This window comes from Ruminococcus sporogenes, from assembly GCF_054655175.1.
The window spans coordinates 173,015-230,685 of record NZ_BAAHOA010000003.1; the positions used below are offsets into that span (position 1 = coordinate 173,015).

The 57,671-nt window shown below is 41.1% G+C and carries 55 protein-coding genes and 1 other annotated feature (2 of these 56 running past the window's edge); of the genes, 22 read left to right on the top strand and 33 right to left on the bottom strand.

Annotated elements, in window-relative coordinates; genetic code table 11:
- From ACYQ0N_RS11040 to tagD, 28 genes are all read right to left on the bottom strand, one after another.
- Positions 1-662: the 5' portion of a YlmH family RNA-binding protein gene (locus ACYQ0N_RS11040; RefSeq protein ID WP_177533542.1), read on the bottom strand. 88 nt of this gene lie to the left of the window's left edge; the window shows 662 of its 750 coding nt (coding positions 1-662); it begins with the start codon at positions 660-662; the stop codon falls past the left edge of the window.
- An 8-nt stretch (positions 663-670) separates the two neighbouring features.
- Positions 671-1,159, bottom strand: coding sequence for a cell division protein SepF (locus ACYQ0N_RS11045; protein WP_177533541.1), 489 nt, complete (start codon positions 1,157-1,159; stop codon positions 671-673).
- A gap of 82 nt (positions 1,160-1,241) precedes the next feature.
- Positions 1,242-1,931, bottom strand: a complete 690-nt coding sequence (locus ACYQ0N_RS11050) for a YggS family pyridoxal phosphate-dependent enzyme (RefSeq protein ID WP_177533540.1) — start codon at positions 1,929-1,931, stop codon at positions 1,242-1,244.
- Positions 1,921-3,114 carry a biotin/lipoyl attachment domain-containing protein gene (locus tag ACYQ0N_RS11055; protein WP_460162703.1) on the bottom strand — a complete coding sequence of 398 codons (1,194 nt, stop codon included), beginning with the start codon at positions 3,112-3,114 and terminating at the stop codon, positions 1,921-1,923. The genes ACYQ0N_RS11050 and ACYQ0N_RS11055 overlap by 11 nt, the downstream gene beginning before the upstream one ends.
- 4 nt (positions 3,115-3,118) lie before the next feature.
- The gene (gene hfq / locus ACYQ0N_RS11060; RefSeq protein WP_177533538.1) at positions 3,119-3,364 is read right to left on the bottom strand and encodes an RNA chaperone Hfq; all 246 of its coding nucleotides are present in this window, start codon (positions 3,362-3,364) and stop codon (positions 3,119-3,121) included.
- Positions 3,365-3,514: 150 nt separating this feature from the next.
- Positions 3,515-4,450 (bottom strand): tRNA (adenosine(37)-N6)-dimethylallyltransferase MiaA, encoded by a 936-nt coding sequence (gene miaA / locus ACYQ0N_RS11065; protein WP_177533537.1) that lies wholly within the window; start codon positions 4,448-4,450, stop codon positions 3,515-3,517.
- A 1-nt stretch (position 4,451) separates the two neighbouring features.
- Positions 4,452-6,440 (bottom strand): DNA mismatch repair endonuclease MutL, encoded by a 1,989-nt coding sequence (mutL, locus tag ACYQ0N_RS11070; protein ID WP_460162704.1) that lies wholly within the window; start codon positions 6,438-6,440, stop codon positions 4,452-4,454.
- Positions 6,441-6,455: 15 nt separating this feature from the next.
- Complete coding sequence (mutS, locus tag ACYQ0N_RS11075) at positions 6,456-9,062, bottom strand: DNA mismatch repair protein MutS (RefSeq protein ID WP_460162705.1); 2,607 nt, start codon at positions 9,060-9,062, stop codon at positions 6,456-6,458.
- 106 nt (positions 9,063-9,168) lie between these two features.
- Positions 9,169-9,576: a YlbF/YmcA family competence regulator gene (locus ACYQ0N_RS11080; protein WP_177533534.1), complete on the bottom strand. Its 408-nt coding sequence runs from the start codon at positions 9,574-9,576 to the stop codon at positions 9,169-9,171.
- Positions 9,577-9,595: 19 nt separating this feature from the next.
- Positions 9,596-10,975 (bottom strand): tRNA (N6-isopentenyl adenosine(37)-C2)-methylthiotransferase MiaB, encoded by a 1,380-nt coding sequence (gene miaB / locus ACYQ0N_RS11085; protein ID WP_460162706.1) that lies wholly within the window; start codon positions 10,973-10,975, stop codon positions 9,596-9,598.
- Between the two features lie 30 nt (positions 10,976-11,005).
- Entirely contained in the window at positions 11,006-11,683 is a 678-nt protein-coding gene (locus ACYQ0N_RS11090; protein ID WP_460162707.1) for a 5'-methylthioadenosine/adenosylhomocysteine nucleosidase, read from the bottom strand.
- Between the two features lie 77 nt (positions 11,684-11,760).
- The gene (locus ACYQ0N_RS11095) at positions 11,761-11,907 is read right to left on the bottom strand and encodes a hypothetical protein (protein ID WP_460162708.1); all 147 of its coding nucleotides are present in this window, start codon (positions 11,905-11,907) and stop codon (positions 11,761-11,763) included.
- A 259-nt stretch (positions 11,908-12,166) separates the two neighbouring features.
- On the bottom strand, positions 12,167-13,615 hold the full coding sequence (locus ACYQ0N_RS11100; RefSeq protein WP_460162709.1) for a nicotinate phosphoribosyltransferase: 1,449 nt from the start codon (positions 13,613-13,615) through the stop codon (positions 12,167-12,169).
- Positions 13,608-14,273, bottom strand: a complete 666-nt coding sequence (locus ACYQ0N_RS11105; RefSeq protein ID WP_177533532.1) for a cysteine hydrolase family protein — start codon at positions 14,271-14,273, stop codon at positions 13,608-13,610. Before ACYQ0N_RS11105 ends, ACYQ0N_RS11100 begins: the two co-directional genes overlap by 8 nt.
- 45 nt (positions 14,274-14,318) lie before the next feature.
- A complete protein-coding gene (locus ACYQ0N_RS11110) occupies positions 14,319-15,116 on the bottom strand; it encodes an SGNH/GDSL hydrolase family protein (protein WP_460162710.1) in 798 nt (265 codons plus the stop codon).
- 63 nt (positions 15,117-15,179) lie between these two features.
- Positions 15,180-17,120 (bottom strand): bifunctional 4-hydroxy-3-methylbut-2-enyl diphosphate reductase/30S ribosomal protein S1, encoded by a 1,941-nt coding sequence (locus ACYQ0N_RS11115; protein WP_177533530.1) that lies wholly within the window; start codon positions 17,118-17,120, stop codon positions 15,180-15,182.
- Between the two features lies 1 nt (position 17,121).
- A complete protein-coding gene (locus ACYQ0N_RS11120; RefSeq protein WP_460162711.1) occupies positions 17,122-17,721 on the bottom strand; it encodes a lysophospholipid acyltransferase family protein in 600 nt (199 codons plus the stop codon).
- Positions 17,722-17,740: 19 nt separating this feature from the next.
- Entirely contained in the window at positions 17,741-18,391 is a 651-nt protein-coding gene (cmk, locus tag ACYQ0N_RS11125) for a (d)CMP kinase (RefSeq protein WP_177533528.1), read from the bottom strand.
- Positions 18,392-18,413: 22 nt separating this feature from the next.
- Positions 18,414-19,634 carry a BaiN/RdsA family NAD(P)/FAD-dependent oxidoreductase gene (locus tag ACYQ0N_RS11130; protein ID WP_177533527.1) on the bottom strand — a complete coding sequence of 407 codons (1,221 nt, stop codon included), beginning with the start codon at positions 19,632-19,634 and terminating at the stop codon, positions 18,414-18,416.
- 2 nt (positions 19,635-19,636) lie between these two features.
- The gene (locus ACYQ0N_RS11135; protein ID WP_460162712.1) at positions 19,637-19,843 is read right to left on the bottom strand and encodes a DUF3006 domain-containing protein; all 207 of its coding nucleotides are present in this window, start codon (positions 19,841-19,843) and stop codon (positions 19,637-19,639) included.
- 3 nt (positions 19,844-19,846) lie between these two features.
- The gene (locus tag ACYQ0N_RS11140) at positions 19,847-20,785 is read right to left on the bottom strand and encodes a ComEC/Rec2 family competence protein (protein WP_460162713.1); all 939 of its coding nucleotides are present in this window, start codon (positions 20,783-20,785) and stop codon (positions 19,847-19,849) included.
- On the bottom strand, positions 20,755-22,632 hold the full coding sequence (locus ACYQ0N_RS11145; protein WP_460162714.1) for a YgiQ family radical SAM protein: 1,878 nt from the start codon (positions 22,630-22,632) through the stop codon (positions 20,755-20,757). The genes ACYQ0N_RS11140 and ACYQ0N_RS11145 overlap by 31 nt, the downstream gene beginning before the upstream one ends.
- 13 nt (positions 22,633-22,645) lie before the next feature.
- A complete protein-coding gene (locus ACYQ0N_RS11150) occupies positions 22,646-25,231 on the bottom strand; it encodes a DNA translocase FtsK (protein WP_460162715.1) in 2,586 nt (861 codons plus the stop codon).
- A 22-nt stretch (positions 25,232-25,253) separates the two neighbouring features.
- The gene (locus ACYQ0N_RS11155) at positions 25,254-26,126 is read right to left on the bottom strand and encodes an undecaprenyl-diphosphate phosphatase (protein ID WP_177533523.1); all 873 of its coding nucleotides are present in this window, start codon (positions 26,124-26,126) and stop codon (positions 25,254-25,256) included.
- A gap of 149 nt (positions 26,127-26,275) precedes the next feature.
- On the bottom strand, positions 26,276-26,428 hold the full coding sequence (locus ACYQ0N_RS11160; RefSeq protein ID WP_177533522.1) for a hypothetical protein: 153 nt from the start codon (positions 26,426-26,428) through the stop codon (positions 26,276-26,278).
- Positions 26,425-27,201 (bottom strand): ClpP family protease, encoded by a 777-nt coding sequence (locus ACYQ0N_RS11165; protein WP_177533521.1) that lies wholly within the window; start codon positions 27,199-27,201, stop codon positions 26,425-26,427. Before ACYQ0N_RS11165 ends, ACYQ0N_RS11160 begins: the two co-directional genes overlap by 4 nt.
- A gap of 294 nt (positions 27,202-27,495) precedes the next feature.
- Positions 27,496-29,898, bottom strand: a complete 2,403-nt coding sequence (locus ACYQ0N_RS11170; RefSeq protein WP_460162716.1) for a CDP-glycerol glycerophosphotransferase family protein — start codon at positions 29,896-29,898, stop codon at positions 27,496-27,498.
- 65 nt (positions 29,899-29,963) lie between these two features.
- Positions 29,964-30,350, bottom strand: coding sequence for a glycerol-3-phosphate cytidylyltransferase (tagD, locus tag ACYQ0N_RS11175; protein ID WP_177533519.1), 387 nt, complete (start codon positions 30,348-30,350; stop codon positions 29,964-29,966).
- Between the two features lie 314 nt (positions 30,351-30,664).
- On the opposite strand from tagD, the gene dapF reads away from it, so the two are divergent.
- The 9 genes from dapF to rplL all read left to right on the top strand — a co-directional run bounded on the left by dapF (position 30,665) and on the right by rplL (position 42,579).
- Positions 30,665-31,513, top strand: coding sequence for a diaminopimelate epimerase (gene dapF, locus ACYQ0N_RS11180; RefSeq protein WP_177533518.1), 849 nt, complete (start codon positions 30,665-30,667; stop codon positions 31,511-31,513).
- Positions 31,514-31,525: 12 nt separating this feature from the next.
- Positions 31,526-32,713: an LL-diaminopimelate aminotransferase gene (locus ACYQ0N_RS11185; RefSeq protein WP_460162717.1), complete on the top strand. Its 1,188-nt coding sequence runs from the start codon at positions 31,526-31,528 to the stop codon at positions 32,711-32,713.
- A gap of 95 nt (positions 32,714-32,808) precedes the next feature.
- Entirely contained in the window at positions 32,809-32,997 is a 189-nt protein-coding gene (locus tag ACYQ0N_RS11190) for a hypothetical protein (protein WP_177533516.1), read from the top strand.
- A 100-nt stretch (positions 32,998-33,097) separates the two neighbouring features.
- Positions 33,098-36,628: a S8 family serine peptidase gene (locus ACYQ0N_RS11195; RefSeq protein ID WP_460162718.1), complete on the top strand. Its 3,531-nt coding sequence runs from the start codon at positions 33,098-33,100 to the stop codon at positions 36,626-36,628.
- Positions 36,629-36,789: 161 nt separating this feature from the next.
- The gene (gatC, locus tag ACYQ0N_RS11200) at positions 36,790-37,068 is read left to right on the top strand and encodes an Asp-tRNA(Asn)/Glu-tRNA(Gln) amidotransferase subunit GatC (protein WP_460162719.1); all 279 of its coding nucleotides are present in this window, start codon (positions 36,790-36,792) and stop codon (positions 37,066-37,068) included.
- A 19-nt stretch (positions 37,069-37,087) separates the two neighbouring features.
- Positions 37,088-38,542, top strand: a complete 1,455-nt coding sequence (gatA, locus tag ACYQ0N_RS11205; protein ID WP_460162720.1) for an Asp-tRNA(Asn)/Glu-tRNA(Gln) amidotransferase subunit GatA — start codon at positions 37,088-37,090, stop codon at positions 38,540-38,542.
- A gap of 17 nt (positions 38,543-38,559) precedes the next feature.
- Positions 38,560-41,430, top strand: a complete 2,871-nt coding sequence (gene gatB, locus ACYQ0N_RS11210; RefSeq protein WP_460162721.1) for an Asp-tRNA(Asn)/Glu-tRNA(Gln) amidotransferase subunit GatB — start codon at positions 38,560-38,562, stop codon at positions 41,428-41,430.
- A gap of 52 nt (positions 41,431-41,482) precedes the next feature.
- Positions 41,483-41,605 (top strand) — a sequence feature (ribosomal protein L10 leader region).
- A gap of 37 nt (positions 41,606-41,642) precedes the next feature.
- Positions 41,643-42,152: a 50S ribosomal protein L10 gene (gene rplJ / locus ACYQ0N_RS11215; protein ID WP_177533512.1), complete on the top strand. Its 510-nt coding sequence runs from the start codon at positions 41,643-41,645 to the stop codon at positions 42,150-42,152.
- Positions 42,153-42,210: 58 nt separating this feature from the next.
- Complete coding sequence (rplL, locus tag ACYQ0N_RS11220) at positions 42,211-42,579, top strand: 50S ribosomal protein L7/L12 (RefSeq protein ID WP_177533511.1); 369 nt, start codon at positions 42,211-42,213, stop codon at positions 42,577-42,579.
- A gap of 74 nt (positions 42,580-42,653) precedes the next feature.
- Here rplL and ACYQ0N_RS11225 read toward each other — a convergent pair whose 3' ends face one another.
- From ACYQ0N_RS11225 to ACYQ0N_RS11240, 4 genes are read right to left on the bottom strand one after another with little or no spacing between them, the layout of a single operon-like run.
- Complete coding sequence (locus ACYQ0N_RS11225) at positions 42,654-42,908, bottom strand: pro-sigmaK processing inhibitor BofA family protein (protein WP_177533510.1); 255 nt, start codon at positions 42,906-42,908, stop codon at positions 42,654-42,656.
- A gap of 14 nt (positions 42,909-42,922) precedes the next feature.
- Positions 42,923-43,294, bottom strand: a complete 372-nt coding sequence (locus ACYQ0N_RS11230) for a hypothetical protein (protein WP_460162722.1) — start codon at positions 43,292-43,294, stop codon at positions 42,923-42,925.
- Complete coding sequence (locus ACYQ0N_RS11235) at positions 43,291-43,683, bottom strand: hypothetical protein (RefSeq protein WP_460162723.1); 393 nt, start codon at positions 43,681-43,683, stop codon at positions 43,291-43,293. The genes ACYQ0N_RS11230 and ACYQ0N_RS11235 overlap by 4 nt, the downstream gene beginning before the upstream one ends.
- Positions 43,684-43,730: 47 nt before the next feature.
- Positions 43,731-43,976 (bottom strand): hypothetical protein, encoded by a 246-nt coding sequence (locus tag ACYQ0N_RS11240; RefSeq protein WP_177533507.1) that lies wholly within the window; start codon positions 43,974-43,976, stop codon positions 43,731-43,733.
- 130 nt (positions 43,977-44,106) lie between these two features.
- Here ACYQ0N_RS11240 and ACYQ0N_RS11245 point away from each other — a divergent pair, with 130 nt between their 5' ends.
- Genes ACYQ0N_RS11245 through ACYQ0N_RS11255 form a run of 3 tightly spaced genes read left to right on the top strand, consistent with a single transcriptional unit; the run spans position 44,107 to position 47,624 of the window.
- Positions 44,107-44,583, top strand: coding sequence for a metallophosphoesterase family protein (locus tag ACYQ0N_RS11245; protein WP_460162724.1), 477 nt, complete (start codon positions 44,107-44,109; stop codon positions 44,581-44,583).
- A 51-nt stretch (positions 44,584-44,634) separates the two neighbouring features.
- Positions 44,635-47,082, top strand: coding sequence for a YfhO family protein (locus ACYQ0N_RS11250; protein WP_460162725.1), 2,448 nt, complete (start codon positions 44,635-44,637; stop codon positions 47,080-47,082).
- Between the two features lie 2 nt (positions 47,083-47,084).
- Positions 47,085-47,624 (top strand): NUDIX domain-containing protein, encoded by a 540-nt coding sequence (locus ACYQ0N_RS11255; RefSeq protein WP_460162726.1) that lies wholly within the window; start codon positions 47,085-47,087, stop codon positions 47,622-47,624.
- Between the two features lie 52 nt (positions 47,625-47,676).
- Here ACYQ0N_RS11255 and spoVG read toward each other — a convergent pair whose 3' ends face one another.
- Positions 47,677-47,961, bottom strand: a complete 285-nt coding sequence (gene spoVG, locus ACYQ0N_RS11260) for a septation regulator SpoVG (protein WP_177533503.1) — start codon at positions 47,959-47,961, stop codon at positions 47,677-47,679.
- Positions 47,962-48,117: 156 nt separating this feature from the next.
- Between spoVG and murC the strand changes: the two genes are divergently transcribed.
- The 10 genes from murC to ACYQ0N_RS11310 form a co-directional block, all read left to right on the top strand.
- A complete protein-coding gene (murC, locus tag ACYQ0N_RS11265; protein WP_460162727.1) occupies positions 48,118-49,530 on the top strand; it encodes a UDP-N-acetylmuramate--L-alanine ligase in 1,413 nt (470 codons plus the stop codon).
- Positions 49,531-49,584: 54 nt separating this feature from the next.
- Positions 49,585-50,169, top strand: coding sequence for a transcriptional repressor LexA (lexA, locus tag ACYQ0N_RS11270; protein ID WP_460162728.1), 585 nt, complete (start codon positions 49,585-49,587; stop codon positions 50,167-50,169).
- Positions 50,170-50,307: 138 nt separating this feature from the next.
- On the top strand, positions 50,308-50,652 hold the full coding sequence (locus ACYQ0N_RS11275; protein WP_177533500.1) for a cell division protein ZapA: 345 nt from the start codon (positions 50,308-50,310) through the stop codon (positions 50,650-50,652).
- Entirely contained in the window at positions 50,652-52,676 is a 2,025-nt protein-coding gene (locus ACYQ0N_RS11280; RefSeq protein ID WP_460162729.1) for a U32 family peptidase, read from the top strand. The genes ACYQ0N_RS11275 and ACYQ0N_RS11280 overlap by 1 nt, the downstream gene beginning before the upstream one ends.
- Entirely contained in the window at positions 52,673-53,134 is a 462-nt protein-coding gene (gene dut / locus ACYQ0N_RS11285; RefSeq protein ID WP_460162933.1) for a dUTP diphosphatase, read from the top strand. The genes ACYQ0N_RS11280 and dut overlap by 4 nt, the downstream gene beginning before the upstream one ends.
- 27 nt (positions 53,135-53,161) lie before the next feature.
- Complete coding sequence (locus ACYQ0N_RS11290; RefSeq protein WP_177531639.1) at positions 53,162-53,419, top strand: DUF4321 domain-containing protein; 258 nt, start codon at positions 53,162-53,164, stop codon at positions 53,417-53,419.
- A 131-nt stretch (positions 53,420-53,550) separates the two neighbouring features.
- On the top strand, positions 53,551-54,567 hold the full coding sequence (locus ACYQ0N_RS11295; RefSeq protein WP_177531640.1) for a rod shape-determining protein: 1,017 nt from the start codon (positions 53,551-53,553) through the stop codon (positions 54,565-54,567).
- 66 nt (positions 54,568-54,633) lie between these two features.
- Positions 54,634-55,602: a rod shape-determining protein MreC gene (gene mreC / locus ACYQ0N_RS11300; RefSeq protein ID WP_177531641.1), complete on the top strand. Its 969-nt coding sequence runs from the start codon at positions 54,634-54,636 to the stop codon at positions 55,600-55,602.
- The gene (locus ACYQ0N_RS11305) at positions 55,592-56,146 is read left to right on the top strand and encodes a hypothetical protein (RefSeq protein WP_177531642.1); all 555 of its coding nucleotides are present in this window, start codon (positions 55,592-55,594) and stop codon (positions 56,144-56,146) included. The genes mreC and ACYQ0N_RS11305 overlap by 11 nt, the downstream gene beginning before the upstream one ends.
- A gap of 73 nt (positions 56,147-56,219) precedes the next feature.
- Positions 56,220-57,671: the 5' portion of a peptidoglycan D,D-transpeptidase FtsI family protein gene (locus ACYQ0N_RS11310; protein WP_177531643.1), read on the top strand. 639 nt of this gene lie beyond the right edge of the window; the window shows 1,452 of its 2,091 coding nt (coding positions 1-1,452); it begins with the start codon at positions 56,220-56,222; its stop codon lies off the right edge, out of view.

Sequence of the window (57,671 nt, forward strand, 5' to 3'; positions counted from 1 at the left end):
GCCGAAAAAATGTCTCCCTGTTTCATATTGAAAGCGGGGCTATTTACTGCTTTATAATTAACTTCAACCGTACCCGACGATATAACGGCAGCCGCCTTGCCGCGGCTAATGCCCAGCGAAAGGCTCAGTATACAATCAAGGCGCATCGAAGCCGACGTACCTTTGATTTCATGATATGAACGCTCTTTTATCAGAAACGGATCAGTGTCTACCGTTATCTCAACTCCAACAGAACCTATTTTTCTCAAATCATTCTCAATAGCTTTTTTAACAGAATCAATAACAAAGACCTGCGCTATCCCTTCTCCAATCAAAATATCTCCCACCGCCTCACGCTTTAAATTCAAAGCTGTAAGCGATCCGAGAAAATCCCTGTGCGAAAGCGCCGAAGCCTTACGGTATTTGAATGTTACGCAGGTAAACGGAAAATCACTTCTTTCTGGACGATTATATTCATTGAAAACGCATAGCATAACGCGATCCGCATTGTCAGTTCCGCCGTAAAAGCAATAATTTTCAATTCCAAGCTTTTTTAATTCTGATTCTGCTAAAAACGCCTGTCTTTCATTAAGAAAATGCGTAAAGACCATACCTCTGCGGTCGCAAAGCTCAGCCATATCCGCAATTCTGGCGATAAAGACCTTTTCCTCAAAATCCTCCATATAAAATATCAGATTATAACGCCGTTGCTTTCCAGCTCGCCAACAAGATCTTCACCAATAAAACCAACGTTATAAGGCGTAATAATATAAGTCATATTTGCCACAGGCTTCAGACTTCCGCCGTTTGCATATGCAACTCCCACAAGAAAATCTATTATTCTTCGTTTATTTTCCGCCGACGCGGTTTCAAGATTCAAGACTACGGTTTTTTTGGCAATAAGGTGATCCGCAATCTGTTTGGCGTCGGTGAATACCTCCGGCTTTACCAAAACTACCTGAAGCTGTGCGGTTGCCTGAATATTTACAACCTTATTTCTTTTTTCCTCAATATCGTCAAAGCGTTCTGCACGGTAGCTTCTGCTGTTTTCATAATCTCTGCCGTCCCTGCTCTCTCTTTCAGAGGAAGAGCTTCTTCTCTGGTAGCTATCTTCATACTGATCGTCGTCCCCGTCCTCCTGTGGCACAAAAAAATCTTTAAGGTTTTTCAATATTTCCATTTCTTCGTTCTCCTATCTCCATTACTGCTTAACAGTATTATTATTGTTTGGCTTTAATCCCGTTAATCTCTATAAAAAATAATCAGTAATTCCTCGGACCGAAAAGTCCTCTTCCGATTCTTACCATATTTGCGCCGTATTTTATAGCGGCTTCATAATCTCCGGACATTCCCATAGATAAATAATCCATACTTATATTATGTATTTTTTTCTGAGAAATGTCAATATATAATTTTTGCATATCAAACAAAAATCTTTCCGAAGAACCTGCCGGCGGTATTGCCATAAGCCCTCTTACCCTTATATTTTCAAGCTCCGACACCTGATAAACAAGCTCTTCAAGACCGCTTGCGGCTATGCCGCTTTTAGATTTCTCGCCGCCGATATTGACCTCTATAAGAATATCCTGACATCTGCCTATTCTTCCGGCATGCCTGTCGATTTCCTCAGCCAGCTTAATACTATCTACTGACTGTATCATAGAAACGCTGTCGATAATATACTTTACTTTATTTGTCTGCAAATGTCCGATAAAATGTACCTCTGCATTTTTATCATAAAAATCTTTTTTTGAAATATATTCCTGAACACGATTTTCACCTAAAAGCCTTATTCCTAAGCTAACCGCATGATTTACTGCCGCAGGATCAACAGTTTTTGTAACTGCTATAAGCGACACGCCGCCGGACTTTCTGTATTTTTCCTCCGCTTCTCTGATATTGAAAAGAATTCTTTTATAATTATCGTCTATACGGCTGAAATCAGTTTCCATTTGCGTCCACACCCTCTACTACAATATCGTCATACAATGAAAGATATCCGTCGCCGGCATTCAGCGAAGACAAAACGTAATCGCCGCCCTCGTAAATAACGTCGATCTTCTTAAAAGAAATACGCTCTCCGAGCTTTACATAAACTCCCTTGCCGTCCTGAAATCTAATCGCCTTACGCGGAACCTTTATACCCTCGTACTCGCCGGAAATCATATCGACGCGCTCTGTTCTGTGCTGAACAAGATCATAGGTAAGCTCGTCGCACCTGATTATAATAATGCTCTCAGAAGAATTCTTTGTTTCGCGTATGTCATAAATGATACCGTCGGCAGTATCGGAAGTCGACTGAAATTTAAGCTTTACCATATCGTCAATAGAAAAGTTCTTTTTTCGGTTATCTATTACTCCTGCAACATACCACTCATAGCCGTTTATCAGCTTTCCTATTACCTTTTTATCGTCAATAGGACCGCTGTCCTTAACCTCGTTAATAAGTTCAGGCGTTAAACGGCTCAGATTATCTTTTGTCAGCTCGTCTTCATAGCCGTCAGCATAGCTTACAAAATATGAAGAATGATCTGCTATAATCGTATCAAGCGGAACAGCCTCGGAGGATTTCAGCTCTGAAATTTCGGAATTGATAGCGTTTATTCGTTCCGAAAAATCAACGTTGGAATCGGTTATAAGCTGATAGGTACTCATTAAAATTAAAAATTCATTTTTTTGAGAAGCCAGTTCATCAAGATTTCTGCTTTCACGGCTGTTTATTATATTCTTATACTGTTCGTCGATAAGTCCCGCTATATTTGCTGGCTGTGCAGACTCCAAAGTTCCCGGATTCTGAATTTTTTCCAGTATAGAAAGCTCCGCATTCAAATCGCTTATCTGCTGCTTTATGTCTATCTGACGCTCGTCCGCATAAATTTCAGCTATAGCCGAGCCCTTTCCAAGCTTTCCGCCGTCAGAAACACAGTAGCTTACCGTACCAGTTCCGCCGTATTCCACTATTTCTTCGTTTCTGATATATACCCCCTTAAAAGAGGCCGATTCATCAGCGGAAGATATAATAGCGGTTTCAGTTTCATATTTCTGATTAAACATATGATAGCATATGGTAAACAGGCATGTGCCGATACAGAAAATCAAAAGAACGCTTAGTATTCTCGAAGTTAAGGAATTCATTTATTTATTGCTGCTCCGTTTTTTCAGCCGCGTCCAATATAGGTATAGGCTTAACAGGAATAATTGTTGAAATCGCATGCTTATAAACAAGATTTTGTTTACCGTCGCAATCCAAAATAACTATATAATTATCAAAGCCCCTCACCATTCCCTTGAACTGAAAACCGTTTGTTAAGTAGATTGTGACCGGGATTCTGTCTTTTCTGGCCTGATTAAGAAATACGTCCTGAAGATTAATCGCTTTGTTCATATTGTTCCACTCCTTGTTTTGGAAAACACTTTTATTTTTATTCACTTTTCCACGTCCCACAATCAATAATGATTGTAGTTTACAGAAACTCGGATATAAATCAGCACAATTTCCTCATGCTAATACTTAATTTATATTATACCATAAACTTTACTGCTTGGCTATAAGTTTTTTACAAAAAAGAAAAATTTTCTCCTTATTGTCAAATTCGTCTAACTTTAACCAGTTAATTTTTGCATTTTTCCTAAACCATGTCAACTGACGCTTGGCATACCGCCTGGTTTCCTGCTTAATTTTGGATATACATTCTTCCAAGGACTTTTCTTTCTTGAAATAAGGTATCAGCTCCTTATAGCCTATGGCGTTGCCGGCAGTTTTCATATTGCATGAATCAAAAATCGACTGCGCCTCCTCAACAAGACCGTTTTTAACCATAATATCAACCCGTTTATTTATTCTGTCATAAAGAATCTGCCGGTCGTTATAATCAAGCCCTATCATGACCGGATCATAAGGGCTTTCTTCAAGGCGGCTTTCAGCTTTAAATAAGCTCAGCTTTTTTCCGGTAAGCTCATAAACCTCAAGCGCCCTTATAACGCGCACAAGATTATTCGGATGCAGCTCCGCCGCTGATTCGGGATCGACCTTTTCGAGTTTTTCAAAAAGATATGAATTTCCCAATCTCTCCGCTTCGTCCTCAAGCTTTTTCCGCAGTCCGGCGTCGCTTTTTATATCTGCAAATTTAATATTATCTAACAGCGAGGAAACATATAGCCCGGTGCCGCCAACTATAACAGGCAGCTTTTTCCTTTCAGAAATATCTCCTATAACAGATCCTGCAAGCTCAACGTAATCCGCAACGCTGAAAGAGACGTTCCTATCAAGAAATCCTATCAGATGATGAGGAATTCCCCGCATTTCCTCCTTAGTCGGTTTGGCGGTCGCAATATCCATTCCTTTATATATCTGCATAGAGTCCGCGGATACAACCTCTCCACTGAACTCTTCGGCGATTTCTGCGCCAAGAGCCGTTTTACCGGACGCCGTCGGACCTACTATTGCAATAACTCTGATTTTATCGGTCATATCAGACAATCCTTTTAAACTGTTTTTCAAGCTCACGCTTTGTAAGCGTAAACATTACAGGTCTTCCATGAGGACAATGACGAATATTTTCATTATAATATACCATTTCCGCAAGTCTCTGAAGCTCTCTTATATCATTTTTGTCATTAGCCTTAATTGCAGCCTTGCAGGCAAGCTCATGCAGCATATCGTCAAGTCTGTGTGTCTGAGGATTCCTTTTATTCAGCAGAAAATTCTCCGCTATTTCAGGTATAACCTCGTCCATATTCAGGTTTTGAAGGATTATCGGAATCGCCGTCGCCCTGACAAACGGTTCATGAGAGAAATCTATGTCAAAGCCCATTCCCATAAGAATATCAGAATTTTCATTCATTGCATTATACTCAGCCTCGGACAGCAGTATTTCTGCGCCGCTTATCATAAGCTGACTGTGTCCTTCGTTATTCTGCGATCTAAGCTTTTCAAAAATAATACGCTCATGTGCGGCATGCTTATCTATAAGTATTATATTATCTCCAGCTTCAGCGGCTATATAATTTTTGAAAAACTCTCCTATTACCTTTATACCGTCAATTACAGGCTTATCTGTCTTATGCTCGTCTTCAGACTGATTGAACTGATTTTTTTTCAAAGCTCCGCTATTTATATAGCTAAAGCCTTCCAGATCCTTTTCAGAAGTATTATTTACGCCGCCGTCGTCATCACATTCCGCAACTACTGAAGGATCGGTAAAAACTTTTCTGCCTCCGTTTCCATACTGTGCTTTTGACGATGAAAGCCTTAAGGTTTTCTCCGGTTTATTTTCATTAACCTTATACACGGAGCTTTTTTCTTCATTAACAGCGGCGTAGTCCGATCCTGAAACAGGCGCGAATGGACTGTTCTTTTTTTCTTCCGCCGGTCCGATCTTATGCTGTTCAAATTTTTCAGGTACAAACGGCTTGGCTTTATAATCGGTATGCCGACTTATATCATTCTTAAACTGAAACTCATAAATCAAACCGGATTCCATAAGCGCATTTTTTACTGCAAAATAAACTGCTCCGAATACGACCTTTTCATCAGAAAATCTTACCTCGGCTTTAGCCGGATGAACATTTACATCAACTGTTACGGGAGGCAAATCTATCATAAGAACGCAAGCCGGATATTTACCTGTCATTACAAGATTCTGATAAGCTTCCTCCAGAGAAGCGCTGCATGTTACCGATTTAACGTATCTTCCGTTTATAAAAAAATTCTGGAAGGAGCGGTTCGACTTTGAATAAAGAGGCTTAACAACATATCCCTTAACAGATATACCGTTTTCACTGTAGTTCACCGGAATCATATCATGAGAAAAATCTCTTCCGTAAACCGCGTAAACAGCCGAATAAAGCTCGCCGTCTCCTGCGGAGGAAAGCTCGGTTTTATTATCTCTGATAAGCTTAAACGCTATCTCCGGATGCGAGAGAATAATTTTCTGCATAATTGAATTTACAGCGTTTGATTCCGCCGAGTCCCTTTTCATAAACTTTCTTCTTGCCGGAACGTTAAAAAAAATATCTCTTATGATAATAGTCGTACCGTCGGGGCATCCGGATTGTTCGTATGAAACTTCGGCTCCTCCCTCGATAATATAGCTTGTACCGTATTCGTCCGCTTTTTGCTTTGTAAGAAGCTCCACTCTTGAAACGGCTGAAATCGACGCAAGAGCTTCTCCCCTAAAACCGAGAGTTAGAATATTGTCAAGATCTTCCTTTGAATTTATCTTGCTTGTCGCATGCCTCAAAAATGCTGTCGGCACCTGATCAGGCGCTATTCCGCAGCCATCGTCAGTTATGCGTATATAGGTTGTGCCGCCGTTTTTTATTTCAACCGTTATATGACTCGCGCCTGCGTCTATTGAATTTTCCAGCAGCTCCTTTACAACGGAAGCGGGACGCTCTATTACCTCGCCAGCGGCAATAAGCTCTGAAATATCCTTGCTGAGTACAGTGATTTCAGCCATTTAAACCTCCCTTTATTAATCAGCCAGCCCTGAAAGCTCCTTTAAAAACTCCCGGCATTCTTCATCGCTTAATTCGTCTACATTAGTTTTTCTTATTCTGTCTGCCAGAATATCACGATTTAAGATTTCAAAGCTTATCTGACCGTCGTCATTCCTGTCGGCTGATTTCAAAGAATTCTCATTCTCCATTTCTTTTAAAAGCTCTTTTGCGCGTTTTATAACCTTTTCAGGCAGACCGGCAAGCTTGGCGACTTCAATTCCGTAGCTTTCGTCCACTCCGCCCCTGACAATTTTACGCAGAAAACGTATTCCTCCGCCGCTTTTCTTTACAGCTATGCTGTAATTCTTAACGCCTTCCATTATATTTTCAAGCTCGATAAGCTCGTGATAATGCGTTGCGAAAAGAGTTTTGCAGCCAAGCTTTTTTGAACCGCATATATGCTCCGCAACCGACCGCGCAATACTTATTCCGTCAAAGGTTGAAGTGCCTCTGCCCACCTCGTCGAGAATAACAAGACTATTTTTAGTCGCGTATTTCAGAATATCTGCCACCTCGCTCATTTCAACCATAAACGTGCTTTGTCCTGCCGTAAGGTCGTCCGAAGCGCCGACTCTTGTGAAAATTCTGTCAACTACCGATATCTTAGCGTATGAGGCGGGCACAAAGCTTCCAATCTGCGCCATAAGCGTTATAAGGGCGGCCTGACGCATATAGGTTGATTTACCAGACATATTCGGTCCTGTAATTATAGACATTCTATTGGATTTAGTATCAAGGTAAACGTCATTCGGTACGAATACCTCGTCTGAAAGCATAAGCTCAACTACAGGATGACGGCCTCCCCTGATATCTATAGCTCCGTCAATAGCTATCTCCGGTCTTACATAATTATTGTTCATAGCCGCATATGCAAAGGAAGTAAGCACATCGACAGCCGCTACCGCAGACGCCGTTCTCTGAACTCCTTTAAGCTGCGTGGACAGAAAATCCCTTACCTCGCTGAAAATATCCGATTCCAGACGTATAGATTTATCCTTCGCTCCAAGTATACTGTTTTCAGTATTTTTAAGCTCCTCTGTAATAAATCTCTCCGCGTTGGCAAGAGTCTGCTTTCTTATGTAATGCTGAGGTACCATATCATAATATGAGCGAGTAACCTCAAGATAATATCCGAATATGCGGTTAAATCCGATTTTTAGTCCCTTGATACCGGTTGCTTCACGCTCTCTCGTCTCGATATCAGCAATAATGCTCTTTCCGTTTTTCATTATATTACGAAGGCTGTCAAGCTCTTCGTTAAAGCCGTCCTTAATAACTCCGCCGTCCTTTAATGTAACCGGCGGCTCGTCTATTATAGCGTTCTCAACAAGATTGGATATATCCTCAAGTGTCGAAATGCTGTTTTCAAGACTGTTAAGCAGTCTCGAACCGGTCAGCTTGCTAAGCTGCTCCTTAAGCGCCGGAAGCTGAGCGGAGGTCATAGAAAGCGATTTAAGATCTCTGGGCGTGGCCGTCTTGTACATAACTCTTGTCATAAGACGTTCTATATCGTAAACGCTCTGAAGAATATCCCTTACCTCCATCAGAACTACCGGATTTTTTATAAATTGCTCCACGGCTTCATGACGGTCTATGATTCTTGCAGGACTTGTCAGAGGCTGCTCGATATAGCTTTTGAGAAGCCTTTTTCCCATTGAGGTCTGAGTAGAATTCAGTACCCATAGCAACGATCCCTTCTTCTCCTTTCCCCTCATCGTTTCCGTAAGCTCGAGATTTCTTCTGGCGTTCATATCCAGTATCATAGAAGATGACGAATCCTGCTTTATTATTTCAGTAAATCTTCCGGTAAGAGTTTTCTGCGTATCGCCGATATAGTCGAAAAGTCCGCAGACAGCTCCGGTTTCAGGTCCGTCCTCGGCGAGTCCGAGCATATCCAGCGAAGCGGCTGAAAACTGCTTTAAAACAATTTCCTTTTTTAAACGAGGATTAAAGCAGTCGGAATCCCGCAGAGTAACTGTACAGCCGAGACGCAGTTTAATAAAATTAAGCACGCCCTTTAAGGAGAGAAATTCGGCGTTGAATACTATTTCCGAAGGAGCATACCGGGAAAGCAGATCCATAATATCGGCTTCTACTTCCTTTTCGCCTGCGCAGAAAAGCTTTACATCTCCTGTTGAAATATCGGCAAAGCAAATACCGCACTGCTCGTTATCATAAAAAGCGCAGCATATATAATTGTTATCGTCATCCTCGAGCATACTGCTTTCAATAAGAGTTCCCGGAGTCACAACCCTTACAACGTCCCGTTCAACCAGTCCCTTGCTTTCCGAAGGATCGGTAAGCTGCTCACAGATAGCTACCTTATATCCTGCGTCTATAAGCCTCTTTATGTAAATATCGCAGCTATGATGCGGAACGCCGCACATAGGCGCCCTTTCCTCCAGACCGCAGTCCTTTCCCGTCAGAGTAAGCTCAAGAGCTTTTGAAGCGATAAGAGCGTCGTCAAAAAACATCTCATAGAAGTCCCCGACGCGAAAAAACAGCAGAGTGTCCGGATAAACGTCTTTGGTTTCAAGATACTGACGCATCATCGGCGAAATTTTCGATCTGTCGATTTCCATTAAGTCCCTCCGATTATGCAATTTGACCTTTCCAGAAAATGAAAAAGTCAAATTGCCAGTTCATATACATTACGTTACAAGAATTTACGCGCGTCACTTTAATATCTTAATGACAGCCTCCGCATGACGAACAACTGCCCGAACAGCCGCTCGGCTGAGACGGACAGGTTTCAGGATCTTCTCCGTTAGCGCAAGCAGTAATAACATTATTGATTTCAGCCAGCATACCGTCCATAGCGTTCTTCGCTTTATTGAATTCAGCCATACTTGGGTTTACCATAATTTCACCGTAAAGATTTTTTATTACTCCGTCCAGCTCCTTAAGCCTATCGTCGTTCTTATCGGTTTTGGACATTTCCATATTAAGCTCAAGTCTTTTGTTGTTAAAATCCCCGATAAGACGCTGAAGCTCCTCGTCCTTATCGTTCTTTTCCTTTGCGCTCTGATATGCGTCATATCTCTGATCCTGCTGAATAAGCTTTCCCAGCTCTCTCGCCATTTTGATTACATCCATTTTATATAAACTCCTTTTATTATAATATTTTTCCTATAACCGCCCAATTCTTAGCGCCGGTTATTTCTACTTCAACAAAATTTCCTAATAGGGATTCTTCCCCTTCGAATTCAACAATAATAAATTCGCTGCTTTTACCTGTAAGCCATCCCTTGCGCTTGCCCTTTAAATCGGCTAAAACCCGCATTTTTCTGCCGATAAAACGTTTATAGCTTTCAGTTGAAATTTCGCGCTGCAACGCTAAAAGCTTAGTCATTCTTACGCTCTTTTCTTCGTCTGAAATTCTGTCCTCAATCATAGCCGCCTTTGTTCCTGAGCGTTTTGAATAAATAAACGAATAAATATTGTCATATCTTACAAGCCTTAAAAGCTCCAGCGTTTTTTCAAAATCCTCGTCTGTTTCATTCGGAAAGCCTACGATAATATCCGTAGTAAACGAAAAATCCGGAACAATGCTTCTCGCATGGCGTATTGTTTCCATATATTTTTCTATAGTATACCGCCGATTCATTTTTTCAAGTATATCGTTGCTTCCGCTCTGAACCGGAAGATGAAGATGTCTTTCCGCCTTATCGCAGCTTAGCATCGTATCTATAAGCTCAGGTCCCGCGTCCTTCGGATGAGAAGACATGAAACGTATTATAAAGTCGCCGTCGAGCTTATTTATACTCTCAAGCAGCATACGGAAATCTATTCCGGTTCCGAGATCATTTCCATATGAATTAACGTTCTGGCCCAAAAGCATTATTTCCTTATACCCTTGAGAAATAAGCTCCCTGACTTCGTTGAGAATATCCTCCGGCAGACGGCTTCTCTCCCGTCCCCTTACATAAGGAACAATACAATATGTGCAGAAATTATTACAGCCGTACATTATAGGCACGGACGCCTTAAAGCTGCTGTCTCTTATCTGTTCAAGTCCCTCGACTGACATATTGTATTCGTTTGTATCAAACGCTTTTTTCTTTCCGTTTAATTTTTCATAAAGAAGAAAGGGAAGTCTGTCAAGCGCTGACGTACCGAACGCAATATCCACAAACGGATAGGACTTCTCAAGCTTTTTTATTACATGCTCAAGTCCCGCCATGCAGCCGCATAAACCAATTATCATTTTTGGATTCTGTTCCTTACAGCGCTTTAAAAATCCCAGATTTCCGAATACCCTGTCCTCGGCGTTCTCTCTGACAGCACAGGTATTAAATATAACAAAATCGGCATTTTCCGGATTATCTGTGAAGCCATATCCCATCTTTGCGAGCATTCCCTTTATTTTTTCACCGTCTGAGAAATTAAGCTGACATCCGTAGCTGTGTACGCATGCAAGCGGCGGACTATCAATAAGAGAAATTATTTCCGAAACCGCATTTATATATTCCGCAGCAGTCATTTCCTTGTTCAAGTCAAACCTCCGTATGAAATAATCATACCATTAAATTCTTCTGATCATTTCCAGAACTATTTCAGCAACGCGTTTAGCGGCAATTTTTTCAAACTCGTCAAACGACATTTCCCCGTTATCATCCGAATTATCGGAAATACACCTTAAGCTAAGAAACGGAATACCGTTAATAAAAGCGCAGTGACCGACCGCCGAGCTTTCCATATCTACAGCAAGCGGTGAGAATTTACCGCATATTTCCTTTTTTATTTCGCTGCTTGAAATAAACGATTCTCCGGAAACGATCCGACCTATATGCCTTGCATAATGAAAATCATCGCAGGTTTCACAAGCGATTTTGACAAGGTTTTCGTCTGCTTTGAAAATACTGTTATACGGGGGATAATTGTTCAAAAATCTAAGCTCCAGATCATGCGGGAGAACCTCGTTTGAAACGACTATATCGCATATCTTTACAGAATCGTCCATGCCTCCGGCAACTCCGGTATTAATAATAGCTTCCACATTAAAGCGGTCTATCATTACCTGCGCGCACACGGCGGCATTTACCTTTGCAATACCGCAGCATGCGTTTACAATAAGCTTTCCGTCAAAAACATTTATATAAAACTCAAAGCCTGAATGCTTAACAACTGCCGAACCCGCAAGCGTTTTTCTGATATCCGCAAGCTCAGACGGCATCGCTCCTATAATTCCTATAATATTCATTTTTTCCTCCAAAAGTAATCTATACTTTTTTATTATACCAAATTAAATTACATTCCGCAATACCTAAAAACGACAAATTATTTTTTCTTCCCGCGATTTAATTCAGGAAGCTCATCATACATTGCGTTTAGCATATCTTTCAAGCCTTCCGTATTCATACTGTCAATCACCCTGAGCATTTCCTTTGCTCCCGAATAAAGCATCTCAAACTCTGCGTCAGGCATAAATCTCTTAGCGGCCCTTACCGGCTTAATAAGAAACTTGTTATCATATCTACCTTTCTCTACCTTATCCCTGAAATAAATACATATTCGCCCATCATTTTTCTGTAAGCTATCCCGTCTATGCCGGAAAGTCTTTTCAATACGCTATTCAAATATTCAATGGTCGTTGACATTTTAAATCTTCTTCCTGTTAGTATTTAATAAGTAATTTTTTATAAATCAAAATGCCGTATCCGGTTCAGAATACGGCAAATAAAATTTAGCTTAATTCCTTAAAATAACGGTTTAGCATATCCTGCTTAAGCGTCCAGAGATCAGCGGAAAGATCAACATAATATTTATGAGGATTTTCAAATCTCTTAACTTCGTCCCAGATCTTTGAAAGCTCGCTGTCGCAGTAATCTCTGATTTCATCTATTGAGAATTTTTTATAGACGCATTTTCCGTTTACAAAAACCGGCTTTTGAAGCTCTTCCACAGAAAAATCCTTCAACGTCTTTTTCTTATAGGTAAATTCAGGATCAAAAATCTCATAAGGCTTGCTTTCGTCTATAGACTCGTCGGCAAGCAATATAACATCGGCAAGCGCTTTACCCGTATTTTTACAGAATAATCTGACCGGCTTTTTAAAACCGGGATTTGTAATTTTAACAGCGTTTTCCGAAAGCTTTATCCGCGGAACAATTTTACCGTCCTCTTCGACTGCCGTCAGCTTATAAACTCCGCCGAAAACCGGCTCCGCTTTGCTGGTGACAAGCCTTTCTCCGACTCCGAAGCTGTCAAGCGTCGCTCCCTGCACCAATAGATCGCGTATCAGATATTCGTCAAGAGAATTTGAAGCAACAATTTTATGACCGGTAAATCCTGCTTCATCCAGCATTTTCCTTGCCTTTTTTGAAAGATACGCTATATCGCCGCTGTCAATTCTTATACCGCCGTTATGATAACCCCTTTTATCAAGCTCCTCAAATACCTTAATGGCATTCGGCACGCCTGACTTCAGCACATTATAAGTATCAACAAGCAATACGCAGTTATCGGGATAGCATTCGGCGTATGCCCTGAAGGCTTCAATCTCAGATGGGAAAAGCTGTACCCAGCTATGCGCCATAGTTCCCATTGCCGGAACGGAAAATTCTCTGTCCGTTATTGTACACGCCGTCCCTGCACATCCGCCGATATAGGCTGCTCTGGCTCCATAAATCGCTCCGTCCGCACCCTGCGCTCTTCTCGAGCCGAATTCCATTACAGGACGTCCCTGCGCGGCTCTGACTATCCGGCTTGCTTTAGTGGCTATAAGACTTTGATGATTCAGAATGAGAAGCAGCATAGTTTCAATCAACTGAGCCTGAATAACAGGACCTCTGACAGTTACAAGCGGTTCGTTAGGAAATATAGGCGTTCCTTCCGGAACAGCCCACACGTCGCATGAAAATTTAAAGTCTTTTAAATAATCAAGAAAATCTTCACAGAATATTTTTTTACTTCTGAGAAAATCAATATCGGAATCCGTAAATTTAATGGATTCTATATAATCTATTACCTGTTCCAACCCGGCGAATATTGCATATCCTCCGTTTTCCGGAACACGTCTGAAAAACATATCGAAATAAACGATCGTATCTCCCATACCGTTTTCAAGATAACCGTTTCCCATTGTAAGCTCATAAAAATCCATAAGCATTGTAAGATTTCTTTTATCAGTCAAAATCAATTCCTCCCGTAAGTTCAATGCCGGCGTTTCTCATAAAAATAAAAGCCGCCGTATTCATAAATACGTTATAATGATTATCGGCGTCGTAGGTTTCCACCATATTTACCGGTACAGCAATTCGACAATGCTTATCAGCCTGATCAAAATATGTTTTGAGAGTAAGACAAAAATTCATAACGCATATATCTGTACAGTCGCCGCATACTATAAAATTCTTTATATTAGGGTTATCAGAAAGAAACCTCTGAAATTCAGGACAATGAAAACCGTTTGTTGAATTCTTCTCTGCTACTATATAACCGCCGATATTTTTCAATTCATCAACAATTTCACTTTCAGCCCCGCCCCTAAGACAATGAACAGGAAAGGAGGAAAACTCCTTGGACGACGGACTATGGCAATCTGCAAACGCCACTGCGGGAATATCGTTTGCAACCGCATATTTCAGAAGTTTTTCAACCTGCGGAATAATACCCGCTATATTATTATCGTGAAGAGCCCCTTCGTTTATAAAGCCGTTTATTATATCAACCATAATAACCGCAGTTTCGGAGCTTTCAAAACTGCCCGCTTTTACTGAAGAAAGTGACTTTATATAATCATAAGCGTCTGAAATCATTTTTTCAGATTTTTTTAAAAATAAATCTTTCATAATACACCTCAGTTTATTATCTGCTGTACCGATTTGATTATTCGTTTACGAAATACTCCGCCTAAGCTGATCAAGCATTAAATCATAGGCCGCACTGTTTAGATGTATACCGTCGCCTCCGGAATATTCAATATTCATATTTCCGCTTTCATCCTTTAATACCGAAGAGCAGTCCACATAATGCAGTTTTTCATTTTTGTAATTCTCAACTGTTATTTTAAGCTGATTATTAGCGCTTATTATGGTATCATTCGCGATATTTCCGCAGTCTGCCGAAACAGGAGTTATCGACATGATATAAATCTCAGATTCCGGACACACCTTCATGACATCTTCGGTAAAGTCCATGTACTTATCCGAAAAATTTTCAGGCGAATATGTATTTATATCATTAAGTCCCATGGATATAACAATATATTCTGGATTTTTATAGCTTAGAATAGTCAGCGCGGCTAACTTTTCTGATCTGTATTCAAAGGTAAAATCCCTTATATTTGACGGTCCTACGCATGGCGCCGCAATAACATCTTCCATTTCCACCTTTTGATATGCCCCGTACCCTAAAGTAACGGAATCGCCGACGAAGGCTATATTTTCAAGGACGCTGTTAAATTGTTCATCGTTAAGTTCATCATTAACACTGCTATCGGCGGTCTTCGTTTCCATTGCCGGCTCTTTTGTCTCGAAAGCTGCCGTTACGGGTATTTCCTCCTCCGTCTCTGTCGAATAAATAATACCGCCTTCGGCGGCCGCCGTCATATCATTATCAGAATTATTTATTTTCTTACATGAATTAAGAATTAATACCGCCGCAAATATAATTAACAGCGATCTTTTTTTCATAATGCATACCCTCTATACAAATTAAGGCGAGTTTAAAACCCGCCTTAATTTTATTGATAATAATTATTCAGCGTCTTCCTCGTCATTTTCAGAATTATCCAGCAAAGCACGCATTGAAATACTGATTCTCTTCTTTTCAATATCAATTTCTGTAATCTTCGCTTCAACCTCCTGTCCGACAGAAAGAACGTCAGCTACATTTTCAACTCTCTGATCCGCAATCTGAGAAATATGAATAAGTCCGTCAACGCCCTCTATAATCTGTGCAAACGCTCCGAAAGGAGTAATTGAAACCACTTTAGCGTTTACTACGTCGCCGACTTTATATGTGTTTTCAAACTTAACCCAAGGATTATCCTCAGCCTTCTTGAATCCAAGCGATATTCTGCCGGCTTCCTTATCAAGATCCTTAATATAAACCTCAAGAATATCTCCTACGCTTACCACCTGACTTGGGTGCTTTATCCGGCTCCATGAAAGCTCGGAAATATGAACCATACCGTCTATTCCGCCTAAGTCTACAAAGGCGCCGTAATTAGTAAGGGACTTTACCTCGCCCTTATAAACCTTGCCTATTTCCGCCGTTTCCCAGAACGCTGCCTTAGCGGCTTCCTTCTGAGCCTTCGCAACAGCTTTTATAGAGCCTACTGCCCTGCGGCGCGACTCATTAACCTCGATAATCTTAAGCTCTACCTTCTTTTTAAGAAGCTCCTCAAGATTCTTATCTCTGCTTAATCCTGTCTGTGAAGCCGGAACAAAAACTCTGACTCCGTCAACTGAAACGAGTATACCGCCCTTGACAACGTTTTGAACAACGCCCTCTACGACCTTATCCTCGTCCTTAGCCTTGGTTATATTGTCAAAGCCGACAAGCTCGTCTACCTTTTTCTTTGAAAGCATAACAATGCCGTCCTGATCGTTGATCTTAGTAACAATGAGCTCAACCTCGTCGCCGACGCTTACAACGTCAGAAGGTTTCTTCATAGGATCGTCCGTCAGTTCAGAAAGCGGAACATAACCGGTATGCTTTGTTCCGATATCTACAATTGCTTCACTGTTATTAAGCGCTGCAATATAGCCTTTAACACGCTCTCCTGTATGTACTTTCTTGAAGGACTGCTCAAGCGCCTCCTCAAAATTAATGTCCTCTAAAATTTCAGCCATGGTATTTTGTACCTCCTTAATTATATAAGCCGGTGTGGATGCCCCGGCAGTAATGCCTATTTTTTCAGCATTATTCAGGTTTAATGTATAAAGCTCGTCCGAATTTTCTATATGATATGAACAGCAGTTTTCCGAACATACATTAAATAATTTTATTGTATTTGAACTGTTTCTGCCGCCCACAACGATCATTATATCAACCTCTTTAGAGAGCAAAGCTGCGTCGGACTGCCTCCGTGAAGTTGCATTGCATATCGTGTCGAAAACAAGGATATTTTCATTATCCTTGGGAATAACCTTTAGACACTCTCCCCATACTAATATATTATACGTTGTTTGCGCAACAATTGCAAGCTTTTTTTCTAAATTCTTATATTTTTTTTCAAAAAAATCCTTTAATTCAGTTTCATCCTTAAAAACAAAGCAATTCTCACCGCAATGCCCCACAATTCCCTGAACCTCCGGATGGCTTTCGTCTCCCGCAATAAGTATATAATATCCCTCTTCTGATTTTTCACGCACTATTTTATGAATCCTTGCAACAAAAGGACATGTAGCGTCTATATAATCGTTTCCCTTCTGTGAAAGCTCGTCATATATTTTCCTTCCCACCCCGTGAGAACGTATGACAGCTTTTTCATTTTCATCAAGCTCTCCGACGTCTTCAATGATCCGCACGCCCTTTTTCTTAAGATCTTCCACTACGTCACGGTTATGAATAATGGGACCGAGAGTTGCGACTCTGCCGCCGTACTTTTCAAGCTCCTCATATACAAGCTTTACCGCCCTGTCAACGCCGAAGCAAAAGCCGGCGGTCTTTGCTGTTTTTATTTCAGCCATTTTATTCTCCCTCAACAAGATCAGATATAGACCTCATTATCTTTCCTTTTATTTCCTTAAGCTCATGAGGCGTCGGCTCGCTGCTCAGGCTAAGCTCTGCCGGATGTATAGGCTTGCCGTATCTTACTGTTACCCTGGATCTGAAACGCAGCTTTCCGTTATAAACTATTCCCGCCGGAACAACCGGAACGCCGGCTCTTGCGGCAATCAGAGCCACCCCCGTTTTACCCTTTCCTACCTTGCCGGTCTTGCTTCTTGTACCCTCCGGAAAAATAACAAGACGTCTGCCATCTTTTATTTTTGACACCGAATCGTCAATAACGGAAAGATCTCCGTTTCCCCTCGAAACGGGAAACGCTCCCAGTTTTCTGATAAGCCATCCGAAAAGCGGGTTCCGGAAAAGCTCGGCTTTAGCGACAAAGGAAAATTTACTGCATCCAGACGTAACCGCAATCAACGGAGGATCGGCGTAGCTTCTGTGATTAGACGCTATTACATAGCTGCCGGACGGAAGATTTTCACGCCCTTCAACCTTCACATGATAAGCAAAGTAATATATTCCTTTAACGAATCCATAAAGACATCTGAAAAAAATATTCATTTCATTTCACCAATTCCATTTATTTATTAATTTCAGCAATCATTGCTTTCAGCTTATTTTTAACCTCGTCTATCGTCATTCCGGTAGTGTCCAGTAAAACAGCGTCGTCCGCCTGCCTCAACGGTGAAATATCCCTGTGCATATCGTTATAATCACGCTGTTTTATTTCCTCCAGAACCTTTTCATACGTTATATTACTATCTCTTACCTCCAAAAAACGCCGATTCGCCCTTTCCTCAGCGGAAGCCGTCAGAAACACCTTTAAATCAGCGTCCGGCAGCACAACTGTCCCTATATCTCTGCCGTCCATTATAATATTATTTTCAGCGGCTATTTTTTTCTGCAAATCAAATAAATATTTTCTTACCTCCGGCAGCGCGGAAACCTTTGACGCATTCATTGATACGTCCGAGGTTCTGATTTTGTCCGAAACGTCATCTTCGTTTAATATCACATGCTGACTTCCGTTTATAAATTCAAGTCTAATGTTTATTTTATATAACGAAGCTATTAACGAATCGTTATCCAAATCGTTTTCCAAGGCATAAAGAGCGACGGAACGATAAAGCGCTCCCGTATCAACATAAATAAATCCTATTTCCTCAGCCACCGCTTTAGCGATGGAGCTTTTTCCCGCGCCGGCGGGACCGTCTACTGCAACATTTATCATAATTATCTCCATTTTATTTTTATTACATATTCATCGCGGCGCAATATGCGGTTGAAAAGGCAATCTGCAAATTAAATCCTCCCGTATAGCCGTCCGCGTCTATAATTTCTCCGGCAAAAAACAAGGATTTGACCAACTTTGATTCCATAGTTTTAGGATTGATTTCACGAACGTCAACCCCTCCCCTTGTCACTATAGCCTCTTCGATAGGACGAAATGCCTTTACCGTTACCGGAAAAGCCTTAAGAAGCTGAACAAGCTTTAGACGCTCCTCGCGGGTAACCTGATTTATTCTGCGGTCGCCGTTTATGCCGGAAAGTCTGACTGCTACCGGTATAAGCTTGGCAGGCAAAAGCTTTGACAAGGAATTTCCGAATATGCGGTTTATATTTTCACTGAAATCCCTTTGAATCCTTAAATCAAGCTTTTGATCAGTAAGACCCGGCTTAAGATCAATTTTAACAGTATATCTTCCGGGTGTGATCTGTTCAATATGAGAGCTTGCGCTCAATACAAGAGGACCGGATATTCCAAAATGCGTAAAAAGCATTTCTCCTATATCGCCGTATATTTTTTTTTCGCCGTCGTAAAGCGAAAGATTAACATTTTTTAAAGAAAGCCCCATCATATCAGAACAGTATTTTTCTTCGCATACAAGGGGAATAAGCGCAGGCTCAAGCTTTGTCACCGTATGTCCCGCTGATTCAGCGATTGCATAGCCTCCGCCCCGGGAACCGGTCTGAGGATAAGATTTGCCTCCTGTTGCAATAAGAACCGAGCGACTATAATAGTTCTTACCGGAGGTTTTCACACCGCGGCAGATTCCGTTTTCAATAATTAAACCCTCCGCCTTTTCAGGTATTATTTTTACGTCTGCCGAACGTAGCTCGCGTTCCATAGCGTCAACAATATCGGACGACTTATCGCTTACCGGAAAAACTCTGTTTCCCCTTTCCGTTTTAAGAGGAACGCCGGACCATTCAAAGAAATTCATAACGTCTTCAGAAGAAAACTGTGAAAAGGCGCTGTAGAGAAACCTGGAATTTCTGGGTATATTCCTTATAAGCTCTTCGCTTGAGCAGTTATTTGTTACATTGCATCTTCCCTTGCCGGTTATAAGAAGCTTTTTTCCGATCCTCCCGTTAGGCTCCAGAATTATCGTCTTATTTCCAAGCCTTCCGGAATGTATCCCCGCCATTGCTCCGGCGGCTCCTCCGCCTATTATAATTACTTCAGCGTCCATTGTCAGCTCCATAATCCGTTTTGCAGCTTTATTATTTCTTTTCTGCGTCTGAGCGTCGCTTCTTTATCAGCAACATATCTGCCGTTTATCATAATAAGAACGTCGCCTTCTTTGACTTCGGGAGCGACGGAGCTTATGTCAACCTCCAGCCGTTTATCTCCGTTTTCTATAATTGCAAAACGATCCTCAAACCTTTCAAGTATAAGCAAGTTCTATTCCCCCTTCTCAGTTTTTATCTTTAATCCGTCCTCTGACGATGTAAAGACTATAGTACCGTCTAAATCGGTTCTGTAAATCCGGTCTGTATGCTTTCTGATTCTTTCAACAGCGTCCTTATTCGGATGATTGTATGAATTACCCTGACCGCACATTATAACCGCATAATCAGGATCAGTTATTTCAAGGAACTCCCTGCTGTTGGAAGTGCTGCTTCCATGATGCGCGGCTTTAAGCACGTCGATTTGTGAAAGACGTCCTGTTTCTATTATATCCTTTTCAGACTTTTTTTCAATATCTCCCGTAAATAAAAAACTATCCGCGCCGTGAGTAAGCACAGCGGCCGCTGAAAAATTGTTTAAATCGCTGTATTCATTTACGGGGGAAAGAATTTCAAGCTTACATTCTCCGATTTCATAAATGCTTCCCGGTAAGGCCGCAGTAAGCTTGAGTCCATTGTTTTTAACACTCAAAAGAAAGCTTTCATAAAATTTGGAGGTCGGAGTCATGTCGTCTGGAAGTTTTGGCAATATTATATTCTCAACATCAATATTATCAATAATTTCCGACGCGCCTCCCATATGATCGGAATGCGGATGAGAAAGCAGCATATAATCTATTTTATCTATTCCCTGATTCCCTATATATTCGCATATTTTCTGAGCATATTCCTTTTCGCCGGTATCGATAAGCAGCGTTTTGCCGTCAGATATAACAAACGTACAATCACCCTGCCCCACGTCGATAAAATGTACTTCAGCCGTACCCTCAGTATGTATAGGATTGCTTTCTCCGAACAACTCTTTCCAATCCTCAAAGGTAAATATACCAAGGAAATGGGCTGCCGAAAGGCCTATTAAAATAACTGTAAATAAAGCGGCTATACGGGCTGTAAATCCTCTGCTTACTTTTTCTTTCCTTTTGTGTTCCGCCATTTTCCCCCGACCTTCCTAACGTTACGATTATTCTTTTTTTCAGCTTTTCCTATATTCTTTTCAGGCGTAACAAGACAGTTTTTTCCATAGCCTATCAAATCGGTTCTTCCGGCTTTTTTCAGAGCAGAAATAACGATTCTCTTGTTTTCCGGTTTAAAATATTGCAGAAGGGTTCTCTGCATCTTTTTTTCCTCCGGAGTTCTGGGAACGTAGACCTCCTCCATGGTATAGGGATCAAGTCCGGTATAAAACATGCACGTTGAAAGCGTTCCCGGTGTAGGATAAAAATCCTGGACCTGCTCCGGCCGCATATTGTTTTCTTTAAGAAATACCGCTAATTCAATAGCTTCCTTCAGAGTGCTGCCCGGATGAGACGACATTAAATAAGGAACCAGATATTGCTCCTTACCTATTCCCTTGGTTATTTCATAGAACTTTTTCTGAAATTTTTTATATGCCTCTATATGAGGCTTACCCATTTTATCAAGCACCGCTGCCGAGCAATGCTCCGGAGCCACCTTTAACTGGCCGCTTACATGATTTTTTATAAGCTCTTTTATAAATTCGTCGCTCTCGTCCTCCATCAGATAATCGTATCTTATTCCTGAACGGATAAACACCTTTTTTACGCCCTTGATTTTTCTTAATTTTCTTAAAATATCAATATATTCACTGTGATCCGCTTCAAGATTCGGACACGGCTCCGGAGCAAGACACTTCTTTCCCTTGCAAAGCCCCAGCTTAATCTGCTTTTCACAGGAAGGTTTTCTGAAATTTGCCGTCGGACCTCCAACGTCGTGAATATAGCCTTTAAAATCTGGCATTTCAGTAAGTCTTCTTGCCTCGTCAAGTATTGATTCTTCGCTTCTGCATGTTATCCTTCGCCCCTGATGAAGAGCGATCGAACAAAAATTGCAATAGCCGAAACAGCCCCTGTTATGTGTAATTGAAAACTTGACCTCTTCTATTCCCGGCACTCCCCCGACGCTTTCATACGAAGGATGATACGCCCTCATATAAGGAAGACTGTAAATCCTGTCAAGCTCTTCGGTAGTCAGGCTAAATGAAGGCGGATTCTGAACAAGCATCATTTTTCCGTGACGCTGTATAACGGTTTTTCCATAAACCTCGTCCTGCTGGTCATATTGCTGCCTGCATGATCTTGCATACGCCTTCTTATTTTCCTTTACCTGTTCATAAGACGCGCATTCAGCCGCGCCGATAGGAGTATTTATAGGCTCGGTAAGATAACAGGTACCTCTGATATTATGTATATTGGATATACTTTCACCGCCGTCAAGACGTCTGGCAAGCTCTTCAATCTGATGCTCGCCCATACCGTACATCAGGAGATCGGCGCCGCTGTCCAAAAGAATCGAAGGTCTTACTAAATCGTCCCAATAGTCATAATGAGCAAACCTGCGCAGAGAAGCCTCAAGTCCGCCTATAGCTATAGGAACGTTCCCGTAAATTTCCCGCATTTTCTTACAGTATACAATAACTGCCCTGTCGGGTCTCTTTCCCGCCTTTCCTCCGGCAGTATAAGCGTCGTCGGAACGTTTCCTTTTAGCCGCCGTATAATGAGCAACCATAGAATCTATATTACCGCCGGTAACAAGAAACGCCAGTCTCGGCTTTCCGTATATTTTGAAATCCCGTTCGCTCTTCCAGTCGGGCTGAGAAATTATTCCGACTGTATATCCAAGAGATTCAAGCAGACGGGTAACTATAGCCGCGCCAAAGCTGGGATGATCGACATAAGCGTCGCCCGTCACATATATAAAATCAAACTGCTTTATTCCGCGTTCTTCCATATCTCCGCGTGAAAGCGGAAGAAATCCGTTCATTAAATACCTCTTTTTACTCTGCCTTTTTATTCATTCTTCTTTCAGCCCACTGCTGCTTCGTCATAAGAACCTTCCTCGGCTTAGCTCCCTCGTAAGGTCCCACGACTCCCATATTTTCAAGCTCGTCTATAATTCTTGCTGCTCTTGCATATCCAAGCTTTAGCTTCCTCTGCAGCGACGACGTGGACGCCTGCCCCATTTCAATAACCACATCTATGGCCTTTTCAATCAGAATCTCGTCGCCGTCGCCTGTAAGATCGCTGGCCGAATCAATTTTTTCTCCTTTTTCCGCAGGCATACTCTGTTCAACTGCCTGAATAATGTCCGTATTGTATTCTGACTCGGATTCGCGCTTGATAAAACCGACAATGGATTCAACCTCGTTAGTCGAGCAAAAGCATCCCTGAACTCGAAGAGGCTTCTGCATACCGTTCGGATAATAAAGCATGTCTCCGTAGCCTAACAGCTTTTCCGCTCCCTGCGTATCCAAAATGGTCCTTGAATCAACCTGCGACTGAACAGACAATGCTATACGGCTTGGAATATTCGCCTTAATAAGACCGGTTATAACGTCAGTCGTAGGCCGCTGTGTAGCTATAATAAGATGCATTCCCGCCGCTCTCGCCATCTGCGCCAGACGGCAGACAGAATCTTCAACCTCCTTAGACGCCGCCATCATAAGGTCTGAAAATTCATCAATTGCAATAACAATCTGAGGAAGTCTTTCAAGACCTTTCTTTTCCGCCGTTTCATTATATCCTCCGAGATCCCTGACGTTATTATCAGCAAAAAGCTTATATCTCCTCAGCATTTCCTGAACGCCCCAGTTAAGCGCTCCCGCCGCCTGTCTTGGATCAGTTACAACCGGAATAAGAAGATGAGGTATTCCGTTATAGGTTGTAAATTCAACCATTTTAGGATCAATAAGAATCAGCTTTACCTCGTCGGGAGTCGAACGGTAAAGCAGCGACATTATTATAGAATTCGTACATACGGATTTACCGGAACCGGTAGTACCCGCAATAATCATATGAGGCATTTTTGCAATATCGCCTACAATAATGTTACCGGCTATGTCCTTGCCGACTGCAAATGCAAGCTTACTCTTGGCATTTTTAAATTCCTGACTTTCAATAACCTCGCGTATTGAAACTATGTCCTGATTAGTGTTAGGTATTTCTATGCCTATCGCTGCCTTGCCGGGTATCGGCGCTTCAATACGAACGCCTGCCGCCGCAAGGTTTAGAGCAATGTCGTCTGAAAGATTGGTTATTTTTGATACCTTTACGCCTGCCGCCGGCTGTATTTCATAGCGTGTAACTCTTGGTCCCCTTTGAATAGCTACAATCCTTGCAATAACGCCGAAGCTTTTCAGAGTACTAATAAGAGTATCCGCTTTTTCCTTGAGCTCTGAAGCTGCTGCCGGATCGTTTGCCTTAGAAACGCTCCTGCTAAGCAGATCAATAGGAGGAAGCATATATTTCTTTGCAGGCGTCAGCCTAATATCGCTCTTCTCAGGAGCATACATTGCCGCCCTTTCAGCCTTTTCAGCAAAATTTTCCGGCTCATTATCCTTTTCTCCTCCGACTACGGCCTTTTCTACAAGAGCGTCAAGCTCGCTGAGCGCCGGCTTATCCGTTTCCGTCTCGGACAAATTATTTTTTGCCGCTGACGGCATATCCTTTTTTGGCTTACCGGACGAACCTTCGGTAACTGAAGCTCCCGTTCCGTCTATAGGTATGTCGATTTCCGAATCGGGCAGCCCCGCAGGCTCAGACGGCTGAAAATCCGGAGGAACGATCGGTTCATCGCTGACGGGAACGTCAACCGCAAAGTCATCCGGAACCGTATCAGTTTCCACTCCGCCGGAATTCGCAAGATTTATAGCCTCCTGCTCCTCGTCATACTCCCATTCTTCGTATGCGTCCAGTATTTTATTTTCTTCCCTAATTGCCCGCAGCGAATAATACATTTTTACAAACGGCTTATAGAAAACGCCGAAGAACTGAAATAAGGTCAGATTTGAAAGCAGCATTATAAATATAAACAGCAATATGCATACAATGATCTTCGAGCCTATGCTTCCGAATATTTTTATAAGCGGCCAAGCAATAAGCGCGCTTAATAAACCTCCGCCCTCAAGCTGTAATCCGGATTCATAGAGAAACCTGCATTTCTCAGTAAAAGTATTGCCGTCCGCTTCTCCTACAAACATTATCTGTACGACAGAGCTGCTAAGAAGAGTTAGTCCTACTCCCCAAGCGGCGCGCCCTGCTACGGTCTGCTGCGATTTTTCCATACTGATGAGCAGAGCGGTATAAATCAAAATAACAGGCACCAGAAATACGGCTATGCCAAAAAGTCCTCTTAAAAGATTATGTATAAAAAGCCATCCGCTGCTGCCGCTTATAACGGTAAACAAAAAAATCAGTATTCCGAAAGCAAACAATATGACAGACCAAAACTGATTAACCGGATCCTTCTGCGCCTGAACCGCAGTCCTGCTCCTTTTAGCGGTTGACGCGGCTTTTTTTGTATCTGCTTTTTTAGCTGTATTTTTTTTTGCCGAAGCAGTACTTTTCTTTTTCCCCTCCGCCACGTTTCATTGTCCTTTCCAGATTTTATTTAAAGTATTCCACTATATTCATTCCAACTGAATGCTCAAATATACCTATTCCTATAACTGCGATTCCTAAAATAAACGTATATATAGCGAAAACCTTGAACTTATCCGATTTAACAAGCCAATTCACCATTTTAATCGCACATATCCCAACAATTGCAGATACTATAAAACCAACAGCAAAATTCACAAAATCAAACTCAAGAGCTTTCTGCTCAACGGCATCCTTTACCTGAAGCAGACAGCCGCCGAGTATTGCGGGTATGCCGAGAATAAATGAATACTGCACCGCCGTTTCTCTCTCAAAGCCGCAGAACAGACCGCTGGATATTGTCGATCCAGATCTCGAAATTCCGGGCAGAAGAGCAATTCCCTGAAATGTTCCGACCGTAACGGCGTTTTTTGTTGTTATATCGCCGAACTTTTTATTTCCCTTAACGCATCTGTCAGAAATAAAAAGAATAACGGAGGTATAAAGAAAGCATAAACCCTCGATTATAATATCGCTGTCCTCGGCAGCTCTTTCAAAGTAATCCTTAAATATGTAAAACGGTATTAGCATAGCTAGCGATATAACCATCATAATAATAGCTCTTCTCTGAGGATTCATGGCTTTCCACTTGAATTTTCCCGTAAATATATCTTTAATAAGATAAAACAGTTCAACTAACAGCTCGCAGATTGTTTTTCGAAATGCAATAAAAACTGCAACCAGCGTACCAAGATGAAGCACGGCTGAAAAAAGCAAAGCGCCTTCCCCGTTATTTCCGGTAAAATGCTGATAAAGCGATAGATGACCTGAGCTTGATACCGGAAGAAATTCCGTAAGCCCCTGGATAATTCCCTGCATTAAAGCTTCTAAAAATGACATATTTATCTCCTTCTGCCGCACCGACCGATACATAACCTAACAAAATCTCATGCGGCTCTCAGAGATTTAATATGTACCGCCGTAGCCGCTTCATGGCAGCGGCGGGCCGTATTGCCTGACGTATGAGTTTTTACAAGCGATAAAAAAGCTCATTCCGCCTTTTGAATATAATTTTTGTAATACTCGTCTTTCTGAAGAAAAAAATAAGGATCGGTAGAAAACGATTCTGAGTTTTGCGCCTCAGGCTGTTTTGGCTCTTCGTAAAATATATCCAAAGGATCTATTATTGTATGAATAATCATTTTTCATCCTCTCCGTTTTCCTCGTTGTCAGGATATTTTTCTCCGGACTGTTCTATAAGATCATAAAGACACTCGATAGCGTCGCTTAATCCGCCTAAGCTGTCTATAAGTCCGATTTCAACGGCCTTTGCTCCGTCAACAACGGTTCCGACATCCATTACAAGTTCTCCTGTCTTCATCATGAGACTTCGGAAATCATCCTCGCTTATACCGCTGTTTGCCGTTACAAAGTTCACGATTCTGTCCTGCATTTTATCAAAATATGAAAGCGTCTGAGGCACTCCCAAAACAAGTCCGTTCATTCTTACCGGATGTATGGTCATAGTCGCGGACGGAACGATAAACGACTTCATCGCGCTGACTGCAAGGGGAACGCCGATTGAATGACCGCCCCCGACAACAAGGGATACGGTCGGCGTTTTCATGCCCGCTATAAGCTCCGCAATTGCCAGTCCCGCCTCGACGTCGCCTCCGACTGTGTTCAGTATAATAACCAGCCCTTCAATAGTTCTGTCCTGTTCTATCGCAACAAGAGCCGGCATTATATGTTCGTATTTTGTGGTCTTATTCTGCGACGGAAGAACATAATGTCCCTCCACCTGTCCTATAACAGTAAGGCAATGGATAAGGTGCTTTGCATTATGAGAAACAACCTCGCCGGTTTTTTCTATCAGTTCCGCACGGTCAAGACTTTCGTCCGTATCCGAAGCTCCGTTTTCGTCGTCTTTATCGTTGTTATTTTTTTCGTTTTCATCATAATCCTGTGATTTCATTCAAATCCGCCTTTCATTCAAATAATAATATTATTATTCTCAGCGGTGAATTTATACACTTATTTTAATTATAATCGATTTCACATTTAATGTCAATTAAACTTCCTGTAAAATAAGAAGTATATAAATTAGACAGCAAGAAACAGACGGAAAAAATAAAAATCCCGACCTTCAAATTACTTTTACTTCAGGGTAATATATATATTACATTACATGTTAATTACATTCATAGATATCTGTATAATGTTATTTTCAACAAGACGAGGCCTGTCCGTAACGGACAAGCCTCTTCAATTATAATATTTCTTCAAGCTTATTTCTTATATCAGCATTTCTTGCAGCGTAATCTATATTCATGGGCTTTATTTTCCCGTTAGCATAATCATACATTCCCTGAAGAATACCCTCCGTACTGTCCTCTACAAGATATCCGCCGTATTTTTTCAAAAAGTTGCTCGGACCATGTACATCAGTAGAAAAAACAGGTATTCCAAGAGAATCTGCCTCCAGCATTACTAATCCCAGTCCCTCATATACAGATGATAAAATAAACATGCTGCACCTTTTCAGTATAGGCATAGGATTCTGCACAGATTTTATTATAGCTATATCGTCCCAGCAGTCTGTGTTTCTTGCCTTTTGAATAGTTTTTCCGTAAAGATTGCCGGCTCCTCCGATAATTATGAGCTTAGATTCCGGATAATCTCTGTGAAAAGCCTCAAAAGCGTCTATCAGACGAAAATGTCCTTTTTCAGGAGAAAAACGACCTATTGTAATAAATTTTATTCCGTTTGAATTCAAAATATGATTAATGCCATTGGCATGAGGACAGAAAATCTCAGTATCCTTCTGAAATTCAACCGGCATATCTCCTTTAAGAATAACTAATTCATGATTATGAAAATTACTTATAACTTTAATGTTATCCTTTCTTCCGCTTATCTGATAAGTTGGTTCCACAATATCCTCAGAAACCGCCACAACATTATCGCATACGTTATAAGCCCAACGCAGCAGATATTCGCTCTGATTATTTCTGGTTTCGATTTCCTGTACCATATCATTATGCACAAAAATAGTTTTTCTCGCATCAAACTGCGTAAGCATTATAATTATATTATTTTCATACCCATTAAAATGTATTACATGATCAAATTTTATACCGTAAAAATGCCGTCTGATCTCTCTTGAATATGATTGTCCAAGTATTTTTTTGTTTTTTTTCGTTTCTCTGCCATGCTTAACCATTGAATTATAGGCTCTTGCTGTTTTGATGTCAAAAAATACCTCGCTGCTTATAGGTATTATACCCACTCTTTCAGGTATAACCTTTGTACGCAGAGGATCTGCGCGCAGATTCCTTTCTCTAAAAGAGATATAATAGTTATATTTATCAAGATCAATATTATCAAGTACAGAGAGCATCGCAGTTGTAATCCCGTTCTTATTCAGGTCGCCGGCATAAATAAGCACATTCTTCTTGCCGTTCGGCACGATCCTTTCTTCATTTGTAACCTTTTTGCCGAGAAATACACGCTGACAGATTTTTCTGGCAGCTTCAGGGTTATCATACGTACAGTACTTCTTCCTGAATTCCGTATCGTCATAGTCCTTCGGCGAATTAATAGCTTCCATAAGACCGTCTACATTTTCCGCCTGCGGAAATGGAAAATCGTCGAGAGAAACATAAACCCCTCTGTCACGGAAATACTCTTCCTTGTCATACGTATACAATATTATTTTTCTGCCGGAATTGGCAAAGTCATAAAATACGCTCGAATAATCCGTAATTAAAATATCGGCAGTATTAAGTATTTCATAATACTCATAGCCCATAGGAAATGATTTTATATGCCGGTATTTACCGCCGTCAAAATCAATCTTCATAAGAGGATGATACTTAACAAGTAAAACCTGATTATCATTAAGTCTTTCGTCCATCTGATTAAGAAACTGTTCCGTCTCAAAAATCACACGGTCAGTATCAAAGCTGTTGACCTTTCCGCGCCATGTCGGCATATAAACAATTACTTCCTTATTATCATGTCCGAATTTCTTCCTTAGCTCTTCCCTTCTTTTATTATCGAAAAAAACCGAATTTCTCGGATAGCCTTCGTTTAAAACTGTCGCTCCGCTTAAATTTTCAAGCATATATGCGCTTACCATTTTTTCCTTCATATATTCATTAGGGAATATAAGATAATCGGCAAAAATAAGATTTCGCATAACGTTTCCCATATTATATACCTCTGACTCCACGTCTCTTCCCATATTTTTAAGGGGAGTTCCGTGCCAGGTATTTAAAATTATCTGGCCTTCCTTTTTTATAAATCTTCTCGGAAATGAAGTATCGTTTACAAGGTATTTTGCTTTTGATGCAAATTTATAATATCTGATTGATTCCGCGCGAAGCATCTTTATTTTCTTTATTTTATAATGATTTAGAATAGCTCTTACTTCCTGAAATTTGAATGACTTAGCCGATATACAAAGCTTTAAACGCCTGTAATCCGGATTCTCATAAAGCTCCTTCGTAATATATAGTATATTACCGGCAAGATCAGATCCGCTTCTTGATTCGATCAGCACCAGGTTTTTATCAAGCTTTGATTTCTGATAAATACCGTAATACAAGCTGAACCAGATACGTGTTTTGATTTTATTCAGAATTTTTTTTGCACTCTTCTTTAACGCCATTTAACATCCTCCGTAAAAATGTCAAAAAATATTATGCGGAATAACCGGCGTATTCCTTAAAACCGTTATTTCAAATCCTGTTTGATCTGAGTTGTAGAAATCTCAGGAGTCCTCGGAAGATATACTACCTCGCAGTAATCCTTAAGAAAATCAAATTTACCGGTCCAATCGTCCCCCATGACAAAAGCGTCTACTTTAAATTCCTTTACATCGTTTATTTTCTGATCCCAGTTTTTCTCCGGAATAACAAGATCAACGTATCTTACGGCTTCAAGAAGCCGCTTTCTCTGCTCATAAGTAAAATAGCATTTTTTCTGTTTTGAATTCCAGTTAAATTCGTCAGTCGAAAGAGCAACTATAAGATAATCCCCCAGCGCTTTTGCCCGCTGGAGTAAATTTATATGACCGTAGTGAAGCAGATCGAACGTTCCGTAGGTTATAATTTTTTTCACAGTTTTCCTCCTATTAAAAAGTTGTAAAATTATATTTACATAATTTTACACCGTAAATTTCAGTATATCCTAAAAAACGGCTTTTGTCAAGAAAAATCGGATACCGCGGATTCCTTTGTTTATTGATAAATATTTTTCACACAAAATGTTCAAAATAAACGCTTCGCCTATTGAAAATTAATAAAACGTTAAAATAAACGCCGATTTTCTTATAAAAAATAAAAAATTGTCATTTAAAGACGGCGGTTATTGATTTTTTTCTGAAAATATTATATACTTGTAAATGGTAAGATTTATAAAAAGGAGAGGTTTAGTTGAGATTTTCTAAAATGCACGGAATCGGAAACGATTATATCTACATCAATTGCTTTGAAGAAAAGGTTGAAAATCCGGAAAAGGTTTCGGTTTATGTAAGCGACCGTCATAAAGGAATCGGTTCTGACGGTCTTGTTCTCATACTTCCGTCCGATAAGGCTGATTTCAGAATGAGAATTTTCAATGCGGACGGTTCAGAGGCTATGATGTGCGGAAACGCAACAAGATGCATAGGAAAATATGTATTCGACAAGGGCATGACCGGTAAAACAGAATTGACGCTTGAAACTAATTCAGGAATAAAATATCTAAAGCTGTTTCCTGTAAACGGAAAGGTTGAATCGGTAGAAGTAAATATGGGACAGGCGGTTTTACTTCCGAGAGAAATACCGGTTAATTCCGATAAGGAAAAATTCATTTCCGAGCCGGTAATAATCGGAGGAACAGAGTATAAAATAACCTGCGTTTCTATGGGAAATCCTCACGCCGTCGTTTATTTTGATTCAATTGACGATTTGAATCTTGAAAGCGTCGGACCGCTCTTTGAATATAACGAACTTTTTCCTGACAGAATAAATACTGAATTTATCAAGGTTGAAAATTCCCATACTCTTCATATGAGAGTCTGGGAACGAGGCAGCGGAGAAACCTTTGCCTGCGGAACGGGAGCGTGCGCTTCGGCAGTCGCTTCGGTATTAAACGGATTTTGCAGCAGAGGAGAAGAAATTACTGTTCGTCTCAGAGGAGGCGATCTCAATATAGTCTGGAACGAAGACGGAAACGTAATTATGAAAGGGCCGGCCGCTTTTATCTGCGACGGGGAAATTGATATAAGCCATATAAAATAAAGGAGTTATAAAATGACAAAAGTAAACAAAAATTTTGAAAACCTTGTGCCAAGCTATCTTTTTGCAGAGATTGCTAAAAGAGTCAATGAATTTACCGCGAAAAATCCTGACAAAAAAATAATAAGGCTTGGAATCGGCGACGTGACGCTGCCCCTTGCGCCGGCCGTTGTTGAAGCCATGAAAAAGGGCTGCGATGAAATGGGCGTTAAGGAAACCTTTAAAGGTTATCCCGATTATGAGGGCTACGGATTTTTAAGAGAAGCTATATCCGAATATTATGAAAGCTTCGGCGTCAGCGTATCACCGGACGAAATTCTTATAAACGACGGAGCAAAAAGCGACGCCGGAAATATCGGCGATATATTTTCAGCCGACAACACGGTTCTTGTTACCGATCCGGTCTATCCGGTATATGTCGATTCAAATATAATGGCCGGAAGAAAAATCCTTTATGCCGACGCAAACGAAGAAAACGGTTTCTGCGCTATGCCCGATCCGAACGTAAAGGCCGATATAATTTATCTTTGCTCTCCTAATAACCCGACAGGCTCGTGCTATACAAAGGCTCAGCTAAAGGAATGGATTGATTATGCCAATGTAAATAACTCGCTGATAATTTACGACGCCGCATATGAAGCGTTTATAACTGAAGACGACGTTCCCAGAAGCATATTGGAAATTGAAGGGGCAAGGACCTGCGCTATTGAAATGTGCTCTCTTTCAAAAACCGCCGGATTTACCGGTACAAGATGCGGCTATACAGTTATACCTAAAGAGCTTGTTCTTGACGGAGTTAATATATACAAGCTTTGGTACAGAAGACTTTCCACCAAGTTCAACGGAGTATCCTACCCTGTTCAATGCGCGGCAAAGGCCGTCTTTTCGGAAAAGGGTAGAAAACAGATAAAGGAAAATATAGCGTACTATCAGGAAAACGCTAAAATTATTTCAAAAACAATGGACGAGCTTGGAATAAAATATACGGGCGGAATAAATTCGCCGTATATATGGCTTAAATGCCCGGACGGTATGGGAAGCTGGGAATTCTTTGATTATCTGATAAATAATATTTACGTTGTCGGAACTCCGGGCGAGGGCTTCGGAAAGAACGGAGAAGGCTGGTTCAGACTTACCTCGTTCGGCGACAGGGAAAATACAATAGAAGCAATGGAAAGATTTAAAAAACTTATGACGAAATAAGAACGTCCTCAGATTATTTTATATAAAGCTATGAATAATTGCCCGTAATCTTCTTAAAATAAATGCAGAAATATTATTTTAAGAAGGAGCATAAAATGAAACCTGAAAAAGACAAGCGTCCGGTAACGAAAGCTTACGAGGACTTAATGTATAGCGAAGCAGGCAGCGCCAACGACTGTACGGGACTTATCCCTTCCGCAGTTTTGAACGAATCTGAATATGAATCGTATGAGGATCTGATGGATTTCAATCTTCCTGAAATATATAAGGAAACAGAGGATTGAACAATCTGAAGGCTTCCCTTCTTGGGAGGCCTTTTATTTGACTTGTTTTGCTTTTAGGTATATAATTTTAAATGAAATATTTTTAAATCGGAGGTAACTAATGAAAAAGCTTATATCGGCGCTTTCGGCAGCGGTACTTGCAGCTAATGCGCTGGGAACTATTGCAAACGCTTCGTTTTTATATAACGAGCAGGCTCCGCGGGATAACAGCTATTACTGTATAGTTTCACTGGACGACAAGCCTTTGTCATGCTACGATTACGCCAAGCAATTCGGAACGGATCAGTTTATATTCACTGCCGAGGGCAAAACAGCATATGATAAGCTTAAGGCGGATCACGGTGAGGCTCTCGGTAAAATCAACGGCCTTTTAGGCAAAAGTAATGAAATCATTTATGACTACACATCGGTATACAATGGATTTTCCGTTGTCTTAAAGGAATCGGAATATAAGAAAATCTGGTATAACAAGGACAGTCTCGGATTAAAGGATATTTATATATCCGATTTTTACAATAATAATCAGGAGCCATCCTCAGCGGATAAGCAGTCTAAAACCTCCGCCATGTCCTACAGCGACCTGACTGACAGGATTCTTGAGGAAACCGGAATAAGCAAGGTTGAAAACAAGGGCGATTCAACTGTTATAGCGATAATCGACAACGAATTCGATTTGTCTCACGAATTTATCAGCACTCCGTCATCTGAAGCTTCCTATAGGCTCAGTGCGGAAGATATCGGCACGGTAGCCCCTTATCTTTCAGCAGACAGTGACAACGGAAGTAATTATTATTATAATGAAAAAATACCGTTTCGCTTTAATTATGAAAACCACAATAACGACACCTCGATAGATTATAAAAACAATCCCAACGACTTCCACGGTACCCATGTAGCAGGTATAGCGGCGGGAAACGGAAACGCTGAAACAGACGATAAATATAATGCAAAGGGAGCGGCGCCAAATGCTCAGCTTCTGCTGATGTCCTCGTATAATTTATGCTCCTACGCCTTGCTTGCGGCTTTCGATGACTGTACATATTTAGGAGCCGACATAGTAAACGCGAGCTGGGGCGCGGGATTCGTCAATAGCAACGCTATAAAATATGAAAGTGAAGCGATTGAAAACATGACGGAATCAGGTATTCTTTTTTGCTCGGCTGCCGGCAACAACGCCAAAATAAATTATCAGGGAAACGATTCTTTGATTAATACCGATTACAGCAGCGGAGGCACGCCAAACGGGATTTCCTCCGTTCTTTCAGTAGGCTCTGCGGAAAACACCGTTTCAGAGAAAAGAGTAATATCGTCGTCGGGCAAAAACTTTGAAATAATGTCGGGATCAAAGGATATCAATACGGCTTTTGCGGATATGACTATGGAATACGCCGCCGTCCCCGGACTTGGCTATCCGGAGGATTATAAAAATATTGACGTCAAAGGAAAAATCGCCTTAATTTCAAGGGGAGAGCTGACCTTTGACGAAAAAGCCGAAAACGCTAAAGCTAACGGGGCAGTAGGGGTAATCTTTTATAACAATGAAAACGGTCTGCTAACGCCGCAGTGCTCTGTTCTGCCGTCCGGTTTCATATCCTATGAAAGCGGAATGGAATTAATAGGATTCAATGATAAAGCAATAACGTTTCCGTCAGAAAAACAAATCATAGCTTCATTCAGTAAAAGCATGAGTGAATTTTCTTCATGGGATTACACGGAGGATCTGACTTTAAAGCCTGATATAACCGCATTCGGAGGTAACATCATATCTTCTTATCCCGAAAACGAATACGGACCTATGTCGGGCACGTCGATGTCTTCTCCGCAGTTGACCGGAATGGCGGCTTTACTTAAGGAATATCTGACAGACAACAAGGATAAATACGGAATACAGAATAATTCAGATTACCCCGAACTTATGGCAAGACTTTTGATGTCTACCTCTACGCCGATTTACAGCTCCGACGGACTGGAAATCGCTTCGCCGAGAGTTCAGGGCAGCGGAATTGCAAATGTAGAATCAGCGATTAAAACTCCGGCTTATCTTTACACAGATAGCCAAAAGGATAATTACCGTCCAAAAATTTCTCTTGGAGACGGTCTGGACCAAAATCTCGGATCGTTCAGTTTTACGTTCAATATCAAAAATATTTCTGATACTGCTCAGACTTACAATCTTTCATCAGATGTTTTCCGGGATGATTCCGAAGAAGATCAGCTTGCATGGAATACAAAAAAGATCGAAGCTAAAACTACTTTTAAGCAGGGCTTTTCCGAGATTTCAGAAATAACGGTTCCTGCCGGAGAATCCGTTGCTTTAAATGTAACCGTAAGCATTAGCACAGACGAAGCGGAATACATACAGGATAATTTCGCTAACGGAACGTTTATAGACGGCTATATATATCTGAAAAACGAATCAGCTCCCGACCTCACTCTTCCCTTTATGGGATTTTACGGCTCATGGTCTGATTCTGAAGTATTTGAGCCGTTTATATATAATTCACGCAAGCTGCCGTCTCTCTATCCGTCTATCATGGCTGACGGAAATTATAATCCGGCTGGATTAAACGCTGTTGCCGGAATTTTTGATGAAACTATAATAAATACTCCTTCCTTTTCTCCTAACGGAGATAACATTTTAGATAATATGCTCCTGTATCTCGGTTTTAAAAGACGCTGCTATAATGTAGAGGCGGAAATATACAGTAATTCAACTCACGAACTTGTTTATTCCGAACAATTTATTATGGAGGACGGAGGATGGAGCGCTGATGAAAACCAGGAGCCTATTAACAATTCATATAAAATAAACTGGGATTTTGCAGGAGTTTCCGATGGTGAAATCTATGAATTAAAGCTATCGGCAATCAAACCGATATCCGGTCAAAAGGAGATTATTTCTCAGGAATTCATTATAGACCTCACGCCTCCTTCAATAGAGGAATGCTCTACTATTACCATTAACGACGAGAAATATTTGCTAATTAAGGCAAGCGATGCAAACGCCATTCAGGGAGCGCTTCTTATCGATAATAATAGCGCCGGAGAATCGGAGCTGATAGACGCCTATTATTGCGACAGCAATGTAAAAAACTGCATTATTACTCTCGGTTTGCCGCAAAACGACGACTCGTGCTCTTCGGAGATTTATGACGCCGCCGGGAACCGCGTTACTGTAAGCGCCGACAGCGCTGACGAAGAATATTTTCTTAACTTTGATGAAAACATGTTCTTCTCAACCGCCGACAGAACCTTCAAAAATAAAATATCCCTGACAGATTCTATGGGAAACGATATCGATTTCAATGTTTCATCAACTCCGGAAAAGGCTTATGCCGAGGGTATAACCGAGATCTCTGTTATGCTCGGTTCTCTTGAAATAGCGAGTATTCCCGTAAACGTAGGACTTGCCGGAGATACTGACCGCAATAATGTAACCGACCTTTACGACGCCATAAAAATTGCAAAATATTTAATCTGGCAAAGCAATCCTAACGGCTCATTCAAAAATGATTTCGTAAACTTTGAAGGCTCATTTGAAGCCTATCTCGCCGACTATGATTTAAACGGACAAATAGATCTTTATGACGCAATCGGTATAGCGAGAACACTGATGCCAAGTTCGAATTAATTAATAACGGGTACTTTCGTACCCGTTATTTTTTCATAATCCGTCAATAATATAAACAGCCTTCCATTATTTTAAAATATAATTGGAAAAAAACTTGCAATAGCTATTGAAATATTGTATAATTAAATATAAGTTTATTTTAACAGAAAAGAGGATTTGTTATGGATCTTGAAATGGTCTCATATCTCTCCAGGCTCGGAAAATTATCTTTTACCGAAGAGGAACTGAAAAAAACCGCGGAGGAAATGACCAATATTATTGAAATCATGGATACTATTAAAGAAATAGACATTAAATACGACGCTCTGGCGGATAATAAAAACGTTTATCTTAACGATTTGCGCGAAGACGCCTCAGAACCGAGTATGCCGACGCAGAAAATACTTCAGAACGCTCTGAACAGTGAAGATTGTTTTGTCGTTCCGAAGGTAGTTGAATAAATTAATCAGAGGTTAAGAAATGGATATTACAAATCTTAAAATAAGAGATATGAGAAAGCTGCTCGACAGCAAAGAGATTTCCGCCGCCGAGCTTGCGTGCTCTTATATCGACAGAATAGAAAAATATGACGGAAAGCTTGAAAGCTACATTACCGTAACAAAAGAAAAAGCGCTGCTTGACGCTGAAAACGCTCAGAAAAGAATTGACAGCGGAAATGCGCCCGAGCTTTGCGGTATACCTATAGCAGTCAAGGATAATATCTGCACAGACGGAATAAAAACTACCTGCGCTTCAAAAATGCTTGAAAATTTTATACCGCCCTATAACGCAACCGTAATGGAAAAGCTTTACAGCAAAGGGATAGTGCTGCTGGGCAAAACCAGTATGGATGAGTTTGCCATGGGCGGCTCGACGCAAACCTCGGCTTTTGCCAAAACAAAAAATCCTTACGATATAAAAAAGGTTCCGGGCGGCTCGTCGGGCGGCTCCGCCTCCTGCGTATCAGCCTCATTATGCGCGGCTTCGCTCGGCTCGGATACAGGCGGTTCTATAAGACAGCCTGCGTCATTCTGCGGCGTAACGGGCTTAAAGCCTACCTACGGCCGAATATCACGATACGGTCTGATAGCTTTTGCATCTTCGCTTGATCAGATCGGTCCGGTCGCTAAGGACGCGCATGACTGCGGTATAATTCTCAACGCAATCGCCGGATATGATCGTCACGACGGCACAGCTTCAAAAAATCCGACAATAGATTATACGTCTGCAATCGGAAAAAGCATGAAGGGCGTTAAAATCGCGCTTCCAAAGGAATTTTACGGCGAAGGCATTGACCGCGAGGTTGCCGACGCAGTTATTGCAGCCGCAAAAAAATATGAGGAAATGGGCGCAGAACTGATAGAATGCAGCATGCCAAGCCTTAAATACGCCGTTCCGGCATATTATCTTATTTCTTCAGCCGAAGCTTCGTCTAATCTTTCAAGATATGACGGTATAAAATACGGACATAGAAGTGAAATCGGAGAAAACTTCAACGAGCTTATCTGTAATTCCAGATCCGAAGGATTCGGAAGCGAAGTAAAGCGTAGAATACTGCTGGGAAATTACGCCCTTTCAAGCGGATACTATGACGCATATTACGGTAAGGCGCTTGCGTTAAAGCAGAAAATTTCCAATGAATACGACAATATCTTTGAAAAATGCGATATTATCCTGACTCCGACCGCTCCTTCCACAGCGTTCGGAGCAGATGAAAATATAGCGGATCCGGCTAAAATGTATAAGGCGGATATATGTACCGTCACCGTTAATATAGCCTCTCTTCCCGCTATATCTACAACATGCGGTTATAACACCGAAGGAATGCCTATAGGTATGTCTGTTATCGGAAAAAAATTCGACGAGGCCGCGATTATCGGAGCCGCCGACGCTTTTGAACGCATATTCGACTATAAGGCGCCGAAGCTTGTCTGATTGGAGGGTAAATAATAATGTCATCATATATTCCAGTAATTGGTCTGGAAATCCATGCGGAGCTTCTGACCAAATCTAAGGTTTTCTGTACCTGCAACGCTGAATTCGGAGGAGATCCGAATTCAAGATGCTGTCCGGTTTGCACAGGCATGCCCGGAACTCTTCCGGTAATAAATCAGACGGCGGTAGAATACGCGGTCAAAGCAGGTTTTGCTCTTGGATGCGATATAAATAAATTTTCCGTATTTGACCGTAAAAACTATTTCTACCCCGATCTTCCAAAAGCATATCAGATTTCGCAGCTTGAAAGACCTCTTTGTATAAACGGTATCGTACCTATCGAAGTAAACGGAAAGAAAAAAAATATAAGAGTAAACCGTATACATCTTGAAGAGGACGCGGGAAAATTAGTACACGACGATTTTAACGCAGTATCGCTTGCAGACTATAACCGCTGCGGCGTTCCATTGATAGAAATCGTTACGGAGCCGGATATTTCTTCCGCTGAAGAAGCTAAGGCTTTTTTTGAGAAAGTAAGCCTTTTGCTTCAATACGCCGGTGTCTGCGACTGTAAAATGGAGCAGGGTTCGCTGCGCTGCGACGTAAACGTTTCAATTATGAAGCCGGGAGACAAGGAGTTCGGAACAAGAACGGAATGCAAAAATCTGAATTCTCTAAAATCAATCGGACGCGCAATTGAATACGAAATTAAAAGACAATCAAGACTGCTCGATATGGGAAAGCGCGTAATACAGGAAACCAGACGCTATAACGATAACAGAGGCGAAACAACCTCTATGAGAACAAAAGAGGACGCACATGATTATCGTTACTTCCCCGAGCCGGATATATTGCAGGTAAATTTCACAGACGAAATGCTCGATAATATAAAATCATCGCTTCCGGAAATGCCTCACAAACGGCTTGACAGATACACAGAACAATACGGTCTGTCGGAAGTCGACGCTAAAATCCTCGTAAATCAGAAGACCGTTTCTGATTTTTACGATCTGGCGGTCGGCGCGTATAACAATCCAAAAAGCATAGCTAACTTTGTAATTGTCGAGCTTCTCAGACGTGTAAATCTCGGAGAGGTAACAATGGAAAGCCTTCCGTTTACAGCCGACGCCTTTGCAAAGCTCGTTGAAATGGCGGACGCAGAAAAGGTATCCAAAAACGACGCGAAGGCTATACTGCGTGAAATGATAGCGTCCGGAAAATCTCCGGAGCAAATTGCAGATGAAAAAGGAATGCTTATCGTAAACGATATGTCAAGGGCGGCAAAAACAATTGAAGATATTCTCTCCGCCAATAAACAGGCTGTTGAACAATACGTCAGCGGAGAAACAAAGGTTTTTGGATTCCTGATGGGACAATGTTCAAAGAAACTAAAGGGCGTATGCACTCCAAAGGCGATAAAGGATGAGCTTGAGAAAAAATTAAAATCATTGTCTGATAAGCCGGTTTCAAATCAATCAGATAATAATAACGACAAAAGCGAAGAGGATATTAAAATAGGCCTTAAGGCTTATGAGAATCCTAAAGCTTATAAGCCGTCGTCGTCAAATAATATAATGCAGATAAGCCCCGACAAGCTAAAAAAAGAATTCGAGCTTTCAGACGCTTTAAGCAATATAGGAAAAGATATTACAATCGACTGCTGCGTTTACAAAATCAGGAATATGAGCGAATTCTCATTTATAGTTGTCAGAACGGGAAGATACCTTCTTCAGACAATATATTCCGGTGAAAACTGCACAGACAGTATTGATGGACTTAAAGAAGGATTTTTTGTTAATATCACCGGTACTGTAACTGAAAATGAAAAAGGCTACAACGGAATTGAAATCATCCTAAAAAGCATTTCTCTTATATCTAATCCGGCGGAAGAATACCCGCTTCACGTTCCTAACAGACGTCTCGGATGTACCCTTGACATTAATCTGAATAACCGTTCAGTCGCATTAAGAAACGCATACGAGCGAGCAATATTTAAGCTTCAGGAGGGCGTGTGCAACGGATTCAGAGAATTTATGCTTAAAGAAAACTTCACAGAAATCCATACGCCCAAAATAGTGGCTCAGGGAGCGGAAGGCGGCTCAAATATATTCCATCTTGAATATTTTGATAAGCCGGCGTTTCTGAATCAGTCTCCGCAATTTTACAAGCAAACCGCTGTCGCATTCTTTGACAGGGTTTTTGAAATAGGACCGGTTTACCGTGCGGAAAAGCATGCTACCTCAAGGCATATTAACGAATATATCGGGCTTGATTTTGAAATGGGCTATATAGACAGTATGTATGACGTTATGTCAATGGAAACAGCAATGCTGAAATATGTAATGGACTATTTAAGAAATAATTATGCTCATGAAATTGAAATTCTCGGAGCCGACATTCCGGTTATAAACGAAATCCCCTGTGTTACTCTCCTCGAGGTTAAGGAAATACTTGGAAGCAAAGGCTCAAAAAACAAGCTGGATCTTGAGCCGGAGGACGAAGTTGCAATATGCGAATATGCAAAGGAAACCTTTGAAAGCGATTTTATTTTTGTAACTCACTTCCCTTCCTCAAAACCGCCGTTTTATGCTATGAATGACAGAGAGGATCCGCGTCTTGCCTATAAATTCGATCTGCTTTTCCGCGGTCTTGAAATCACCAGCGGAGGTCAGCGTATCCATGATTATAACGAACAGATTGAAAAAATGAAAGCTCAGGGACTTAATCCGGACGACTTCAGATATTATCTTGAGGCTCATAAATACGGCCTGCCGCCCCACGGCGGTCTCGGTATAGGACTTGAAAGACTCGTTATGAAGATTATCAACGCTCCTAACGTGAGAATGTGCAGCATGTTCCCGAGAGACATAAACAGGCTGCTGCCGTAATTTTAAAAAAACGCTTGACAGTTAATGAACTGTGTGCTATAATGTTAAAGTTGTTAAAACAAATCGTATTCTAAAGACAGTTGGTGGAGAAATCCGTAAATCCAGCCGAGGAATGTGCATTAAAATGATATTTTATGCCCTTTTCCTCTGTGAAAAGGGCTTTTGCATTATTCTTTTGATACGGTTATAAAATAATCGGAGGTGAAACTATAATGCCAAGCGAAAAGGTATTGGAAGCTAAGAAGGCTAAAGTCGAAAAGCTTACTGAAATTCTCAAAAATGCTGTTTCCTTCGTAATCGTAGATTATAAGGGAATAACTGTTGAAGAAGATACCAAGCTCAGACGTGAACTGCGTGAATCCAACGTACATTACACCGTTGAAAAGAATTCGATGCTGCGTTTTGCACTTAAAAACGCAGGTATTGAAGGTCTTGACAATGTTTTAGAGGGTACTACGGCTATCGCCGTTTCAAACGACGATCAAACTGCTCCGGCAAGAATCCTCGGAAAATTTGCGTCGGAAACTGACGGCAAATTCAATCTCAAGGCAGGCATGGTTGAAGGTCAGATCTATGATGAGCAGGGCGTTGTCGCTCTTTCAAAGATTCCTTCAAAGGACGTTCTTCTGGCTCAGTTGGTCGGTTCCTTACAGGGCCCTATCCAGAAGCTTGCCGCTCTGCTCAAGGCTGTTGCGGACAGCAAAACAGACGAAGCGGCTTAATATTTATTATAACGTTTTATTTATTCGAAATCAAGTAAATTAAAAGGAGATTATTATCATGGCTTCAGAAAAAACTTTAAAGTTTATTGAAGATATCAAAGCTCTGTCAGTTATGGAACTGGCTGAACTTGTTGACGCTATTCAGGAAGAATTCGGTGTAACAGCAGCCGTTGCTGCTGCTCCTGCTGCAGGCGGCGCTGCTCCTGCTGAAGAAAAGACAGAATTCGATGTTATTCTTGCTTCCTTCGGCGATGCAAAAATGCCTGTTATCAAAGCTGTTAAGGACGCTCTTGGTCTTGGACTTAAGGAAGCTAAGGAAGTTGTTGAATCAGCTCCTAAGGCTCTCAAGGAAGGCGTTTCCAAGGCAGAGGCTGAAGAACTCAAGACAAAGCTTGAGGGCGCCGGCGCTACTATCGAAATCAAGTAATTTACTGCATATTTTTATATGCTTATCCCCCGTTTGCTTTGGCAGACGGGGGATTTTTAATAGTATATAACGCATTATAAAAGAATATTTACCGCCATAATCATAACTGTTCCGGGAACTCCCAGAATAAGAGCAACAGCCGTGTTAAAGAGATTCACAGGCGGTGCGTATCCTAAGCTTCCTCCGAAATAATGCAGTAATACCAGAGCGACGCAGCCGCTCAGCATTCCCGATAACGCCGACCTTACCGTATGCTTTCTTTTAGAATAAAATATAAGCATTATAATTCCGGCTACAATCCATATCGCTTTAAAAATCGTTTCATTCATTATTCTTCTCCATTTTACATTAAAATATATCCCAGCGCCAAAAGCAGTTTAAGATCCGCGCCTTCCTTTGCCAATATAACTATCAGCGCTATTATAATTATCTTGTCATTGTCAAGCTTACCGTCAGGAAAGATTCCGGATAATAAACCGTTTAGTCCCCCTGTTGAATTCTTCTTTCCCTCCTGTGGCGGAGTATCCGCTTTTTTTCTTTTATCCTGTCCCGACGCAGGCTCTTGAGTATGGGAAGCCGGCATTTTTGCAGCTTGTACATTATTTTTATCAATTCTGTTCTGTCTGTGCATCTCCCTTGTTCTTCTCAGAGCGTCCTGCCGCATAAAATTCATTTCAGACTGACTGTAATTCAATACCGATTCCCTTCCCTTCATAAAATATCGCTAAGTATTCCGCTGTCCTTCAAAACGCTCCATACTGCTAAAAGTTTAAGTATTTTTACCGCTTTATCTACCTTTTCCTGACGTTCTTCCTTCAATAAGGGACGAAGGGCAAGCAAGAGCTCCGTATTCTTGTCATTAGATACAGAGCTCATAACCTGACCTATCATTAAAAGCTTGCTTAGATCAAAATCAATTCCCTGTTTAGACGAATCGTCTTCCTTATCTTCATTAGCCTCATTAGCCTCAGCTTCGTCAGAGCAGCCGTCCTCTGTTCCATTCTGTTCAGAGGAGGGAAACAGTGAAGCGGCAAGCTCGCTTAACTGCTTCATACTTTCCTCGTCAGACAGCACCTCCTGAATTTTTCCCATTAAATCATCCATTTTCCGGAAGCACCCTCCTCTTCACTGTTTTCCAAGCTCCGGTCTTATTATTTTTCGCCAGTCATTTTCTTATATAAAGCCTGTGCCTGAGGCGTTGAAATCAGCTTTTCAATCATTTTCGGATTTTTCATTATCTGATTAAATTTTGCAGAATCGCTTTTACTCATTTTATTAAGAGCAGCGTCGAACTTGCCTGCTTCAAGCTGTTTTTTAAGCTCGTCGGCAGGTATATTCAGCTTTTTGCTGACAACGTTTAAAAGCTCATTGGCTTTTGACGGATCTATTTTTGCCATAAGTATTACCACCTTGAAAATTATTTACTGTTTCTTTTATCAAAACAGCAGAAAAACCATTGTAATTATTCTATATTTATGATATAATTTTTTTATATATAACCTGTTCATGAACAAAAGGAGCAATATTATGAAAATAATTGTTATGTCAGATTCTCATAACAGCTTTTTTTCCTTAAACAAAATCTTTTTTAACTATCATGCCGATTTATATATTCATCTTGGCGACGGAGAAAGAGAACTAAATCAGATTGCGCTGACATATCCCGAAAAGCAGATCATACATATAAAGGGAAACTGTGATTTAATGAGCTTAAGCGAGGATGAGCTGCTATTTTGTCCTTACGAAAAATATACTGTATTTGCCGTACACGGACATAAATACGGTGTAAAGCGCTCACTTGAAACGCTGAAGGCAGCGGCCCGGAAAAAGGGGGCCGATATACTCCTCTACGGTCATACTCACGAACGCTTCTGCTCCTATGAGGACGGCTTATATATAATGAATCCAGGAAGCACTTCATGCCCAAGGGACTGCGGCAAGGCTTCATTCGGTATCATAGAGCTGATTGATTCCGGAATTATTACAAATATAATCGACCTCTGATATTATTATATTCAAAACTCATTATACTGTTACAAAAGAAAGGAAAAAACTTTGAAAACACCATCGTTGACGGCGTCAAAAGGGAAAGAAAAATATTTGGCCGCTTTCCTGCTGGGATTCACTGCGTTTGTCCTCGTTATTCTGCCAATTATCATATATAACGGCGGATATTATATTTATTACGGCGATTATAATTCTCAGCAGATTCCATTCTATAATCATGCTCATGAATTTATAAAAAATGAAGGCGTCGGCTGGGATTGGGGCACTGACCTCGGAGCAAACTTTGTAGGCTCCTATTCGTTTTACCTTCTCGGCAGTCCGTTTTTCTGGCTGACAATACCGCTGCCTCAAGGCCTTGTTACCTTTTCAATGCCCTTACTCCTTGCATTGAAATTCGGAACCGCTTCAATGACTGCCTATGCGTTTATAAGACGTTTTGTCAGAAGCAAAAACGCCGCTTTGATAGGCGGTATGCTCTATGCGTTTTCTGGATTTCAGACATTCAATATTTTTTTCAATCATTTTCACGATGTCACAGCATTTTTCCCGCTTATGCTTATTGCTATGGAAGAGCGCATAAATAATAACAGACGCGGAGTATTTGCCCTTTCCGTCGCTCTTATGGGAATAATCAACTACTTCTTCTTTACAGGGCAGGCCGTTTTTCTGATAATTTATCTTCTGGCAAGACTTAAATCTCCGGATTTCAATATAAACTGGAAAAAATTCTTTTCTCTCGCCGCAGAAGCTGTTATAGGAGTTATGATAGCATGCGTAATGCTGATTCCGTCGGCGCTTGCAATTTTAGAAAATTACCGAATAAATGAAAGACTTTACGGACTTGACCTTATCGCCTACAATGATAAAACAAGACTGCTGAGAATAATTCAAAGCTTTTTTATGATTCCGGACGTTCCGGCAAGGCCTAATCTTTTCAGCTCCGACAGCGCAAAATGGGCTTCTATCGGCGGATATCTGCCAATGTTTTCAATGGCGGGCGTTATCGCTTTTACAAAATCAAGAAAAAAGCACTGGGCAAAAAGAATTATTATCGTGTGCGCAGTATGCGCGTTCATTCCTATACTAAACAGTGCGTTTTATACCTTCAACAGCTCATATTATGCACGCTGGTTTTATATGCCTATACTAATTATGGCTATGATGACAGCTCAGGCGCTGGACGACCGTTCGATTGATCTAAGACCTGGAATAAAAGTCTGCGTCGGCATTCTTCTTGGCCTTGCAGCAATATCTCTTCTGCCTAAGAAAGAAGACGATAAAGTAATATGGTTTAAATTTGCCAATTATCCTGCATATTTCTACTTGACAGCCGCAATATGTATAACCGGACTTATTATTCTGTGGTATATAGACAAATCCAGACGCAAGGGAAAACCGTTTATGAAAGCAGCTTTGATTTCTACAGTGGCAGCATGTATAGTATGCACCGCCGCCGTCGAATATTTCGGAGCAATACTTGGACCTTACGGTAGCATATTCGTAGAAAACGGTCTTAAGGGAAGTGAAAATCTTTCTCTTGATGATGAAGAAAGTCAGTTTTATCGGGTTGACATTTCAGAAAACTACGATAACTATCCTATGTTCTGGAATCTTCATTCAATGCGCGCTTTTCAAAGCATTGTACCCGGAAGCATTATGGAGTTCTATTCTGAAATAGGCGTTTCAAGAGACGTTGCTTCAAGAGCGCCGCTTGAAAAAAACACACTGAGAGGTCTGTTTTCAGTAAAATATTACTTTGATAAAGTATATTCGGATAAAGAGGAAACTTATACCTATACAATTGATCTTCCCGGCTTTGAATTTAAGGAAAAGCAAAACGGGTTCTATGTTTATGAAAATAAATATTATCTTCCGATGGGTTTTACCTATGATAATTATTTAACAGAAGACGCCGCTTCCGAATATACCGACCAGACAAAAGAAAGGATACTTCTCAGAGCTCTGATATTAAACGAAGAACAGGCAGAAAAATATGATGAAATAATCACAAAACTTCCCGTTGAGAACAGCGTAGGTCTTAACGATTCAACCTACTTAGTAGACTGTGCAAAGCGTTCTGAGGAAACCTGCTCAAGCTTTGTTTACGATTCCGACGGATTTAACGCCGAGATAACTCTCGAAAATCCAAAGCTTGTATTTTTCAGCGTGCCTTACGACAGCGGCTGGACGGCATATGTCAACGGCAAGCCTGCGGACGTTGAAAGAGTAAGCTACGGATTCATGGCTGTCAAAGCGGAAGAGGGCGAAAACAATATTGAATTCCGTTATAAGACGCCAGGACTGAAAGAGGGCGCTTTGATAACGCTATGCGGTATTTTATTCCTTGGTCTTTATCTGTTCTTAACCCGCAAAAGCGCAAGGTCAAACGGCTTTTCACACTATTACGATTATGACTATCAGGAAACACTGACTCAAAAAGAAATATATGAAAATAATATTATAAATTACTATCCGGCAAATGATAAGGAGGAATAGTTATGCATCTGGAAGAAAAAACAATCGCCAGCGAAAGCGTGTATAAAGGAAAAATATTTGAGGTAACAAAGGATAAGGCTCTCCTTGAAAACGGAAGTCAGGTTCAGCGCGACGTAGTACATCACTCAGGCGGCGTCGCCGTAATTCCTGTTACTGAAAACAATGAAATACTCATGGTAAGGCAATACAGATATCCACACCATAAAGCCATGCTGGAGATTCCCGCCGGAAAAATAGAGCGGGGAGAAAAGCATTACGACTGCGGCAGACGGGAGCTGCTGGAGGAAACGGGCTGCATCTGCAAGGTATATGAATATCTCGGAGAAATTGTTCCTACACCGGCTTATGTAAGCGAGGTCATACATCTTTATATGGCGTCAGGTCTTGAATTTACCGCTCAGAAGCTTGACGAGGACGAATTTCTGGACGTAGAAAAAATACCGCTTGAAAAAGCGGTGGACATGGTTATCAAAGGAGAAATTACAGACTCCAAAACTCAAATAGGCGTTTTAAAGGTATGGCATATCATTAACAAAAAATAAGACGCCTTTAATAAGACGTCAAAGCGATATCGGCTTAACCGATATACTGATATTAAACTGCCTGAGCTTCCGCCTCAGTTACGGCAAGATGACGGCTGTAAGCCTCCAAAATCTCAGATTCTATGCTCTTGCGCGCTTCAGGGGAAATCGGGTGAACAATGTCGCGGAAAACCCCATTGTCATCTTTACGGCTCGGCATAGCAACAAAGAGTCTTTCATCTCCCTGAACGATTTTAATATCGTGCACTGCGAGAGTATCGTCAAAGGTAATAGAAACGATTGCCCTCAGCCTTCCTTCGGCTATTGTTTTTCTGATTTTAATGTCTGAAATATCCATCTTGCAAGATGACCTCCTTTTATGTTTACAGGGATATTATTGAACGTTCAAGGATAAAATATACATATAATGAAATATCAGTAAAAAATACGGCGGACCGCAGAGCCGTTTCAAAGCTGCGGTTACCCGATTCAGTGGGTAAAAACGAGGTTTTTAATGGACAAAAATATACTAAAGGGAAAAAAGCATATTCATTTTATAGGAATCGGCGGATCAGGTATGTATCCGCTGGCGCAGATACTTCATTCTCAGGGCTATTATCTCACAGGATCAGATAATAATGAAACTGAAACTCTTGAGGCAGTCAGAAAAATGGGAATCCCTGTTTTCCTCGGACAAAGATCTGAAAATATTGAAGGCGCGGATCTGATCGTCCACACGGCTGCTATAATGTCCGATAACCCGGAGCTTATAGCAGCTAAATCCAGCGGCGTTCCCGTACTTGAAAGAAGCGAGCTGCTCGGTATCGTAACAAGCTGGTACGATAACGCCATATGCGTTGCGGGCACACACGGCAAAACTACTACAACGTCCATGATTACACAGATACTTTATACCGCAAAGATTGATTTGTCCGCATTTATCGGCGGAAAGCTTCCATGCATAGGAGGAAGCGGTCTTGCCGGAAAAAGCGATATTATGGTATGCGAGGCCTGTGAATTTGTGGATACATTCCTAAAGCTGTATCCTGACTGCGCCGTTATACTCAACATTGACGAGGATCACCTCGATTATTTCAAAAACCTTGACAATATAATCAGATCCTTCCGCAGATTCAGCGAAATGGCGACCAAGGCGCTGATAATCAACGGCGATGATTCAAATACATTAAAGGCTGTAAGCGGCGTTGAGGGCAAGAAAATTATTTCCTTCGGTATTGGTAAGGAAAACAATTATTATGCTGATAATATAAGAAAAATATCAGGAATGGAAACTGAATTTGAAGTTTACAGAAACGGAAGTCTGCTCGGAAACGTAACTCTGCACGTTGCCGGAACGCACAATGTTTTAAACGCTCTTGCGGCCGTTGCGGCTGCCGAATACGCAGGCGTATCATTTGAGGCTATTAAGCAGGGACTTAATGATTTCAGAGGCGCAGGACGGCGCTTTGAGCTTATCGGAAAGGTAAGGGGCGTTACCATTGCCGATGATTACGCTCACCATCCGACCGAGCTGACCGCAACTCTTAAAGCTGCTATGAATATGGGATACAAAAGAGTATGGGCGGTGTTTCAGCCGTTTACGTTTTCAAGAACTTCAATTCTTTTGAACGACTTCGCCGAAGCTCTATCAATACCTGACGTCGCAGTTTTGACCGACATTATGGGCTCGAGAGAAAAAAACACATTTAATATTTTCACAAGAAATCTTGCTGAAAAAATCGATAACTGCGTATATTTCCCGCAGGATGAAACCGCCGAATATACCGATGAACGCAAGTATGAAAATTTCAGGCGGGTCTGCGATTATGTCTGCGAAAACACTAAAGACGGCGACCTGGTTATTACTCTTGGCTGCGGAGACGTATATAAAGTCGCAAAAATGATTTATAAAAAATTAAAGGATTAACGCTCTTAGACGCCCGCCGTTTAAAAGAGCATTAAAATCAGAACGGAGATAGTTATGCTTAATGAAAAAGCTATGAACATTTATCAGTTCATTAAAGAATCAATAGATAACGGTTATCCGCCCACTGTAAGAGAGATATGCAGTGCGCTTAATATCAAATCCACCTCGACAGTTCACAAATATATAAACCTTCTCGTTGAAGAGGGTTATATAGAAAAATTGGACAACCATAACAGGGCTATAAAACTTAAGGGCAGCGAAAACGGAATAACCGTTCCCGTAGTAGGCAACGTTGCCGCCGGAATTCCGATAACGGCAATCGAAAATATAACCGACTATATAAACTTTGCTGCAAACAGAAGCTTCTCAAATCCTCTTTTCGCATTGAAAATAAAAGGGGAAAGCATGATAAATATCGGTATTTACGACGGCGATATGATTATAGTAGAACAGACGAACGTCGCTGAAAACGGAGATGTTATCGTCGCTCTGGTAGACGGAGAAAACGCTACGGTCAAAACCTTTTACAAGGAAGATGGACACTTCAGGCTCCAGCCTGAAAACGATAATATGGAACCGATTATTTCCCAAAATGTGGAAGTACTTGGAAAAGTTATCGGCCTTATCAGATATTTCTGAAATTTTTGAAAATATTTTCATTTAAGTATTTTCAATTCATGAAAAATATATTATAATTAGATTATGGCTGTTAAATTATATAAAGCCTTTAAAAATTTACTTACAGAAATAAAAAGTCCAAATTGAATGGAGATTAAAATGCTAAACAGATTAAAGGTAATCATATGCGGCAAGGAATATATGCTTCAGACTGAAGAAGCTCCCAGCTATGTCTATGGTCTTGCCAAGCTTCTGGAGAAAAAAATCAACGATATTTCCTCCGGTAACAATTCCATTTCGCCTTATTCAGCGGCGATAATGGTAGCGCTTTCAACTCTTGACGACCTTAGCAAGGCTCAAGCTAATGTAGACAGTATAAGAGCACAGGCAAAGGAATATGTTGACGAAGCCGGAAAAGCCCGGATTGAGCGCGACGCTGCGCTGAAAGAAATTGACGCGCTCCGGTTAAAGCTTGAGCAGCTTGAAAAGGCAGAAAATAAATAATGGGCATTCCTGAATTACTGGCTCCGGCAGGAAGCATGGAATCTCTGACTGCCGCTCTTAGATGCGGCGCAGACGCGGTCTATGCAGGCGGAAAAAGCTTTTCAGCAAGACAGAACGCCGCTAATTTTGATAACATACAGCTTAAAGAGGCGGTAAGATTATGCCATTTGTATGGTAAAAAACTATATCTGACTGTTAATACAATTATTCTTGATAATCAGATTAAGGAATTTTCCGGCTTTATTGCCGAATCACTTGAATCAGGCGTCGACGCGTTTATTGTTCAGGATCCCGGCGCAGCTTTAATTATAAAATCAATATCTCCCTGGGCCAGACTTCATGCTTCAACGCAGATGACTATTCATTCTGTTCACGGCGCATTAACTGCCAAAAAGCTCGGCTTTGAAAGAGCAGTGCTTTCAAGGGAGCTTACAAAAACACAAATCGAACAAATATCAAAGCTTGATATTGAAACGGAAATTTTCGTTCATGGAGCATTATGCATGTCTGTATCCGGACAATGCTATATGTCGTCGTTTATCGGACAAAGAAGCGCAAACAGAGGACTATGCGCACAGACCTGCCGCCTGCCGTTTTCAGCATGCGGTAATAAAAACAGATGCGGATTATCATTGAAGGATCTTTCGCTTATTGAGCATATTGATGAAATCAAACAAACGGGAGTGTCATCTCTTAAAATAGAGGGAAGAATGAAACGCCCCGAATATGTGGCTGCCGCCGTTACGGCTTATAGAAACGCTATTGACGGCAAAGACTATGACGCTGAAACTCTAAAGGCTGTATTTTCAAGAAACGGCTTCACCGACGGATATTTCACAGAAAAATATACTGGTATGTTCGGTACCCGTATGAAAGATAACGTTTTAGCCGCAAAGGAGGTTCTGCCGTCTGTCAGACAGCTTTATAAATCTGAAAGAAAGATAACCTATATATATTTTAATACGAAAATAAAGAGCAATACGCCAATAGACGTCACGGCGTATGATTCAGACGGTAATAACTGTCAATACATAGGAAACGTACCTCAAAAGGCTGTGAATAAATCTATAAGCAAAGAAAATATTGAAAAGCAGCTCGGAAAACTGGGAGGAACAATTTATAATTTCGGCGGCCTTGAATATGTTATAGACGACGGATTGTCTGTAAGCTCAAGCGAATTGAACGAAGCCAGGAGAAAGTTAGTAGCGGCGCTTAACGATAAAAGAATTGCCGCTAATACAAAAGCATATAGTATATCAGAAAAGCTTCCCCGGCTAAGGGATCATAAAAAGGAAAGACATGAAATCAGAGCAAGAATCTCCCGAATTTCTCAGCTTAATGCGACTAAGAACGCTGATTTTTTAATCATTCCAATGGAAATCTGTCCATCCGATATTTCAAATCCGGATAAAATCATTATAGAGCCTCCCAGATTTATAGACGATGAACAAATTATAGTTCAAAGGCTGGCTGAATTAAAAGATTCGGGAATCAAGCATTTAATGTGCGGAAATATTGCATATTTAAAATCCGGAAAGGAGCTTGGTTTTATACTTCACGGCGATTTTAGCTTGAATGTTTCAAATTCCTACTCCGCTTTCAAACTTGCTGAACTTGGACTGCGAGATATAACACTTTCACCCGAGCTTAGACTCGGACAGATACTGCGTCTGTTATCTCCCGTCCCCACAGGTATAACAGCATACGGCAGGCTGCCGCTTATGCTGACTAAAAACTGTCCAGTTAAAAATGAAATCGGATGCAAAAGCTGCCGTCGTATCGTCACGGACAGAACAGGAAGAAGTTTTAAGATAGTTTGTCACGAAAATTATTACGAAATACTTAATTCGCAGTTGCTTTATCTTGCCGATCATATAAACGATATCAGAAATATAGAATTTCTGAATCTTTATTTTACAGATGAAACACCGTCTCAGGTTTCTGATATTATTGAAAAATACAGAAACGACGGTGAAAAAATGCAGAACACTACAAGAGGACTTTATTACAGAGGAGTTTTATAACAATTATTATGGAGAAAATTATGACGCTTAGAATAAAAAAACTGAACAGAAACGCTATCATTCCGCAGAGAGCTACAAAGGGCAGCGCCGGATTGGACTTATCCGCATGCATAGATAATGATATAAAAATTGAGCCGGGTGAAATAAAAATGATACCGACAGGTATTTCCGCCGCGCCCGACTCTGAAAATACCGCGCTTATGATATACCCGCGTTCCGGTTTGTCTTCAAAGTACGGAATCGCGCTTGCAAACTGCGTAGGAGTCGTTGACAGCGATTACAGGGGCGAAATCAAGGTCCCGCTGATAAACAACGGCAATGAACGCTTTTTTGTAACCAACGGAATGAGAATAGCCCAGATAGTTGTGACTCCGGTGCTTCTGCCGGAAATAAAGATAACGGATTCGCTTGACGATACGGAAAGAAGCGGCGGCGGATTCGGCTCAACAGGACAATAAATAAAACGACGGAAGAAGTGTAACAAAATGAAAAACAAAATTTTGCTTATCATGCTTATTATAGCCGGAGCTATTGCAGGCTCTATAGCCGCTAAAGGCGCTGCAAATTCAGACATGCTAAGCTGGCTTGCATATTCAAAGGAAATAGGCATTGATCCTACTAATATAAACCTTGTAATCATCGATCTGACAATCGGCTTTAATTTTTCAATGAATGTAGCGCAGATAATTTTTATGCTGGCAGCAATTGCCATATATCCTAAGCTGTCTAAGGCAATCGCATAATGCTCATAAAAAATCGGAAATTATTACCTGTAAAATTTGTTGTGAAACTCCAAATTTAGTGGTATAATAAATTAAGAGAAAATATAGTCGAACAAAAATGATTTTAAGGAACATAAAGGAGAAATGCATAAATGTTTACAAAGGACATTGGTATAGATCTTGGCACCGCCAACACCCTTGTTTTTATGAGAGGAAAAGGTATCATCATAAGGGAACCTTCCGTCGTCGCAGTTGATACACGAACCGATAAGGCAAAATATGTTGGAAAAAAAGCCAAGGACGTCATAGGCAGGACGCCCGGCTCAATTGTTGCGGTAAGGCCTCTTAAGGACGGAGTTATCGCCGATTTTGACATGACTACGACTATGCTTCAGGAATTTATCAAAAAGGCTCTCAGAGGTTCTTTTTTCACAAAAGCACGAGTTATTATCTGTATACCGTCCGGCGTTACGGCCGTTGAGAAAAGAGCGGTTAAGGAAGCGGCAGAAAAGGCGGGAGCAAAACCTGTTTTTATAATTGAAGAGCCTATGGCTGCGGCTATCGGCGCAGGACTTCCTGTTGCGGAGCCTGCCGGAAGTATGATTGTAGACATCGGTGGAGGCACAAGCGAGGTCGCCGTTATTTCTCTCCGCGGTATAGTAACTTCCCGTTCGGTAAGGGTAGCCGGCGATGAATTTGACAAATCAATAATAAACTTTATAAAGAAAAAATATAATCTGCTTATAGGCGAAAGAACCGCTGAAAATATTAAAATAGAAATAGGTTCGGCATTTCCCGGCGAAAGCGAAAAAACTATGGAAATAAAGGGACGCAACCTGTTGAACGGTCTTCCCGAAAATATAACCGTAACCTCCACAGAAATAAGGGACGCCTTGACCGAACCCCTTTCAAGAGTAATAGAAGCTATAAAAATAACTCTTGAAAAAACTCCCCCTGAGCTTTCAGCGGATATTATAGATCAGGGAATAACTCTGGCCGGCGGCGGAGCGTTGCTGCGAGGACTTGACAAGCTTATCAGCCGTGAAACCGGTATGCCGGTATTTATCGCTGAATATCCTCTCGACTGCGTTGCAGAGGGAACCGGAAAAATTCTTGAAGATATAGATAAATTTGAGGACGCTCTCAACGACGATACTCATTATTATTGATATTTTGCAGACTTTGTCTGCTTTGCGGCAGCAATTGTAAATGTCTTTTAGAAGGGAGGCTGAATAGTGGGACAGTTTTTTAAAAGCTTAAAATTCAAAATTATTCTGTGTATCGCCGGTTTTTTTCTCGGTATCGCACTGTTCTCGGTAACCAAGGACGGCAAAACCTCTTTCGGTTCTCAGGCGCTCGGCACAGTATTTAATCCTATAAGGCAATTTTCTAATGCAATATCAGATAAGGTGGGGCTGGTTATAGATCTTTTTCTTGACTCCGAAAAATACGTTGAAGAAAACAGACAACTGCGGGAACAGATGTCCGACTTAAATAAAAGACTTACAGAATATGAAGATATGAAATCAGAAATAGAAGATCTCAGAAAATTTATCGGAATAAAAGAGGAGAACGACGATTTTATATTATCTCCTCCCTGCTCCGTTATTTCCAGAGTTGCAAACGATCCATACGGCGCCTTTGTTATTGACAGAGGCTCTAAGGACGGTATTTCACTTTATGATCCGGTTGTTACCGCAGAAGGGCTTGTAGGTATAATTACAGAGGTGGCAAATACATATTCAACTGTGAGAACAATTTTTTCTCCCGAGCTTTCTATCGGGGGGTTGTGTGTTGAAAGCCGCGACACAGGCATTGTCGAAGGAAGTCTTGCGTACGCCGAAAAGGGACAATGTAAGATGATATATATTGACAAGGAAAATAAAATCAAAGAAGGCGACCTGATAATCACCTCGGGAAACAGCGGTCAGTTTCCGCAGGGATATGTTATCGGAAACGTTAAGGAAACAGGTATAGAGGAAAGCGGATTAACCTCGTATGCCGTCATTGAACCGGCTGTAAATCCCAAAGAAATCAATAACGTAATGGTCATAATCGACTTCAACGACGATAAAAAAGAAATAGTCGAAGGAGACGTAGGTGAAAAAATATCCGATACCCAGCCAAGTACTGAAAACAATACCGAAAACGGTACTGAAAATGTAACCGATCCGGAGAACGGCGGTGATAGCAATGCTGAATAAACAAATGACAAGAGCTGAAAAAATAAAATACTGCGCCGCGGCAAGATGGTCGATTTATATTTTTATGATTTTTGTAAGTGTAATAATTCTTAATATCGGAAAAGGAGTAAAACCTGTTTATCTTATACCCCTCTGCATATGCATATGTATGAATGAAGGCGAATACACTGCGGCGTTTCTGGGCGGTATATGCGGACTTCTTTTAGATTTCTCATTCGGAAGAATATTCGGCTACAGTTCAATCCTTATGATTGCTTTCTGCGTTGCGTCAGTTTTATTCTTTAAGCATTACCTCCTTCAGAACGTATTGAATATTATATGGATGACAGCGTTATTTACAGCCGTTTATGAACTTCTGGATTACTTTTTTATGTATGCCATGTGGAATTATGAGGGGACGGGATATATTTTAAGGGAAATAAGCTTTCCGTGTATAGCTTACACAACTTTGGTTTCCCCTGTTATATATCTTCTTATAAAGCCCGTGCTAAAAAGATTTTATCCTAAAAGGGCAAAAACAATAGAAGAAGCGATGAAAATTTAATTAAGATTAATCGGTAAAAATAATGGGGCGTTCATTTATTTTTGCCGATTATTGTTAATGAAAGGGCAAGGCAATGAAAGAAATTTTAGAAAGACTTCGTACAGCTATTCTGGTTATTATGGTAGTAATCGCAGTAGCGCTCGGAACTGTCAGACTTATGACGATCCAGATCGTAAACGGCGATTCCTATCTCCAAAAATCGGAATATACATCAGTATATGAACAGACAATTAAAGCCACGAGAGGTCAGATTGTAGACGTAAATGGAACTCCCATAGTGGAAAACAAGGTAGGCTTCAACGTTATTATAGACGATACTTACTTCCCGTCGGATAACGCAGAAGCAAATAAAGTATTAATACAGACTGTCGAAATACTTAAGGAAGCCGGTCTTAAATGGAACGAAACTATACCTATTACAGATACTTCGCCTTATGAATATGAAAGCGATAGGGAAAGCGACATCGAAAAACTCAAAAGCCTCATAGGCGTCAACGTTTATGCTACCGCCGAAAACTGTATTGATAAGCTTATTGACGATTACGAGATATCCGGTAATGAATATTCAAGAGAAGAACAGCGGACTCTCGCCGGAATAAGATATGAAATGAAGCTGAGAGACTTTTCACTTGGAAACACTTTTACACTTTGCGAGGACATACCTGTTGAAACCGTAACAAAGCTGAAAGAGCTGGGCGTCAAGCTAAAAGGTATCGACGTAAAGGAAGAAGCTGTTAGAGTTATTTCAGTAGGCGATGTTTTACCTCATGAAATAGGAACGGTAGGCCCTATATTTGCTGAAGAATATGACGAGCTTAAGGAAAAGGGTTATGCTATGAACGATACCGTCGGTAAAAGCGGAATTGAAAAGGCTCTTGAAGACGAACTAAGAGGAAAAGACGGCACCAGAACAATAACGCTGACAAACGGCGAGGTTACTTCTGCCGAGGTCAGCGAAGAAGCAAAGGGCGGACATACGGTCAAGCTTACGGTTGACAGCGATTTTCAGCGCGACCTTCAGGAAATTCTTGTAAACTTTATGGCGGATCTGCGCAAGCAATCGGAATATAAGGACGTAAACTGCGGCTCGCTTGTTGTACTTGATGTTAAAAGCAATGCTGTTTTAGGAATGGCAACGGCGCCCACTTACGATTTGACAAAATATAAATCGGATTACGATAAGATACTTAACGCAGATAATACTCCCCTTTTAAACAGAGCCACAAGCGGACTTTACCGTCCGGGCTCCACATTTAAAACAATAACAGCAACCGCCGGACTCAATGAAGGAATCGTAACCGGCGAAACCACATATACCTGCCATCAGAGAATGAAATTTTACGATATAGAGGTGGGCTGTACCGGCTATCATAACGATATATCAGTTGCCGGAGCTTTAAGAGTTTCATGCAATATATATTTTTATGAGCTTGGCAGACGGCTCGGCATTGACAAAATAACAGAATATGCTTCACTATACGGCTATGGGCAGCATACGGGAATAGAAACCGGCGATTATGCCGGA

Excerpts from the sequence above, each read along its gene's own strand:
- ACYQ0N_RS11045 (WP_177533541.1), bottom strand. The coding sequence starts at position 1,159 with ATGGAAATATTGAAAAACCTTAAAGATTTTTTTGTGCCACAGGAGGAC.
- ACYQ0N_RS11050 (WP_177533540.1), bottom strand. The coding sequence starts at position 1,931 with ATGGAAACTGATTTCAGCCGTATAGACGATAATTATAAAAGAATTCTT.
- ACYQ0N_RS11055 (WP_460162703.1), bottom strand. The coding sequence starts at position 3,114 with ATGAATTCCTTAACTTCGAGAATACTAAGCGTTCTTTTGATTTTCTGT.
- hfq (WP_177533538.1), bottom strand. The coding sequence starts at position 3,364 with ATGAACAAAGCGATTAATCTTCAGGACGTATTTCTTAATCAGGCCAGA.
- miaA (WP_177533537.1), bottom strand. The coding sequence starts at position 4,450 with ATGACCGATAAAATCAGAGTTATTGCAATAGTAGGTCCGACGGCGTCC.
- mutL (WP_460162704.1), bottom strand. The coding sequence starts at position 6,440 with ATGGCTGAAATCACTGTACTCAGCAAGGATATTTCAGAGCTTATTGCC.
- mutS (WP_460162705.1), bottom strand. The coding sequence starts at position 9,062 with ATGGAAATCGACAGATCGAAAATTTCGCCGATGATGCGTCAGTATCTT.
- ACYQ0N_RS11080 (WP_177533534.1), bottom strand. The coding sequence starts at position 9,576 with ATGGATGTAATCAAAATGGCGAGAGAGCTGGGAAAGCTTATTCAGCAG.
- ACYQ0N_RS11090 (WP_460162707.1), bottom strand. The coding sequence starts at position 11,683 with ATGAATATTATAGGAATTATAGGAGCGATGCCGTCTGAGCTTGCGGAT.
- ACYQ0N_RS11095 (WP_460162708.1), bottom strand. The coding sequence starts at position 11,907 with ATGCCTGACGCAGAGTTTGAGATGCTTTATTCGGGAGCAAAGGAAATG.
- ACYQ0N_RS11105 (WP_177533532.1), bottom strand. The coding sequence starts at position 14,273 with ATGAAAGATTTATTTTTAAAAAAATCTGAAAAAATGATTTCAGACGCT.
- ACYQ0N_RS11110 (WP_460162710.1), bottom strand. The coding sequence starts at position 15,116 with ATGAAAAAAAGATCGCTGTTAATTATATTTGCGGCGGTATTAATTCTT.
- ACYQ0N_RS11115 (WP_177533530.1), bottom strand. The coding sequence starts at position 17,120 with ATGGCTGAAATAAAAACAGCAAAGACCGCCGGCTTTTGCTTCGGCGTT.
- ACYQ0N_RS11120 (WP_460162711.1), bottom strand. The coding sequence starts at position 17,721 with ATGAATATTTTTTTCAGATGTCTTTATGGATTCGTTAAAGGAATATAT.
- cmk (WP_177533528.1), bottom strand. The coding sequence starts at position 18,391 with ATGATAAATGTTGCAGTAGACGGTCCCGCCGGCGCGGGAAAAAGCTCC.
- ACYQ0N_RS11130 (WP_177533527.1), bottom strand. The coding sequence starts at position 19,634 with ATGGACGCTGAAGTAATTATAATAGGCGGAGGAGCCGCCGGAGCAATG.
- ACYQ0N_RS11140 (WP_460162713.1), bottom strand. The coding sequence starts at position 20,785 with ATGGCGGAACACAAAAGGAAAGAAAAAGTAAGCAGAGGATTTACAGCC.
- ACYQ0N_RS11145 (WP_460162714.1), bottom strand. The coding sequence starts at position 22,632 with ATGAACGGATTTCTTCCGCTTTCACGCGGAGATATGGAAGAACGCGGA.
- ACYQ0N_RS11155 (WP_177533523.1), bottom strand. The coding sequence starts at position 26,126 with ATGTCATTTTTAGAAGCTTTAATGCAGGGAATTATCCAGGGGCTTACG.
- ACYQ0N_RS11160 (WP_177533522.1), bottom strand. The coding sequence starts at position 26,428 with ATGATTATTCATACAATAATAGATCCTTTGGATATATTTTACGAAGAG.
- ACYQ0N_RS11165 (WP_177533521.1), bottom strand. The coding sequence starts at position 27,201 with ATGAAATCACAGGATTATGATGAAAACGAAAAAAATAACAACGATAAA.
- ACYQ0N_RS11170 (WP_460162716.1), bottom strand. The coding sequence starts at position 29,898 with ATGGCGTTAAAGAAGAGTGCAAAAAAAATTCTGAATAAAATCAAAACA.
- ACYQ0N_RS11185 (WP_460162717.1), top strand. The coding sequence starts at position 31,526 with ATGACAAAAGTAAACAAAAATTTTGAAAACCTTGTGCCAAGCTATCTT.
- ACYQ0N_RS11190 (WP_177533516.1), top strand. The coding sequence starts at position 32,809 with ATGAAACCTGAAAAAGACAAGCGTCCGGTAACGAAAGCTTACGAGGAC.
- ACYQ0N_RS11195 (WP_460162718.1), top strand. The coding sequence starts at position 33,098 with ATGAAAAAGCTTATATCGGCGCTTTCGGCAGCGGTACTTGCAGCTAAT.
- gatC (WP_460162719.1), top strand. The coding sequence starts at position 36,790 with ATGGATCTTGAAATGGTCTCATATCTCTCCAGGCTCGGAAAATTATCT.
- gatA (WP_460162720.1), top strand. The coding sequence starts at position 37,088 with ATGGATATTACAAATCTTAAAATAAGAGATATGAGAAAGCTGCTCGAC.
- gatB (WP_460162721.1), top strand. The coding sequence starts at position 38,560 with ATGTCATCATATATTCCAGTAATTGGTCTGGAAATCCATGCGGAGCTT.
- rplJ (WP_177533512.1), top strand. The coding sequence starts at position 41,643 with ATGCCAAGCGAAAAGGTATTGGAAGCTAAGAAGGCTAAAGTCGAAAAG.
- rplL (WP_177533511.1), top strand. The coding sequence starts at position 42,211 with ATGGCTTCAGAAAAAACTTTAAAGTTTATTGAAGATATCAAAGCTCTG.
- ACYQ0N_RS11225 (WP_177533510.1), bottom strand. The coding sequence starts at position 42,908 with ATGAATGAAACGATTTTTAAAGCGATATGGATTGTAGCCGGAATTATA.
- ACYQ0N_RS11230 (WP_460162722.1), bottom strand. The coding sequence starts at position 43,294 with ATGAAGGGAAGGGAATCGGTATTGAATTACAGTCAGTCTGAAATGAAT.
- ACYQ0N_RS11235 (WP_460162723.1), bottom strand. The coding sequence starts at position 43,683 with ATGGATGATTTAATGGGAAAAATTCAGGAGGTGCTGTCTGACGAGGAA.
- ACYQ0N_RS11240 (WP_177533507.1), bottom strand. The coding sequence starts at position 43,976 with ATGGCAAAAATAGATCCGTCAAAAGCCAATGAGCTTTTAAACGTTGTC.
- ACYQ0N_RS11245 (WP_460162724.1), top strand. The coding sequence starts at position 44,107 with ATGAAAATAATTGTTATGTCAGATTCTCATAACAGCTTTTTTTCCTTA.
- ACYQ0N_RS11255 (WP_460162726.1), top strand. The coding sequence starts at position 47,085 with ATGCATCTGGAAGAAAAAACAATCGCCAGCGAAAGCGTGTATAAAGGA.
- spoVG (WP_177533503.1), bottom strand. The coding sequence starts at position 47,961 with ATGGATATTTCAGACATTAAAATCAGAAAAACAATAGCCGAAGGAAGG.
- murC (WP_460162727.1), top strand. The coding sequence starts at position 48,118 with ATGGACAAAAATATACTAAAGGGAAAAAAGCATATTCATTTTATAGGA.
- lexA (WP_460162728.1), top strand. The coding sequence starts at position 49,585 with ATGCTTAATGAAAAAGCTATGAACATTTATCAGTTCATTAAAGAATCA.
- ACYQ0N_RS11275 (WP_177533500.1), top strand. The coding sequence starts at position 50,308 with ATGCTAAACAGATTAAAGGTAATCATATGCGGCAAGGAATATATGCTT.
- ACYQ0N_RS11280 (WP_460162729.1), top strand. The coding sequence starts at position 50,652 with ATGGGCATTCCTGAATTACTGGCTCCGGCAGGAAGCATGGAATCTCTG.
- ACYQ0N_RS11290 (WP_177531639.1), top strand. The coding sequence starts at position 53,162 with ATGAAAAACAAAATTTTGCTTATCATGCTTATTATAGCCGGAGCTATT.
- ACYQ0N_RS11295 (WP_177531640.1), top strand. The coding sequence starts at position 53,551 with ATGTTTACAAAGGACATTGGTATAGATCTTGGCACCGCCAACACCCTT.
- ACYQ0N_RS11305 (WP_177531642.1), top strand. The coding sequence starts at position 55,592 with ATGCTGAATAAACAAATGACAAGAGCTGAAAAAATAAAATACTGCGCC.